This window comes from Pseudomonas sp. P4_B4 (assembly GCF_056402255.1).
The window spans coordinates 1-57,551 of record NZ_JBFUHS010000018.1 but is presented as its reverse complement, the minus strand read 5'-3'; the positions used below and the strand labels follow the sequence as shown (position 1 = coordinate 57,551).

The 57,551-nt window shown below is 59.6% G+C and carries 48 protein-coding genes and 4 pseudogenes; 31 read left to right on the top strand and 21 right to left on the bottom strand.

Annotated features, from left to right (window positions below; genetic code table 11):
- Positions 1–60: 60 nt before the first annotated feature.
- From AC1DVE_RS19370 to AC1DVE_RS19345, 6 genes and pseudogenes are all read left to right on the top strand, one after another.
- Positions 61–1,457, top strand: a pseudogene (locus tag AC1DVE_RS19370) (coniferyl aldehyde dehydrogenase).
- A gap of 55 nt (positions 1,458–1,512) precedes the next feature.
- Positions 1,513–2,103 (top strand): Tar ligand binding domain-containing protein, encoded by a 591-nt coding sequence (locus AC1DVE_RS19365; RefSeq protein WP_223455730.1) that lies wholly within the window; start codon positions 1,513–1,515, stop codon positions 2,101–2,103.
- An 80-nt stretch (positions 2,104–2,183) separates the two neighbouring features.
- Positions 2,184–2,321 (top strand): annotated as a pseudogene (locus AC1DVE_RS19360) (SDR family oxidoreductase); the annotation flags it as partial.
- A 470-nt stretch (positions 2,322–2,791) separates the two neighbouring features.
- Positions 2,792–5,353 (top strand): nitrite reductase large subunit NirB, encoded by a 2,562-nt coding sequence (gene nirB / locus AC1DVE_RS19355; protein ID WP_223455731.1) that lies wholly within the window; start codon positions 2,792–2,794, stop codon positions 5,351–5,353.
- Positions 5,353–5,739 carry a nitrite reductase small subunit NirD gene (gene nirD, locus AC1DVE_RS19350; RefSeq protein ID WP_223448538.1) on the top strand — a complete coding sequence of 129 codons (387 nt, stop codon included), beginning with the start codon at positions 5,353–5,355 and terminating at the stop codon, positions 5,737–5,739. Before nirB ends, nirD begins: the two co-directional genes overlap by 1 nt.
- A gap of 101 nt (positions 5,740–5,840) precedes the next feature.
- On the top strand, positions 5,841–6,281 hold the full coding sequence (locus AC1DVE_RS19345) for a CBS domain-containing protein (protein ID WP_150727255.1): 441 nt from the start codon (positions 5,841–5,843) through the stop codon (positions 6,279–6,281).
- Between the two features lie 179 nt (positions 6,282–6,460).
- Here AC1DVE_RS19345 and treR read toward each other — a convergent pair whose 3' ends face one another.
- Positions 6,461–7,165, bottom strand: coding sequence for a trehalose operon repressor (gene treR / locus AC1DVE_RS19340; protein WP_223455732.1), 705 nt, complete (start codon positions 7,163–7,165; stop codon positions 6,461–6,463).
- Between the two features lie 227 nt (positions 7,166–7,392).
- Between treR and treP the strand changes: the two genes are divergently transcribed.
- From treP to AC1DVE_RS19315, 5 genes are all read left to right on the top strand, one after another.
- On the top strand, positions 7,393–8,835 hold the full coding sequence (gene treP / locus AC1DVE_RS19335) for a PTS system trehalose-specific EIIBC component (protein WP_223455733.1): 1,443 nt from the start codon (positions 7,393–7,395) through the stop codon (positions 8,833–8,835).
- Between the two features lie 129 nt (positions 8,836–8,964).
- The gene (treC, locus tag AC1DVE_RS19330) at positions 8,965–10,614 is read left to right on the top strand and encodes an alpha,alpha-phosphotrehalase (protein ID WP_223455734.1); all 1,650 of its coding nucleotides are present in this window, start codon (positions 8,965–8,967) and stop codon (positions 10,612–10,614) included.
- A gap of 95 nt (positions 10,615–10,709) precedes the next feature.
- Positions 10,710–11,933, top strand: a complete 1,224-nt coding sequence (locus AC1DVE_RS19325) for a maltoporin (protein WP_223455735.1) — start codon at positions 10,710–10,712, stop codon at positions 11,931–11,933.
- Positions 11,934–11,994: 61 nt separating this feature from the next.
- Positions 11,995–14,529 (top strand): phosphoenolpyruvate--protein phosphotransferase, encoded by a 2,535-nt coding sequence (gene ptsP, locus AC1DVE_RS19320; protein ID WP_223455736.1) that lies wholly within the window; start codon positions 11,995–11,997, stop codon positions 14,527–14,529.
- A gap of 2 nt (positions 14,530–14,531) precedes the next feature.
- On the top strand, positions 14,532–14,828 hold the full coding sequence (locus AC1DVE_RS19315) for a PTS sugar transporter subunit IIB (RefSeq protein ID WP_223455737.1): 297 nt from the start codon (positions 14,532–14,534) through the stop codon (positions 14,826–14,828).
- 85 nt (positions 14,829–14,913) lie between these two features.
- On the opposite strand, the gene AC1DVE_RS19310 is transcribed toward AC1DVE_RS19315, so the two are convergent.
- Positions 14,914–16,029, bottom strand: coding sequence for a Gfo/Idh/MocA family protein (locus AC1DVE_RS19310; protein ID WP_223533744.1), 1,116 nt, complete (start codon positions 16,027–16,029; stop codon positions 14,914–14,916).
- Positions 16,030–16,188: 159 nt separating this feature from the next.
- On the bottom strand, positions 16,189–17,109 hold the full coding sequence (locus AC1DVE_RS19305) for a MurR/RpiR family transcriptional regulator (protein WP_223448551.1): 921 nt from the start codon (positions 17,107–17,109) through the stop codon (positions 16,189–16,191).
- 311 nt (positions 17,110–17,420) lie between these two features.
- Here AC1DVE_RS19305 and AC1DVE_RS19300 point away from each other — a divergent pair, with 311 nt between their 5' ends.
- From AC1DVE_RS19300 to AC1DVE_RS19245, 12 genes are all read left to right on the top strand, one after another.
- On the top strand, positions 17,421–19,358 hold the full coding sequence (locus tag AC1DVE_RS19300; RefSeq protein WP_477784133.1) for a bifunctional 5-dehydro-2-deoxygluconokinase/5-dehydro-2-deoxyphosphogluconate aldolase: 1,938 nt from the start codon (positions 17,421–17,423) through the stop codon (positions 19,356–19,358).
- Positions 19,359–19,430: 72 nt separating this feature from the next.
- The gene (gene iolE / locus AC1DVE_RS19295) at positions 19,431–20,324 is read left to right on the top strand and encodes a myo-inosose-2 dehydratase (protein WP_223455740.1); all 894 of its coding nucleotides are present in this window, start codon (positions 19,431–19,433) and stop codon (positions 20,322–20,324) included.
- Positions 20,321–21,130, top strand: a complete 810-nt coding sequence (gene iolB, locus AC1DVE_RS19290; RefSeq protein WP_223448554.1) for a 5-deoxy-glucuronate isomerase — start codon at positions 20,321–20,323, stop codon at positions 21,128–21,130. Before iolE ends, iolB begins: the two co-directional genes overlap by 4 nt.
- 44 nt (positions 21,131–21,174) lie before the next feature.
- Positions 21,175–22,677 (top strand): CoA-acylating methylmalonate-semialdehyde dehydrogenase, encoded by a 1,503-nt coding sequence (locus AC1DVE_RS19285; protein WP_223455741.1) that lies wholly within the window; start codon positions 21,175–21,177, stop codon positions 22,675–22,677.
- Positions 22,678–22,702: 25 nt separating this feature from the next.
- Entirely contained in the window at positions 22,703–23,524 is an 822-nt protein-coding gene (locus AC1DVE_RS19280) for a TIM barrel protein (protein WP_223455742.1), read from the top strand.
- A gap of 151 nt (positions 23,525–23,675) precedes the next feature.
- Positions 23,676–25,607, top strand: coding sequence for a 3D-(3,5/4)-trihydroxycyclohexane-1,2-dione acylhydrolase (decyclizing) (iolD, locus tag AC1DVE_RS19275; protein WP_223455743.1), 1,932 nt, complete (start codon positions 23,676–23,678; stop codon positions 25,605–25,607).
- A gap of 42 nt (positions 25,608–25,649) precedes the next feature.
- Positions 25,650–26,675, top strand: coding sequence for a bifunctional inositol 2-dehydrogenase/D-chiro-inositol 1-dehydrogenase (gene iolG, locus AC1DVE_RS19270; RefSeq protein ID WP_223455744.1), 1,026 nt, complete (start codon positions 25,650–25,652; stop codon positions 26,673–26,675).
- A gap of 135 nt (positions 26,676–26,810) precedes the next feature.
- A complete protein-coding gene (locus AC1DVE_RS19265) occupies positions 26,811–27,671 on the top strand; it encodes a sugar phosphate isomerase/epimerase family protein (RefSeq protein ID WP_223533742.1) in 861 nt (286 codons plus the stop codon).
- 110 nt (positions 27,672–27,781) lie between these two features.
- Positions 27,782–28,834: a Gfo/Idh/MocA family protein gene (locus AC1DVE_RS19260; RefSeq protein WP_223533711.1), complete on the top strand. Its 1,053-nt coding sequence runs from the start codon at positions 27,782–27,784 to the stop codon at positions 28,832–28,834.
- 156 nt (positions 28,835–28,990) lie between these two features.
- A complete protein-coding gene (locus AC1DVE_RS19255) occupies positions 28,991–29,917 on the top strand; it encodes a sugar ABC transporter substrate-binding protein (protein ID WP_007994285.1) in 927 nt (308 codons plus the stop codon).
- Between the two features lie 70 nt (positions 29,918–29,987).
- Entirely contained in the window at positions 29,988–31,553 is a 1,566-nt protein-coding gene (locus AC1DVE_RS19250) for a sugar ABC transporter ATP-binding protein (RefSeq protein WP_223459458.1), read from the top strand.
- A 56-nt stretch (positions 31,554–31,609) separates the two neighbouring features.
- On the top strand, positions 31,610–32,632 hold the full coding sequence (locus AC1DVE_RS19245) for an ABC transporter permease (protein ID WP_007986627.1): 1,023 nt from the start codon (positions 31,610–31,612) through the stop codon (positions 32,630–32,632).
- Between the two features lie 105 nt (positions 32,633–32,737).
- On the opposite strand, the gene AC1DVE_RS19240 is transcribed toward AC1DVE_RS19245, so the two are convergent.
- The 3 genes from AC1DVE_RS19240 to AC1DVE_RS19230 are packed head-to-tail and all read right to left on the bottom strand — an operon-like array spanning position 32,738 to position 34,722.
- Entirely contained in the window at positions 32,738–33,223 is a 486-nt protein-coding gene (locus AC1DVE_RS19240; protein WP_223459456.1) for a MaoC family dehydratase, read from the bottom strand.
- 13 nt (positions 33,224–33,236) lie between these two features.
- On the bottom strand, positions 33,237–34,079 hold the full coding sequence (panB, locus tag AC1DVE_RS19235; protein ID WP_223459454.1) for a 3-methyl-2-oxobutanoate hydroxymethyltransferase: 843 nt from the start codon (positions 34,077–34,079) through the stop codon (positions 33,237–33,239).
- Between the two features lie 25 nt (positions 34,080–34,104).
- Positions 34,105–34,722 carry a LysE family translocator gene (locus AC1DVE_RS19230; protein ID WP_223533712.1) on the bottom strand — a complete coding sequence of 206 codons (618 nt, stop codon included), beginning with the start codon at positions 34,720–34,722 and terminating at the stop codon, positions 34,105–34,107.
- Between the two features lie 185 nt (positions 34,723–34,907).
- Here AC1DVE_RS19230 and AC1DVE_RS19225 point away from each other — a divergent pair, with 185 nt between their 5' ends.
- A complete protein-coding gene (locus AC1DVE_RS19225) occupies positions 34,908–35,360 on the top strand; it encodes an Lrp/AsnC family transcriptional regulator (protein ID WP_223459450.1) in 453 nt (150 codons plus the stop codon).
- A gap of 114 nt (positions 35,361–35,474) precedes the next feature.
- On the opposite strand, the gene AC1DVE_RS19220 is transcribed toward AC1DVE_RS19225, so the two are convergent.
- The 3 genes from AC1DVE_RS19220 to AC1DVE_RS19210 form a co-directional block, all read right to left on the bottom strand.
- The gene (locus AC1DVE_RS19220) at positions 35,475–36,401 is read right to left on the bottom strand and encodes a sugar ABC transporter substrate-binding protein (RefSeq protein WP_223459448.1); all 927 of its coding nucleotides are present in this window, start codon (positions 36,399–36,401) and stop codon (positions 35,475–35,477) included.
- A gap of 100 nt (positions 36,402–36,501) precedes the next feature.
- Positions 36,502–37,290 (bottom strand): TIM barrel protein, encoded by a 789-nt coding sequence (locus AC1DVE_RS19215; protein WP_477784132.1) that lies wholly within the window; start codon positions 37,288–37,290, stop codon positions 36,502–36,504.
- Positions 37,287–38,309: a Gfo/Idh/MocA family oxidoreductase gene (locus AC1DVE_RS19210; protein WP_223459443.1), complete on the bottom strand. Its 1,023-nt coding sequence runs from the start codon at positions 38,307–38,309 to the stop codon at positions 37,287–37,289. Before AC1DVE_RS19210 ends, AC1DVE_RS19215 begins: the two co-directional genes overlap by 4 nt.
- 211 nt (positions 38,310–38,520) lie before the next feature.
- Here AC1DVE_RS19210 and AC1DVE_RS19205 point away from each other — a divergent pair, with 211 nt between their 5' ends.
- The gene (locus AC1DVE_RS19205; RefSeq protein ID WP_223533720.1) at positions 38,521–40,524 is read left to right on the top strand and encodes a sigma-54 interaction domain-containing protein; all 2,004 of its coding nucleotides are present in this window, start codon (positions 38,521–38,523) and stop codon (positions 40,522–40,524) included.
- Positions 40,525–40,555: 31 nt separating this feature from the next.
- Here AC1DVE_RS19205 and AC1DVE_RS19200 read toward each other — a convergent pair whose 3' ends face one another.
- Entirely contained in the window at positions 40,556–41,605 is a 1,050-nt protein-coding gene (locus AC1DVE_RS19200) for a substrate-binding domain-containing protein (RefSeq protein WP_477784131.1), read from the bottom strand.
- Positions 41,606–41,786: 181 nt separating this feature from the next.
- Between AC1DVE_RS19200 and AC1DVE_RS19195 the strand changes: the two genes are divergently transcribed.
- The 4 genes from AC1DVE_RS19195 to AC1DVE_RS19180 are packed head-to-tail and all read left to right on the top strand — an operon-like array spanning position 41,787 to position 45,357.
- Positions 41,787–42,899 carry a fatty acid desaturase family protein gene (locus AC1DVE_RS19195; protein WP_223459440.1) on the top strand — a complete coding sequence of 371 codons (1,113 nt, stop codon included), beginning with the start codon at positions 41,787–41,789 and terminating at the stop codon, positions 42,897–42,899.
- 36 nt (positions 42,900–42,935) lie between these two features.
- Positions 42,936–43,256: a MocE family 2Fe-2S type ferredoxin gene (locus AC1DVE_RS19190; RefSeq protein WP_007991153.1), complete on the top strand. Its 321-nt coding sequence runs from the start codon at positions 42,936–42,938 to the stop codon at positions 43,254–43,256.
- 18 nt (positions 43,257–43,274) lie between these two features.
- Positions 43,275–44,516: an NAD(P)/FAD-dependent oxidoreductase gene (locus AC1DVE_RS19185; RefSeq protein ID WP_223533716.1), complete on the top strand. Its 1,242-nt coding sequence runs from the start codon at positions 43,275–43,277 to the stop codon at positions 44,514–44,516.
- 1 nt (position 44,517) lies between these two features.
- Complete coding sequence (locus AC1DVE_RS19180) at positions 44,518–45,357, top strand: sugar phosphate isomerase/epimerase (RefSeq protein ID WP_223459437.1); 840 nt, start codon at positions 44,518–44,520, stop codon at positions 45,355–45,357.
- Here the strand turns inward: AC1DVE_RS19180 and AC1DVE_RS19175 are convergent.
- From AC1DVE_RS19175 to AC1DVE_RS19165, 3 genes and pseudogenes are all read right to left on the bottom strand, one after another.
- Positions 45,354–46,515 (bottom strand): annotated as a pseudogene (locus AC1DVE_RS19175) (alginate O-acetyltransferase AlgX-related protein). The gene AC1DVE_RS19180 and the pseudogene AC1DVE_RS19175 sit on opposite strands and share 4 nt — an antisense overlap.
- Positions 46,515–47,923, bottom strand: a pseudogene (locus tag AC1DVE_RS19170) (MBOAT family O-acyltransferase). Before AC1DVE_RS19170 ends, AC1DVE_RS19175 begins: the two co-directional pseudogenes overlap by 1 nt.
- A gap of 18 nt (positions 47,924–47,941) precedes the next feature.
- A complete protein-coding gene (locus AC1DVE_RS19165) occupies positions 47,942–48,616 on the bottom strand; it encodes an alginate O-acetyltransferase AlgF (protein ID WP_223533717.1) in 675 nt (224 codons plus the stop codon).
- Between the two features lie 317 nt (positions 48,617–48,933).
- Between AC1DVE_RS19165 and AC1DVE_RS19160 the strand changes: the two genes are divergently transcribed.
- Both AC1DVE_RS19160 and AC1DVE_RS19155 read left to right on the top strand, forming a co-directional pair.
- Positions 48,934–49,179 (top strand): hypothetical protein, encoded by a 246-nt coding sequence (locus AC1DVE_RS19160; protein ID WP_223459432.1) that lies wholly within the window; start codon positions 48,934–48,936, stop codon positions 49,177–49,179.
- A gap of 150 nt (positions 49,180–49,329) precedes the next feature.
- Complete coding sequence (locus AC1DVE_RS19155) at positions 49,330–49,686, top strand: hypothetical protein (protein WP_317850430.1); 357 nt, start codon at positions 49,330–49,332, stop codon at positions 49,684–49,686.
- Here AC1DVE_RS19155 and AC1DVE_RS19150 read toward each other — a convergent pair.
- The 8 genes from AC1DVE_RS19150 to AC1DVE_RS19115 form a co-directional block, all read right to left on the bottom strand.
- Positions 49,653–50,090, bottom strand: a complete 438-nt coding sequence (locus AC1DVE_RS19150; protein ID WP_223459430.1) for a winged helix-turn-helix domain-containing protein — start codon at positions 50,088–50,090, stop codon at positions 49,653–49,655. The genes AC1DVE_RS19155 and AC1DVE_RS19150 overlap by 34 nt on opposite strands.
- A gap of 463 nt (positions 50,091–50,553) precedes the next feature.
- On the bottom strand, positions 50,554–51,678 hold the full coding sequence (locus AC1DVE_RS19145; protein ID WP_223459428.1) for an acyltransferase family protein: 1,125 nt from the start codon (positions 51,676–51,678) through the stop codon (positions 50,554–50,556).
- 319 nt (positions 51,679–51,997) lie between these two features.
- Entirely contained in the window at positions 51,998–52,906 is a 909-nt protein-coding gene (locus AC1DVE_RS19140) for a MurR/RpiR family transcriptional regulator (protein WP_223459427.1), read from the bottom strand.
- A gap of 119 nt (positions 52,907–53,025) precedes the next feature.
- A complete protein-coding gene (locus AC1DVE_RS19135) occupies positions 53,026–53,790 on the bottom strand; it encodes an ABC transporter ATP-binding protein (RefSeq protein WP_223459424.1) in 765 nt (254 codons plus the stop codon).
- Between the two features lie 18 nt (positions 53,791–53,808).
- The gene (locus AC1DVE_RS19130; RefSeq protein ID WP_223459422.1) at positions 53,809–54,921 is read right to left on the bottom strand and encodes a succinylglutamate desuccinylase/aspartoacylase family protein; all 1,113 of its coding nucleotides are present in this window, start codon (positions 54,919–54,921) and stop codon (positions 53,809–53,811) included.
- An 8-nt stretch (positions 54,922–54,929) separates the two neighbouring features.
- Positions 54,930–55,628: an ABC transporter permease gene (locus tag AC1DVE_RS19125; protein WP_223459420.1), complete on the bottom strand. Its 699-nt coding sequence runs from the start codon at positions 55,626–55,628 to the stop codon at positions 54,930–54,932.
- Between the two features lie 14 nt (positions 55,629–55,642).
- Positions 55,643–56,332, bottom strand: coding sequence for an ABC transporter permease (locus AC1DVE_RS19120; protein WP_223533718.1), 690 nt, complete (start codon positions 56,330–56,332; stop codon positions 55,643–55,645).
- A gap of 92 nt (positions 56,333–56,424) precedes the next feature.
- Complete coding sequence (locus AC1DVE_RS19115; protein ID WP_223459416.1) at positions 56,425–57,201, bottom strand: ABC transporter substrate-binding protein; 777 nt, start codon at positions 57,199–57,201, stop codon at positions 56,425–56,427.
- Between the last annotated feature and the right edge of the window lie 350 nt (positions 57,202–57,551).

Sequence of the window (57,551 nt, the reverse complement as noted above, 5' to 3'; positions counted from 1 at the left end):
AGTACCAGTAAGGGGACACGAATGAGTTCGGTCACATCATCCGTCTAAGGGCTTGCCCGCCTGTTATCCCGGCAAAAAAGCGCATTCGCCAGCGCTGGTGCGGTGAGCGCCGACACCCGCCGACGTCGACTCCAGCAAGTCATCGATCTGTTGGTCCGCCACCATGTTGCGTTGACCGAGGCGATTGACCTGGATTTTGGCGGCCGGCCGGCCGGTTTTTCCCTGATGAATGACGTGCTGGGCGCCCTGGCTTCGCTCAAATATGCGCGCGATCATCTGCATGGTTGGATGCAGGATGATCCGCGTGCGCCTTTCGCGCCTTACGATCAGCTCGGCGCCAAGGCGTGGGTGATGCACCAACCCAAGGGCACGGTGGGTATTCTCGGTACCTGGAACGCGCCGTTGTTTACCCTGTTCAGCCCCTTGGCCTCAGTGCTGGCGGCGGGCAACCGGGCCATCCTCAAGCCGTCGGACGTGGTGCCTCGGACGGCCGAGTTGCTGGCGCAGCTGTGCGCTGAACACCTCGACCCGCTGGAGATTGCCGTCGTCACCGGCGAAGTGGAACTGGCCGAAGCCTTCAGCGCTCAGCCGTTTGACCACTTGGTGTACACCGGCAGTACCGCGACGGGGCGGTTGGTCATGCGCAACGCCGCACAGAACCTGGTGCCGGTGACGCTGGAACTGGGGGGTAAGTCGCCGGTCATCGTCACCGGCAGCGCCGACCTGAACAAAACCGCTTTCAGTATCGCCGTGGGGAAGGCCTGCAATGGCGGGCAGATCTGCATCAATCCGGATCTGGTGTATGTGCCCAAGGCGCTGCTCGAACCCTTCCTTGAAGCACTGCGCGTGTCCTACAGCGAACTCAACCCATCGGTGGCCGGCAACCCGGATGTGGTGGCGGTGGTCAATCAGCGGCACCTGGACCGCGTCGAAGGTTACATACTGGATGCCCAGGCCCGCGGCGCACGTATCGAGTGCTTGCCCGAACCGCTGTCGTGAACGCCCAGGATCGGCGCCGGCCCCTGCGCGTGGTGGTCGACCCGGCGCCGGACAGTGTGATCATGCGGGAAGAAATCTTCGGCCCCGCGATGGTCGTGCTCACCTACGAAGACCTCGACCACGTCATTGACGACATTAATGCGCGGCCACGCCCACTGGCCCTGTATTACTTCGGCGAAGACCAGCAAGAGCAGCGATACGTCCTGGAGCGCACGTTGTCTGGCGGGGTGACTGTCAACGACGTGATGATGCACCCGGCGATGCACGATGCGCCGTTCGGCGGCGTCGGCGCCTCCGGCATGGGCCATTACCATGGCCACGAAGGGTTTCTCGAGTTCAGCCACCAGCGCACGGTGTTCAAGGCACCGGAGCATGACCCGCGCCGCGAATGGGGGCTCCTGCCGCCATATGGCGAGCACTTCCTGGCGGCCATGCTGGCCAGCGTAACTGCTGACTGACCGAGAGCGGGGCGCATCCTGTGCCCCGCCCGCAGCACGAGATAAGCCATTGTTTATGTTCAAGACAATCACTATCGCTCAGCGCCTGTGGCTATGGGCGCTGCTGGTCACGTTGCTGTTTGTACTGGCGGTCGGTTTTGGCGGGTATGGCTTGCAGCAGGCGCGCGATAGCCTTCGGGCCATAAACGAGGACAATCTGGCGACGCTGCTGATGTTTGGCGAGGTCCAGCACCGTCTTGATGAAAGTCGGCGCCAGGTTTTGCTCGCCATCCAGCAGGACCCTGAAGGTCCGTTGGTGGCGGCGTTCGACCGCCCCGTCGAAGCAACCCTGAGCGCTATGGTCGACGGCATGGGGCGGGTGGTCAGCCGCGTACGCGACGGCGTCAGCCTGGCGCATGAGGCCGGTGACTCGGTGGCGCAGATTCGCAGTGGCACCGATGACGTGATCCGTAGCGTGGATACCATTGCCACGGTGATCACCGAGCAGGAGCGGGTGACACGAGAAATGGTCGCGCGGGTCGAGAGTGTCTCCGCGGGCACCGGCGCGCTGTCGGCCAACGCCGGTCGCAGTGCCGTCGTTGCGTCTGATCTGGAGCAACTGGCGCGGGCGCTGGATCAGTTGTCGGCCCGCTTCAATGTGGTTTGAATGCCCGGCCGTTCTGGATCAATTCCCAGGCTTTTTTTTGGATGGCAAGTATTACCTTGGCCCGGAGTTGCTCACCGCCGGCCGCCGCGTTTGGTAACGGTAGAATCGACATCTGGATCAACAACGCGGGCGTCGGTGCCGTGGGCAGCATTGAGCAGACTCCGCTTGACGCTCATGCGCAGGTGTTGCAAACGGATCTGCTGGGCTATTTGCGCGGGCCCGTCTTAACGAAGTCTGGGTCGTTGCAATATGGATTGCCAGAAACAGGCTTGAGTTCTAACGAGCTGTGGAATCGAACTGTACATGCACTTTTATAAAGCGCCATGCATAACAACGTGCACCAGTCGGAAGCGCCGCAAAGCGCTTTCGCCTGCGGTAGCTCCAGCGTTGTGACAATCCCCCCTGGCTCAAGAGTCAGTGTTTCCAGATAGTTGAAGTCTCTCTGTGGCTGACTGGCACAAAGGCTGCAAGGCTGACATCAGGTCCACCTGGAGAGCATTCGTGTGGACAGCCCCCTCGGTCAACGACGATCGATTGGCCGAACAGGTCGTGGGCAGCATCGGTGGATCAGGCATAGACGTCTGGTTTCAACACCGCAAAAGAACAGGCAAAGACGCCTGGAACCGCAAGGTTTCAGGCGTTTTTTTTTGCTTTTAAAACCGTGATTGGCTCGGGCTGGGTGCTTTCTATGAATTCCAATGTTGCCACGTTGAACAAGATGCAAACGCTGATCGTGATCGGTAATGGCATGGTCGGACATCATTGTGTCGAACAGCTGATCGAGCGGGGAGCGCTTGACCATTACCGGCTGCACGTCTTCAGTGAGGAGCCGATGCGCGCCTATGACCGTGTGCATCTTTCCGAGTACTTCTCCGGTCGTGATGCCGAGTCGCTGGCGCTGTCCGATGCGTCGCTTTACCAGACGCCCGGCGTTACGCTGCATCTGGGTGTGCCGGTATTGGAAATCGACCGTGTCCGTCGCCAGGTGGTCACCTCGCAAGGTTGCGTCACGTATGACAAATTGGTTCTGGCCACCGGTTCATATCCGTTTGTTCCGCCAATCGAAGGCGCCGAAGGTGAGTCGCGCCTGGTTTATCGCACCCTGGAAGACCTCGATGCCATTCGGGCGGCGGCGGCCAATGCCCGGCGCGGCGTGGTGGTCGGCGGTGGCTTGCTGGGCCTGGAAGCTGCGAACGCATTGAAGAGCCTGGGCCTTGAAGCCCACGTGGTGGAGTTCGCGCCGCGCTTGATGCCGGTACAACTGGATGACCACGGTGGCCAGGCGCTCAAGGCGCAGATCGAACGATTGGGCGTCGGTGTACACCTGTCCCGCGCCACTCAATCGATCAGTGCGGGCGAGCAGTACCGCTATCGCATGAATTTCGCCAATGACGAATACCTCGAAACCGACCTGATCGTGTTTTCCGCCGGTATCCGCGCACAAGACTCGCTGGCTCGTCAATGCGCGCTGGAGATCGGTCCGCGCGGTGGCGTGGTGATCGACGACACGTGCCGAAGTTGCGACCCGAACATCTACGCCATCGGTGAATGCGCTTCATGGAACGGCAGCCTGTTCGGCCTGGTCGCGCCGGGCTACCAGATGGCGCGCAGCGTCGCGGCCCGTCTGTGTAACGAAGTCGCCGAGCCGTTCACCGGTGCCGACATGTCGACCAAGCTCAAGCTGCTGGGGGTGGATGTCGGCTCCATCGGCGACGCCCACGGCAACACCCCGGGCGCGCGCAGCTATCAATTCATCGACGAAACCAGCGCCAGCTATCGCCGCCTGGTGGTGGATGCAAGTGGCAAGCACGTCCTCGGTGCAGTGCTGGTCGGTGACAACAGTTATTACGACACCTTGCTGCAATACATGCAGAACGGCATTGTCTTGCCGTCGGAACCGGCCAGCCTGATTCTGCCGTCCTCCGAAGGCGCGCCGACCCTGGGCCCGGGTGCGCTGCCCGAGTCGGCGACGGTGTGCTCATGTCATAACGTCACCAAGGGCTCCATTTGTTCGGCCATCGATGGCGGCTGTACCGACCTGGGCCAGCTCAAGTCGCAGACCAAGGCTTGCACCGGCTGCGGCGGTTGCGCCGGCCTGCTCAAGCAAGTCTTCGAGCATGAGTTGATTGCCCGTGGCGTCAGTGTCGACAAGAGCCTGTGCGAACACTTCGCCTATACCCGTCAGGAGCTTTATGCGCTGGCGCGGGTAGAAGGGGTGATCACCTTCGAAGAACTGTTGGCCAAGCACGGCCGTGGTCATACCGGTTGCGACGTTTGCAAACCGGCGGTGGGCTCGATTCTCGCCTCGTGCTGGAACCAGCCGATCATGGACACGTCGCTGGTGCCGTTGCAGGACACCAACGACACCTTCATGGCCAACATGCAGAAAAACGGCACCTATTCGGTGGTGCCGCGCATCGCCGGGGGCGAAATCACAGCCGACAAGCTGATCGCGATTGGCGTGGTGGCGAAGAAGTACGACCTCTACACAAAAATCACCGGCGGGCAGCGCATTGACCTGTTCGGCGCACAATTGCATCAGTTGCCGGACATCTGGTCCGAGTTGATCGAGGCCGGTTTCGAAACCGGGCACGCCTATGGCAAATCGACCCGCACGGTGAAGTCCTGCGTCGGCAGCACCTGGTGCCGTTATGGCGTGCAGGACAGCGTGAAAATGGCCCTGACCCTCGAGGATCGCTACAAGGGGCTGCGTTCGCCACACAAGCTCAAGTTCGCGGTCTCTGGCTGCACCCGTGAATGTGCCGAGGCGCAGAGCAAGGACGTGGGCGTGATCGCCACCGAGAATGGCTGGAACCTCTACGTGGCCGGTAACGGCGGCATGCGCCCGCGCCACGCCGAGTTGTTCGCCACCGACCTCGATGACGCCACCCTGATTCGTTACATCGACCGGTTCCTGATGTTCTACATCCGCACCGCTGACAAATTGCAGCGCACCTCGGTCTGGCGCGAGAGCCTGGAGGGCGGCCTGGATTACCTCAAGGACGTGATCATCAACGACAGCCTGGGGCTTGGCCTTGAGCTCGAATCGCAGATGCAACTGGTGGTCAACCGCTACGAATGCGAATGGGCCAACGCCCTTAAAGACCCGGAAAAACTCAAGCGCTTCCGCACCTTCGTCAACGATCAACGCCCGGACCCGGACATCCATTTTGTCCAGGAACGCGGTCAGCGCCGGCCGATCATGGCCGCTGAACTCCACCTTATCCCTGTCATCGAGGAGATTGCCTGATGAGCCAGTCCGATACCCAGCGCGCCTATTCCAGTTCCTCCCTGGTCAATCCCGATGCCTGGCAAGCGGTGTGCAGCCAGGAGGATCTGGTGAGTAACTCCGGCGTCGTCGTCTGGCTCGACGGTGCACAAGTGGCGCTGTTCTACCTGCCGGCTGCCGAAGGCAAGACCCTCTATGCCATCGATAATCATGACCCGCAATCCGGGGCGAATGTCATCGGTCGCGGGCTGATCGGCAGCATCAAGGGCGATCTGGTGATTGCCTCGCCACTCTACAAACAGCACTTCCGCCTTGAGGACGGCAGTTGTCTGGAGTATCCGCAGCAGCGTCTGCGGGTCTGGCCGGTGCGCCTGAACGAAGGCCAGGTGGAGGTCGCGGTGGCCTGACCACGTGGATTTCGCCGGGGTCTGAGCGCTCATTCAATCAATGATGTATACCCGGCTCCGGCGGAGTCGATGATCAATGACAAACAGTATCGGAGGTTCGTATGAAAACAGCCGCACAACTGCTGAAGCTCAAGGCCGTGCAGAACCGGCGGGTGCATAGCATCGCGCCAGACCAGATGGTGCTTGAAGCGTTGAAGATGATGGCGGAAAAAAATGTCGGTGCTCTACCCGTCATAGAGGAGGGGCAGGTGGTTGGCGTTATCAGCGAACGCGACTATGCGCGCAAGGTCGTTCTACAGGGGCGCTCTTCGGTCGGTACGCCGGTCCGGGCCATCATGAGCGCGCCCGTCGTGACAGCAGACAGTCAGCAGAGCATTGAGCGTTGCATGGCGGTCATGACCGACAGTCATCTGCGCCATCTACCGGTAGTGGAGGGCGACCAACTGATTGGCCTGTTGTCGATTGGTGATCTGGTCAAAGAAGCCATCGTCGAGCAGGCCGAGCTGATCCGGCAACTGGAACACTACATTCGCGGGCATTAAAACGACCGGGGGCAGGGTGGATCGAAGGGTTATGAGTACAGGCCCAGGTAAATAACCCGTTATAAACATCCCTTTCGTAACCGCATGGCTTACTGAAGTTTCCTTCATCAACTTTTATGTCATAACCCACATCAAGGTAAGACTTGACCTTGTTCTGCAGCAGGCATGTTGATACCCCTTCATCGCCTAGCCACATCCGAAAAGTAAAACTTGTCCAGGGTATGCCGCGATTCGGTGTACTCGAACTGCCGGCCGTCCTGCAAAAAGGTCTGGTTGCTGACCACAATCACATGGCTCTGCCCCTCAAGATCAAGGTGCTGCTGGTCGTCCTTGCCTCGCGGTACGGCTTCGATGGTGCGCTGGGCATAGCTGATTTGCAGTTGCAGCGTCTGTTCGATGAAGGCATAGATCGAATGCTCGGCAATCTCGCAATTCAGCCCCGGAATAAGATCGGCGACGAAGTGGTTGATGTCGAGGATGACCCGTTTGCCATCGATTCGACGCACGCGTTTGATCCGCGTGATCAGGCTACCTTCTTCGGCTTTCAGGTGTTCACGCAAGGCACCTTGCAGGGGGAACTGCTCGAACGCTACCACCTCGGTGCTGACGTCATTGCCCAGCCTTGGGTGGGTTTCCTGGAAACTGACGATACCGCCGAGCTGGAATTCGATCGGATTGGGCGACAGCACGAAGGTGCCTTTACCGTGAACTTTTTGCGCGAAGCCGCGTTCCTGAAGCAGTTCTATGGCTTTGCGCACAGTACCGCGACTGGCCTGGTAGCTGTCCATCAATTCGGTTTCGGAAGGCAGTCGGGCGCCGCGTTCCAGTCGTTCGGTGGTGATGCTGGTAAGCAGATCGCTGTAGATCTGGTTGTATTTGCTCATGGGAATGGCTGCGTTGTGCTCAAGGCAGGAACCTTAGGGAACGCGTGAGGGTTTGTCTATTGCACAAATGGCGGGGCGGTCGTGGCTGTCGGAAATATCGCCGCTGGGCGGGTCATCGATAAATAAATTCCAACTCGTCTGTACGAGTTGTTGCTTTAACTCGTACAGACGAGTATTTTTCGCTTCGGTGTGCTGCCAAACAACAAAAAACACAGTGGATGAAAAGCATGAGCCATGACTACGCGACTATCGCCAGCGAGCTGCTTCATAGCCTCGGTGGTGCTGACAACCTTGAACAGGCCGCACATTGCGTCACGCGTCTGCGCCTGGCCCTCAAAGACCCACAGCGGGTCGACAGTACGACGCTGAATCAGATCGACCTGGTCAAAGGCTCGTTCTTCACCGGCGGCCTGTTTCAGATCGTCATCGGTCCCGGCGAAGTCGAGAAGGTTTACGCCGCGCTGCGCGAGCAGACAGGGCTTGCTGCGTCGACCATCGCCGACGTGAAACAAAAGGGTGTCGATAAAACCAATGCCATGCAGCGCCTGGTGCGGGTGTTCTCCGATGTGTTCATGCCGATTCTGCCGGCGCTGATCATTGCCGGCCTGCTGATGGGGGTGAACAACCTGATCGGCGCCAAGGGCATGTTCATTGCCGGCAAGACCCTGCTTGAGGCCTACCCGACGCTGGACGGTGTCTGGAGCTTGATCAATCTGATGGCCAACACCTCGTTCGTGTTCCTCCCGGCGCTGGTCGGCTGGTCGGCAGCCAAGCGTTTTGGCGGCAGTGAAATCCTTGGCATCGTGCTGGGTCTGATGCTGGTTCACCCGGACTTGCTCAACGCCTGGAACTACGGCAAGGCGGTGGCCGGGCTGGACGGCCAGAGCCTGCCGTACTTCGATATTTTTGGCTGGTTCAAGATCGAGAAGGTCGGCTACCAAGGTCAGATTCTGCCGATCCTGCTGGCCGCCTACGTCATGAGCGTCATTGAAAAATGGCTGCGGGCGCGGGTACCCAATGCCATTCAACTGCTGGTGGTGCCAATTACCACGATCGTCGTGACCGGGGTGTTGGCGCTGGCCGTGATCGGTCCGGTGACCCGTCACCTGGGGATTCTGATCACCCAAGGCGTGGTGACCTTGTTTGACCTCGCGCCGATGGTCGGCGGGGCGATTTTCGGTCTGCTGTATGCGCCGCTGGTGATTACCGGCATGCACCACATGTTTCTTGCGGTCGATTTGCAGCTTATTTCCACCCAGGGCGGCACCTTCATCTGGCCGATGATCGTCATGTCCAACCTCGCACAAGGCAGCGCGGCACTCGGGGTGTTCTACATGACCCGCAGTGCGCGGGATAAAAGCATGGCCTCGACCTCAGCCATTTCCGCCTATTTCGGCATCACCGAACCGGCCATGTTCGGCGTCAACCTGCGTTACAAGTTTCCGTTCTACGCGGCGTTGATCGGCTCGGCGCTGGGCTGCATGTTCCTGTCGCTGAACAAGGTTCAGGCCTCGGCGATCGGTGTCGGTGGCTTGCCCGGTTTCATCTCGATCATCCCGCAGTTCATCCCGATGTTCGTGGTCGGGATGGTCATCGCCATGGTCGTGCCGTTCGTTTTGACCTGTGGCTTGAGCATGAAGATTGTCCGGCCTGGATATCGAGTCGCCTGATAGATCCATTCGCGGGCAAGCCCGCTCCCACATTGGAATGCGATCAACTGTGGGAGCGAGCTTGCTCCGGGCGGCGATCCGACGATGAGGCCCTCAGGGCCAGTACAAAACCAATTGAAGGAATACGCCATGCAAGACTGGCAGCGTTCGGTGATCTACCAGATCTACCCGAAAAGCTTTCACAGCCACGCCGGCAACCCCACGGGCGATCTGCTCGGGGTGGTGGCCAAGCTCGATTACCTGCAATGGCTGGGTGTCGATTGTCTGTGGATCACCCCGTTCCTGCGTTCGCCCCAGCGCGACAATGGCTACGATATCAGCGACTACTACGCCATCGACCCGAGCTACGGGACCATGGCTGACTGTGAGCTGCTGATCGCCGAGGCTGGCAAACGCGGTATCAAGTTGATGCTCGATATCGTGGTCAATCACACCTCCATCGAACACCAGTGGTTCCAGCAGGCCCGCAGCAGTCTCGATAACCCGTACCGCGACTTCTATATCTGGCGCGATCAGCCGAACAACTGGGAATCCAAGTTCGGTGGTTCGGCCTGGGAGTTCGAGGCGCAAACCGGTCAGTACTACCTGCACCTGTTCGACCACACTCAGGCCGACCTGAACTGGGATAATCCGCAGGTGCGCGCTGAAGTCTTCAAGATGATGCGCTTCTGGCGTGACAAGGGCGTCGGCGGTTTCCGTCTGGACGTGATCAACCTGATCTCGAAACCGGCGGACTTTCCCGAGGACAACAGCGACGGTCGGCGTTTCTACACCGACGGCCCGAACGTGCACGACTACTTGCAGGAAATGCACCGTGAAGTCTTCGAAGGCCATGACCTGATCAACGTCGGCGAGATGTCTTCCACCAGCCTGGAACATTGCATTCGTTACTCGCGAGCGGACTCGAAAGAGCTGTCGATGACCTTCAACTTTCATCACCTGAAGGTTGATTACCCGAACTTGCAGAAGTGGGTTCGCGCTGACTTCGACTTCCTCGAACTCAAGCGCATCCTTTCCGACTGGCAGACCGGCATGCAGGCCGGTGGCGGCTGGAATGCACTGTTCTGGTGTAACCACGATCAGCCGCGAGTGGTTTCGCGGTTTGGTGATGACGGCGAACACCGCGTGGTGTCGGCGAAGATGCTCGGCACCGCGCTGCATTTTCTTCAGGGCACGCCGTTCATCTATCAGGGTGAAGAGTTGGGCATGACCAACCCGGGCTTTGAGAGCATCGAGCAGTACCGCGATGTCGAGACGCTGAACATCTTCCGGCTCAAGCGTGATGCCGGGGAGTCCGAGGCGTCGAGCATGAGCGCGATCATGCAGAAATCCCGCGACAACAGTCGCACCCCGATGCACTGGAACACGCAACCCAATGCCGGTTTCAGCAGTGCCGAACCATGGATCGGCGTGCCGGCCAACGCCACGCAGATCAACGTCGAAAACCAACTCGACGACACGACTTCGGTGTTGCACCACTATCGCCAGTTGATTGCCCTGCGCCACAGCGAACCGCTGATTCAGGATGGCGTGTATCGCCAGCTCTTGCCCACGCACCCGCAGGTCTGGGTGTACCTGCGTGAAGGCGAAGGCGAGCGTCTGCTGGTGGTGAATAACTTCTATGGCACGGCGTGTGAAGTCGAGTTGCCAGAGCAGGTAATCACCGACTGCATGTTGCAACGCCTGGTGATCAGCAACTTCCCGGATTGTGAGACACGTAGTCGACAGCTGTTCCTGCGGCCATACGAGTCGTTCGTCTTGCACCTGACCGACCACTAAAAAACACGCTCTTCAAACAACGCGCAGAGCACTGCGTGGGGTTTCTTGCGCGCAGATTTTACCGAATGAGCACAATAAAAATAATGAGGCGGCTCTTGAAGACCACAATTAATCGCAAACTTGCAGCATCGTGCGCATGCCTGATGTTGCCGTTCTCGGCCCAGGCTTTGGAGTTCGCCGGTTACTTGCGTAGCGGCGTCGGGACTTCGGTCAACAGCGGTCCTCAGCAGTGTTTTCAACTGCAGGGTGCCCAGTCGAAATACCGCTTGGGCAACGAGTGCGAGCAGTACGCCGAGCTGGAGTTGCGTCAGGACGTGTACACCCTGGACGACGGCTCGGTGCTGAGCGTCGACGGCATGGCTTCGTTGTACAACCAGTACGACAAAGACCTGACGTTCAACGGTGATAACGGCTCGGTGCGCATGCCGCAGATGTATGCACAATGGTCGAACTTGCCGAGTCTCAATGGTGGCTCGTTGTGGGCCGGTCGGCGTTACTACAAACGAAACGACATCCATATTTCCGACTTCTACTACTGGAACCAGAGCGCCACCGGTGGTGGTATCGAGGATGTGAAGATCGGTGACCTGAAATACAGCTACGCCTTTTCGCGCAAGGACAACCTGTACCAGAAGGATTATGTCACCCGGCAGGATTTCAACGTCGCAGGTTTTCAGACCAACCCTGGCGGTGAGCTGGAGTTTGGCCTCAGTTACATCGAAAAACCTGACCGCAGCGATGCACACGCAGGTTGGGCCATCACCGCCCAGCATGTGCAGAAAAACTTCCTCGGCGGTAAGAACAAACTGGCGCTGCAATACGGCGAAGGGCCTGGCACCGGGTTGGGTTACACCGGCGATGTGGGCCTGGACGACAGCAACAAGAGCTACCGGCTGGTGGAGTTCTTCGACTGGCAAGTGACACCGCGTTTTGGTGGTCAGGTCGAAGCGGTCTATCAGAAGGATATCCGCCCGGACGGTAACGGCCAGAACTGGATTTCCCTGGGCGTTCGCCCGGCTTACGCGATCACCGATCAATTCAAGTTGGTGACTGAACTGGGACACGATCAGGTCGAGGCCCCAGGAGGTACGCGCAAGTTGAGTAAATTCTCTTTTGTCCCGACCTGGTCGCCAAAAGGCCCGGGGTTCTGGGAACGTCCCGAGGTGCGTTTGTACTACACCTATGCCAGCTGGAACGAAGCGGCCAAACGTGCGGCCAATGAACTGGCACAAGGTTCAGCGTTGTCCGATACCGGCGCGTTCGGCACGGCGCTGCATGGTGCGAACGTCGGATTGCAAGTCGAGTACTGGTGGAAATAAGCGATGCTGTCGGAGCTCGCGCTCCATCGGCACTTCCAAGAACAAAACCGCAGGTGAAGTCATGACCATAACCCAACCATTGCAATTGCTGGCGCCGCTGTCCGGGGTGCTGGTGCCACTTGATCACGTGCCGGATCCGGTGTTCGCCAGCCGGGTGATCGGCGACGGCCTGTGCATCGATCCGACCTCGCAGACCCTTTGCGCGCCGTTGGCCGGCGTGGTCAGCAACCTTCAACACAGTGGCCATGCGATCAGCATCACCGATGACAGCGGCGTACAGGTGTTGCTGCACATTGGTCTGGACACCGTGAACCTGGCGGGTAAGGGGTTTCGCGCCTTGGTCGAGCAGGGCCAGCGTGTCGAGGCCGGACAGCCATTGATCGAGTTCGATGCCGACTATGTAGCCCTGCATGCCCGCAGCCTGTTGACCTTGATGCTGTTGGTCAGTGGCGAGCCCTTCAGCCTGCTGACACCCGACAATGGCCTGGTGGCGTGTGCCCAGCCCGTGTTGCGCCTGAGCCTCGGCGATCCGCGTTCCAGCGTTGCGCAGGAGGAGGGCGAAGCGCTGTTCTCCAAACCGGTCCACCTGCCCAACGCCAATGGCCTGCACGCGCGGCCGGCGGCGATCTTTGCGCAGGCGGCGAAAGGTTTTGCGGCAAGCATTTGCCTGCACAAGCAGCAGGACAGCGCCAACGCCAAGTCCCTGGTAGCGATCATGGCGTTGCAGACGGTTCGCGGCGATGCGCTGCAGGTCAGTGCGGTGGGCGAAGATGCCGAATTGGCAATCAGCACGTTGGCCAAACTACTAGCGGATGGCTGCGGTGAGGCCGTGACTGCGGTGGCGGTCGTAGCGCCGGTGGCTCAGGCGCAGGAGGTGTCGACGAAGCTGTTGCGCGGAGTCTGTGCTTCGGCGGGTTCGGCCTTTGGGCGGGTGGTGCAGGTGGCTGAGCGAACCCTGGAGGTGCCTGAGTTTGCCGCGGATCAACGCGTGGAGCGCGAGTCGCTGGAGCGTGCGCTGACCCGCTCGACGCAGGCACTGCAACACTTGCGCGACAACGCGAAAGGCAAGGCGCAGGAAGATATCTTCAAGGCACATCAGGAGTTACTGGAAGACCCGAGTCTGCTGGAGCAAGCCCAGGCCCTGATTGCCGAGGGCAAGAGCGCGGCGTTTGCCTGGAACAGTGCTACCGAAGCCACCGCTGCGCTGTTCAAGTCGCTGGGCAACACCTTGTTGGCCGAGCGGGCGTTGGACCTGATGGATGTCGGCCAGCGTGTGCTCAAACTGATTCTCGGGGTGCCGGACGGTATCTGGGAGTTGCCGGATCAGGCGATTTTGATTGCCGAGCAACTGACACCGTCGCAGACCGCTGCCCTGGATACCGACAAGGTGTTGGGTTTCGCCACTGTGGGCGGTGGTGCCACCAGCCATGTGGCGATACTCGCCCAGGCCTTGGGTTTGCCGGCGGTGTGTGGTTTACCGGTGCAGGTGCTGTCGCTGGCCAGCGGAACCCGAGTGCTGCTTGATGCGGATAAGGGTGAGTTGCACCTGGACCCTGCTCTGTCGGCTATCGAACAGCTGCACGGCAAACGTCAGCAGCAACGGCAACGGCATCAGCGCGAACTTGAGCAGGCTTCGCTGGCGGCCTGTACCCGTGACGGCCATCACTTCGAGGTGACGGCCAACGTTGCCTCGCTGCTTGAGGTCGAGCAGGCGATGGCGCTAGGCGGCGAGGGTGTCGGTCTGCTGCGTTCGGAGTTTCTTTATCTGGAGCGCAACAGCGCGCCCAGCCATGACGAGCAAGCGGTCACCTACAGCGCCATCGCCCGGGCCCTTGGGCCAGAGCGCAATCTGGTGGTGCGCACACTGGATGTGGGCGGCGACAAACCGCTGGCCTACGTGCCAATGGACAGCGAGGCCAATCCGTTTCTGGGCATGCGCGGAATTCGCTTGTGCCTGGAGCGTCCGCAGCTGTTGCGCGAGCAGTTCCGGGCAATTCTGAGCAGCGCCGGTCTGGCCCGTCTGCACATCATGCTGCCGATGGTCAGCCAGTTGTCGGAGCTGCGCCTGGCGCGCCAGATGCTGGAAGAAGAGGCGCTGGCGCTCGGGCTCAAGGCGCTGCCGAAACTGGGCATCATGATCGAAGTCCCGTCCGCGGCATTGATGGCGGACCTGTTTGCCCCCGAGGTGGATTTCTTCTCCATCGGCACCAACGACCTGACCCAATACACCCTGGCCATGGACCGCGATCACCCACGTCTGGCCAGCCAGGCCGACAGTTTTCACCCCTCGGTACTGCGTCTGATCGCCAGCACCGTGAAGGCCGCCCATGCCCATGGCAAGTGGGTCGGGGTGTGTGGCGCGCTGGCTTCGGAGACTCTGGCGGTACCGCTGTTGCTGGGGCTTGGGGTGGATGAACTGTCGGTCAGCGTGCCGCTGATTCCGGCGATCAAGGCCGCGATTCGCGAGGTCGACCTCAGCGACTGTCAGGCTGTCGCGCATCAGATACTCGGGCTGGAGAGCGCTGAGCAGGTCCGCGAGGCCTTGTCTTCGCAGCAGCAGGCGATGGTCGAAACTTCACAGGTGTTGGAGAACTGAACATGTTCGAGAAAATGCAACGGGCGTTCTGGAGGGCATTGACCCCGGATCTGCTGGTGGAAGAGCCGAAGGTGGCGGCCCTGCTTTCTACGGACCTGCCGTCGAGCGTGGTCGCCGCGCTGGGTGGGCTGGATAACCTGGCATCGCGACAGCGCATTGCGATAACGCGAGTGCGGGTCCAGCTGCGTGATGTAACCCGACTGGACGAACAGGCCTTGCGTGCGGCGGGTGTGCCGGGGGTGATGGTGCTGGCGGATGGCGTGGTGCATGTATTAACCCGGTGCCCAAGGCGGGACTGACGGCCTGCGCTACTCCCTGGGGATTTCCTGGCTGGCGCTGGGCGTCCGTCCTGCTACCGCCTATTGGCGGTAGCCTTATCGGCGATCAGATCTCGCTGATATTGACCCAGCGTTGTTCCCGTGCCGCCAATCTAATCGCCGTCGCCAGTCGCTCCACTTCCAGTGCTTGCTCGAAATCGGTGCCGGCTTGTCCGTGCCCGGCCAAGGCCATGATCAGCTCATGCACTTCCAGCGTCTTCAACTCGTTGTAGCCCAGCTGATGCCCCGGTGCTGGACTGAACGCTGCATATCCGGGCAGGTTCGGCCCGGCCAGTAAACGCTGGAAGCCGTCCTGGCCGACACGGCACAGGCGTAACTCATTCAAACGCTCCTGATCGAATGACAGGGTCCCTTGGGTGCCACTGATCTCGAAACTCAGGTGATTCTTGTAGCCGTGCTTGAGCCAACTGCTGCTGAAGGTGCCACGCGCGCCGCTGGCAAAGCGCAGTAACGCATGGGCCTGATCGTCGACGGCAATTGTGCGTTGTTCCTGGCTACCGGCTGTGGCCGGGCGCTGGCGGTGCACGGTCTGGGAATCGGCGCATACCGCTTCGACATTGCCGATCAGATAGCGCGCCATGCCCAGCAAGTGGCTGCCCAGGTCCGCCAGCGCGCCACCGGCATGTTCGGCCTCACAGCGCCACGACCAGGGGGACGCTGGATCGGCCATGAAGTCTTCGCTGAATTCGCCTTGAAAGCTGATGATCTCACCGAGTTTGCCGCTCTGAATCAACTCCCGCGCCAAGCCGATGATCGGGTTGTGCTGGTAGTTGTAGCCGACACGGGTGACCACGCCCGCATCCTTGGCCGCCAGGTGCATGGCGTTGGCCTGTTCAAGGTTCACCGCCAGCGGTTTTTCGCAGTACACCGGTTTGCCAGCGGCAAGCGCGGCCATGGCCATCGGGTAGTGCAGGTGGTTGGGTGTGGTGATGGCGATCAGGTGGACCTTGGGGTCGTCGATCAATTGCTGCCAGTCGCCATAGGCCTGCTCAAAGCCCCAGGCAGTGGCGCATGCCTGGGCACGAACGGGATCGGCGTCGGCCAGGGCGGCGAGGCGAAGCGTGAAGGGCAGTTCGAATGCTGCGCTGACGTTGCGAAAGGCCAGGGCATGGGCACGACCCATGAAACCCGTGCCGATAAGTCCGATTCCGAGTTCGCGCATGACAGGATCCTTTGGTTTTTGTTTTCAGGAAGCCCGTTTATAGAATAAAAATTCCTTTTCATCAATTATGGAATAAATATTTACATGCGGCCGCTGAGCGCTCGCGTGCAAACGTGGGAGTTCTTCGCTGCGCGCGGCGCCGTAACGCCAGTGTCTCGGTCAGTCTTCGAACCCGACCTGCTCGTGAATCTCATCGACTTTCAGTTCCAGTCGATAAGCCACGGCGATAAACAGCGCCTGACACAGGCACAAGGTCGCACTCAACGAGCGGAAGGCAAACGAGCTGCCTTCGTTGACCAGCAGCACGGTGTTGGCGCGCTTGGCCAAAGGCGAAAGGTTACTGTCGGTGATGATCAGGGTTTTCGCCTGATGATGCTGGGCGATGCGCAGGCAGTGCTGGGTTTCCTTGCCGTACGGCGTGAAGCTGATGGCGATCACCAGGTCATTGGCGCGCACGCTGCGCATCTGCTCGCGGTAACTGCCGCCGAGACCCGATACCAGGTGGATGCGCTTGTTGGTGTGTTGCAGGTTGTAGACCAGGTAATCGGCCACCGCGAACGAGCGGCGTACGCCGACCACGTAGATGTTGTCAGCGTTGACCACCAGATCCACGGCCTTGTCGAAGGCCTGATCATCGAGTTCCAGCCCCAGCCGTTCGATACCCGACAGGGTGGCGTTGATGCATTCGCGCGCCAGATCGCCGCCGCTGGCCTTCTGTGACTTGTTGGCAATCATGCTGCGAATGCGCTGCTGGTAGTTCTGCACCGGCGTGGTCTTGTGGGTATACGCCTCGCGAAACAGCGCTTGCATTTCGCTGAAGCCGCTGAAGCCGAAACGCTGGGAAAACCGCACGATGGCCGACGGGTGCACTTCGCACTCGCGAGCGATGTCGCTGATGCGGTCGACCATGATCCGGTCGCTCTGCTGGCTCATGTAGCTGGCGATGCGTTTGAGCTGGCGCGGCAGGCTTTCGTATTCATCGGTGATCAGCTGCAGCAGACGCTCGGCATTGATCGGGGGGCTGGTGAGATCGCTGTCGGGCGTGCTCTCGGTCGTAGCCGGCTGATCGGTGCGGGACATTAGGAAATCCTTCTGGCTTGTTCTTATAGGGACGATCTTTCACCTCGTCCCCTGACAATAGGTTGGCTGTGCGCAGTCTACAGGGTAGGCCCGAATAAAATCTTGAGCTTGCAGCAGTGTGAAGCTTGCTGAAACGATGCACTGCTTCTGGAACGCTTGTGCCAAAGCTTATTGGAAAAAATATTCCATGTAAAAAATATTTGGAATAATTATTGATTGTTCGGTCCCGGTCGTTTTAGTCTGCATCCACCAAGAGTGTTCGGTACGGCCATCGCCCCGAACGCAGGCTGATAAAAATAACAGGAGCCAGCATGGGCCAGACTCGTTTTGCCAGTGGGCGTCAATTGGATCTGATTTGCCTGGGGCGCCTAGGCGTCGACCTCTATGCGCAGCAAGTCGGGGCGCGGCTGGAGGATGTAAGCAGCTTTGCCAAGTACCTCGGCGGCTCGTCCGCCAACATCGCCTTCGGCACCGCGCGGTTGGGGCTCAAGTCGGCGATGCTGAGCCGGGTAGGGGACGACCATATGGGGCGCTTCCTCGTTGAGTCCCTGACCCGTGAAGGCTGCGATGTCAGTGGCATCAAGGTCGATCCGGAGCGCTTGACCGCCATGGTCCTGCTGGGTCTCAAGGACCGCGAAACCTTTCCTTTGGTTTTCTACCGCGAAAACTGCGCCGACATGGCACTGCGGGCCGAAGACATCAGCGAAGCCTTTATCGCCTCCAGCAAAGCCTTGCTGATCACCGRCACACATTTCTCCACCGACGGTGTGTACAAGTCGAGCATCCAGGCCTTGGACTATGCACAGAAGCACAACGTCAAACGGGTGCTGGACATCGACTACCGCCCGGTGCTCTGGGGTTTGGCCGGCAAGGCGGACGGTGAGACCCGTTTCGTCGCCGACCAGAACGTCAGCCAGCATGTGCAGAAAATCCTTCCGCGTTTCGACCTGATCGTCGGCACTGAAGAAGAGTTCCTGATGGCCGGTGGTGCCGAGGATTTGCTCACTGCGCTGCGCAATGTCCGACGCCTGAGCGCGGCGACCCTGGTGGTCAAGCTCGGCCCGCAAGGCTGCACGGTGATTCATGGAGAGATCCCGACCCGTCTCGAAGACGGTGCGATTTATCCCGGCGTGCGTGTGGAAGTGCTTAACGTGCTGGGGGCCGGCGATGCCTTCATGTCGGGCTTCCTCAGTGGTTGGCTGGAGGACGCCAGCGATGAGCGCTGCTGCCAGTTGGCCAACGCCTGTGGCGGCCTGGTGGTGTCGCGCCATGCCTGCGCCCCGGCGATGCCGACCCGCGCCGAACTGGATTACCTGTTCAACAGCCCGGTGCCGATTACCCGTCCGGACCAGGACGCGGTGTTGCAGCGCCTGCATCAGGTCAGCGTGCCGCGCAAACAGTGGAAGCAACTGTTCATCTTTGCCTTCGACCATCGTTGGCAACTGGTGGAACTGGCGCAAAAGGGCGGCCGCAACCTCAACGCCATCTGCGAACTCAAGCAACTTTTTATCCAGGCCGTGGAGCGGGTCGAAGCCGATTTGCGCGAGCAAGGCATCGACGCCGATGTCGGGCTGCTGGCCGATCAACGTTTCGGCCAGGATCCACTGAACGCCGCCACCGGTCGCGGCTGGTGGGTGGCGCGGCCGGTGGAAGTCCAGGGTTCGCGGCCATTGGCCTTCGAACACGGTCGCTCTATCGGCAGCAACCTGATTGCCTGGCCACAGGAACAGATCATCAAGTGCCTGGTGCAATTTCATCCCGACGACGAGCCTCTGCTGCGTCTGGAACAGGAAGCGCAGATCAAGGGTTTGTATCAGGCGTCCCAGGTCAGCGGTCATGAACTGCTGCTGGAAATCATCCCGCCCAAGGATCACCCCTCGGCCCACCCGGACGTGCTGTATCGCGCCCTCAAGCGCCTCTACAACCTGGGCATCTACCCGGCGTGGTGGAAGATCGAAGCGCAAAGCGCCGAGGAGTGGCAGCAACTCGACGAACTGATCCAGGAGCGCGATCCGTACTGCCGAGGGGTGGTGCTGCTGGGCTTGAATGCTCCGGCATCAGCATTGGCCGAAGGCTTTCAACAGGCCAGCCAGAGCCGGAGCTGCCGCGGGTTCGCCGTGGGCCGGACGATTTTCCAGGAGCCGAGCCGTGCTTGGTTGGCCGGGGAAATCGACGATGAGGCGCTGATTCGCCAGGTGCAAGGCACCTTTGTCGAATTGATCGATGCCTGGCGTGCGGCGCGCGCCTGACGAAACACCGCCGCTCCCACAGGGTTCCGTGTCGTTCTTACTGATGTGTGTAAAACAATAAAAGGTGCAGCCATGCCCGCTATCCGAATTGGCATCAACCCGATCTCCTGGAGCAACGACGACCTGCCGTCCCTCGGTGGCGAGACGCCATTGAGCACCGCCCTCGGCGAAGGCAAGGAAATCGGTTACGAAGGTTTTGAACTCAACGGTAAATTTCCCAAGGATGCCAAAGGCGTCGGCGACGTGCTGCGGCCCTATGACCTGGCGTTGGTGTCCGGCTGGTATTCCAGCCGTCTGGCACGGCGTTCCGTGGCCGAGGAAATCGACGCCATCGGCAGCCATGTCGAGTTGCTGGCGAAGAACGGCGCCAAGGTGCTGGTCTATGGCGAGGTCGCGGACTCCATCCAGGGCCAGCGCATTCCTCTGGTCGAACGCCCGCGCTTGCACACCGAACAGGCTTGGCAGGAGTACGCCGACAAGCTCACCGAACTGGCGCGTTTCACCCTGTCTCAGGGCGTGCGCCTGGCCTATCACCACCACATGGGCGCCTACGTCGAATCCCCGGCGGACATCGACAAGTTGATGGCGTTGACCGGCAGCGAAGTCGGCCTGCTGTTCGATTCGGGCCATTGCTACATGGGCGGCGGCGAACCCTTGCAGGTGCTGCGCAAACACATCGACCGCATCTGCCACGTGCATTTCAAGGACGTGCGCAAACCGGTGGTGCAGCTGGCGCGCAACAACCTGTGGAGCTTCCCGGACTGCATCATCAACGGCACCTTCACCGTGCCCGGCGATGGTGATATCGACTTCGGCTCATTGCTCGATGTGCTGCTGGCCGCCGATTACCACGGCTGGCTGGTGGTCGAAGCCGAGCAGGACCCGGCGGTGGCGCCGAGTTACGTCTACGCGAAAAAAGGCTACGACACCTTGCGTGCGTTGCTCGACGAGAGGATCGCGTCATGAGCCTGCTGGTCAAAAGCAACGCCCGCGGCCGCACCATGGTCGAGTTGGGCAACGGTGAGCTGGAATACGTCGGCTTCGCCGCCTACCGCTTGAGCCTGGGCGAAACACTGCCGGTCTCGGCGGGTGATAAAGAACTGTGCCTGGTGCTGCTCAGCGGCCGGGTCAGCATCAAGGGCGAAGCGCCGGGGCAGGGCGCGTTCGACTGGGACAACATTGGCGATCGGCAGTCGGTGTTCGAAGACAAGTCTCCGTTCGCCGCGTACTTGCCGCCCGGCAGTCAAGCCCAGGTGGTCGCCCTGAGTGATGTGCAAATCGCCGTGTGCGCTGCGCCTGGTTCGACCAGCGAAACCCTCGGCCCACGCCTGATCAAACCCGACACGATGAAGCGCAGCGTGCGCGGCAAGGGCGCCAACACCCGTTACGTCTGCGACATCCTGCCGGACACCGAGCCCGCCCATTCACTGCTGGTGGTCGAAGTGCGCACGCCGTCCGGACACTCCTCGAGCTATCCACCGCACAAGCACGACACCGACGACCTGCCGCACCAGAGCTTTCTCGAAGAAACCTATTACCACCAGATCAACCCGCCCCAGGGCTTCGTGTTCCAGCGGGTGTACACCGACGATCGCAGCATCGATCAGGCCATGGCCGTGGAAAACAGCGACCTGGTGGTCGTGCCCAAGGGTTATCACCCGGTCAGTGTGCCGTACGGCTACGAGTCGTATTACCTGAACGTGATGGCCGGCCCGAAACGCGTCTGGCAGTTCCATAACGATCCGCAGCACAGCTGGCTGCTGGATCTCTGAATTCCAACGTCTGAATTCCACTATCTGCACGGAGAACAATAACGATGAACGACGCCCCGGTAATTGGCCATTACATAGACGGTCAGGTGCAAGACACCGGCAGTGAGCGGTTCAGCAATGTCTTCAACCCGGCCACCGGCAGCGTGCAGGCACGGGTCGGGCTGGCCAGCGAGAACACCGTGGACGAGGCAGTCGCATCGGCCCTCAGGGCCTTTCCAGCCTGGTCCGAGCAATCGTCCCTGCGCCGTTCGCGGGTGATGTTCAAGTTCAAGGAATTGCTCGACCGCCATCACGATGAACTGGCAGAAATCATCAGCCGCGAACACGGCAAGGTTTTCTCGGACGCCAAGGGCGAAGTCACCCGTGGCATCGAAATCGTCGAATACGCCTGCGGTGCGCCGAACCTGTTGAAAACCGAGTTCAGCGACAACATCGGCGGCGGCATCGACAACTGGAACCTGCGCCAGCCTCTGGGTGTTTGTGCCGGAGTTACGCCGTTCAACTTCCCGGTGATGGTGCCGCTGTGGATGATCCCGCTGGCGCTGGTTACCGGTAACTGCTTCATCCTCAAGCCGTCCGAACGCGATCCGTCCGCCAGTTTGCTGATGGCCCGTTTGCTCACCGAAGCCGGGTTGCCGGATGGTGTGTTCAACGTGGTCCAGGGCGACAAGGCTGCGGTCGATGCGCTGCTGCAACACCCGGACATCGAAGCGATTTCTTTTGTCGGTTCGACGCCGATTGCCGAGTACATCCATCAGCAAGCCACCTCCCGGGGCAAGCGCGTGCAGGCCCTGGGCGGGGCGAAGAACCACATGATCGTCATGCCCGATGCGGATCTGGATCAAGCGGCGGATGCCTTGATCGGCGCGGCGTACGGCTCGGCCGGTGAGCGCTGCATGGCGATCTCGATTGCCGTGGCAGTCGGTGATGTCGGTGACCAGCTGATTGCCAAACTGCTGCCGCGCATCGATCAACTGAAGGTCGGCAACGGCATGCAGAGCGACAGCGACATGGGGCCGTTGGTGACGGCCGAGCACAAGGCCAAGGTCGAAGGCTTCATTGACCAGGGTGTGGCTCAAGGTGCGCAGCTGATTGTCGATGGTCGTAATTTCAAGGTGCCTGGCGCCGAGAACGGCTTCTTCGTTGGCGCGACGCTGTTCGACAAGGTCACGACCGAGATGAGCATTTACCAACAGGAAATCTTCGGTCCGGTGCTGGGCATCGTGCGTGTGCCGGACTTCGCCAGCGCGGTGGAGCTGATCAACGCCCACGAATTCGGCAACGGTGTGTCCTGCTTCACCAGCGACGGCGGCATTGCCCGAGCCTTCGCCCGCACCATCAAGGTCGGCATGGTCGGCATCAATGTGCCGATTCCGGTGCCAATGGCCTGGCACTCGTTCGGTGGCTGGAAACGCTCGCTGTTCGGCGACCACCATGCCTACGGTGAAGAAGGTATCCGCTTCTACAGTCGCTACAAAAGCGTGATGCAACGCTGGCCCGACAGCATCGCCAAGGGCCCTGAATTCAGCATGCCGACAGCCAAATAATTCACTTGTGCGGAGAACAACAATAATGAGCAAACCCCTGCGTTTCGCCCTGAACCGTATGGTCGCCCCACGTTTGTCTCTGCCTGCGTTCATCGAGTTGGCGGTGACCCTCAAGGCCGACGCCATCGAGATCCGCAACGACCTTAAAGGCGTCGAGATCGAAGATGGCACCGCACCCGAGCGTGTGCGTGAGTTGTGCGCGGCCAAAGGCATCACCGTGCTGTCGATCAACGCGCTGTATCCGTTTGATGTGTGGAACGACGAGCGCCGGGAGCAGGCCTCGAAACTCGCTGCCTATGCCCGGGACTGCGGCGCCCAAGGGCTGGTCATGTGCCCGTTGAACGATCGTGCCGACCCGCGTACCGAAGCCGAGCGCGCTTCAGGCCTGCGCACGGCGTTGAGTCAGCTGGCGCCGATCCTGCGCGATCACGGGATTCTCGGGTTCATCGAGCCGCTGGGTTTCGAAGAGTGCTCGCTGCGCCTTAAACGCACAGCGGTGGAGGCGGTCAAGGCCATCGGCGGGCTAGATGTGTTCCGGCTGGTGCATGACACCTTCCATCATCATCTGGCCAGCGAACATGAGTTTTTCCCAGAGCTGACCGGGCTGGTACACATCTCCGGGGTCGAGGATGCCGAAGCCCCGCTGGCGACCATTCGCGATGGTCACCGGGTGCTGGTGGGCGAAGGCGACATCCTCGGCAATGCGGCGCAGATCGACACCTTGCTCGCTACCGGCTACAGCGGCTACCTGTCGTTCGAACCGTTCGCTGACAGCGTGCATGGACTGGCGGATATCGAACAGGCGATCGGCGCGAGCATGGATCACTTGCAGAAATCCCTGGCCTGAGGCCGACGCGGATCAAATGTGGGAGCGAGCCTGCTCCGGGCGGCGTTCCGACGAAAGCGCTGTGTCAGGCGACATCAATATTGACTGTGCCGCCGCCTTCGTGAGCAGGCTCGCTCCCACAGGGTTTTCTTCGTGTATTGAAGGATCAGATATGACCACAACAAGACTGACCATGGCCCAGGCCCTGGTGAAATTCCTCGATAACCAGTACATCGAGGTCGATGGGGTCCAGAGTAAATTCGTCGCCGGGATCTTTACCATCTTCGGCCACGGCAACGTTCTGGGCCTGGGCCAGGCTCTGGAGCAGGACAGCGGCGACCTGGTCGTTCATCAGGGCCGCAATGAGCAAGGCATGGCCCATGCCGCCATCGGGTTCGCCAAGCAGCACCTGCGGCGCAAGATCTATGCCTGCACTTCGTCGGTGGGGCCTGGTGCGGCGAACATGCTGACCGCTGCCGCCACGGCGACGGCCAACCGTATTCCCTTGCTGCTGTTGCCCGGCGATGTCTATGCCTGCCGCCAGCCCGACCCGGTGTTGCAACAGATCGAGCAGTTCCACGACCTGAGCATCAGCACCAACGATGCGTTCAAGGCCGTGAGCAAATACTGGGACCGCATCAACCGTCCCGAGCAACTGATGACGGCAGCGATCCACGCGATGCGGGTGCTCACCGACCCTGCGGAAACCGGTGCCGTGACCCTGGCCTTGCCGCAAGACGTGCAGGCCGAGGCCTACGACTATCCCGATTATTTCCTGCAAAAACGCGTGCACCGCATCGAGCGTCGTCCAGCCACCGAAGCCATGCTCGGCGATGCACTGGCGTTATTCAAAGGCAAGCGCAAACCGCTGATCATTTGCGGCGGCGGGGTTCGTTATTCCGGTGCCAACGCCGCATTGCAGGCGTTTGCCGAGCGCTTCGACATTCCCTTCGCCGAAACCCAGGCCGGCAAGAGCGCGGTGGTGTCCAGCCATCCGCTGAACGTCGGTGGCATCGGTGAAACCGGTTGCCTCGCGGCGAACCTGCTGGCGAGGGACGCCGATCTGATCATTGGCATCGGCACCCGTTACAGCGACTTCACCACCGCGTCGAAGTCCTTGTTTCAGCATCCGCAGGTGCAATTTCTCAACCTCAATATCAGCCCCTGCGACGCCCTGAAACTCGACGGTGTGCAATTGCTGGCGGACGCCAGAACCGGTTTGTCGGCGCTGGCCGAAGTGCTGGGTGATTATCGCTCGAGCTGGGGCGATCAACCCCGTCAGGCCAAGGCGCAACTGGATGAGGAAGTCGATCGCATCTATCAGGTGGAATACCAGGCCAAGGATTTCGTCCCGGAAATCAACGACCACATGGACCCGGCGGTGCTGCGCGAATTCATCGAGCTGACCGGCTCCTGCCTGACCCAGAGCCGTGTGCTCGGGGTGCTCAATGAAACCCTCGCGGACGACGCAGTGATCGTCGCCGCCGCCGGCAGCCTGCCTGGCGACTTGCAGCGCAGCTGGCGCAGCAAGGGYGTGAACACCTACCACGTCGAGTACGGCTATTCCTGCATGGGTTACGAGGTCAATGCTGCGTTGGGCGTGAAACTCGCCGAGCCGGATCGTGAGGTCTATGCGCTGGTGGGCGACGGCTCCTACATGATGCTGCACTCGGAGCTGGCGACCTCGATTCAGGAGCGGCGCAAGATCAACGTGGTGCTCCTGGACAACATGACTTTTGGCTGCATCAACAACCTGCAGATGGAACACGGCATGGACAGCTTCGGCACCGAGTTCCGCTTCCGCAACCCACAAACCGGCAAGCTCGATGGCGGCTTTGTGCCGGTGGATTTCGCCATGAGCGCGGCGGCCTATGGCTGCAAGACTTACAAAGTGACCACCGTTGAAGAGCTGAAGGCTGCCCTGGCGGATGCGCGCTTGCAGCCGGTTTCGACGCTGATCGATATCAAGGTTTTGCCCAAGACCATGATTCACAAATACCTGTCGTGGTGGCGGGTCGGTGTGGCGCAGGTTTCCACCAGTGCCCGTACCGATGCGGTGGCCAAGACCCTGAACGAACGACTGGCCAAGGCCCGTCAATACTGATTGCCCCTGAAACCAACAACAAATTTTCACAGGAGAATCTTCATGTCATTGCTCTCTAATTCACTGCGCATTGGCGTCATCGGCACCGGGGCCATCGGCCAGGACCACATCCGTCGTTGCAGCCAGACCTTGCTCAACAGCCAGGTCGTGGCGGTCACCGACATCAATTTGCAGCAAGCGGCCAAGGTCGTTTCCGATCTCAAGCTGACCGCCGAGGTTTATCCCGACGGTCACGCCCTGATCAAGGCGCCGGAAGTCGAGGCGATCCTCGTTACCTCCTGGGGGCCGAGCCACGAAGAGTTCGTGCTGGCAGCGATTGCCGCCGGTAAGCCGGTGTTCTGCGAGAAACCGCTGGCCGTCACTGCCGAAGGCTGCCGCAAGATCGTCGAGGCCGAAGTGGCTCACGGCAAGCGGCTGGTACAGGTCGGTTTCATGCGTCCGTACGACGAGGGGTATCGGGCGCTGAAATCAGTGATCGACAGCGGCCAGATCGGCGAGCCGTTGATGCTGCATTGCGCCCACCGCAACCCGACCGTGGGCGAGAACTACAAGACCGACATGGCGATCACCGACACCCTGATCCATGAACTGGATGTGCTGCGCTGGTTGCTCGATGACGACTACGTGTCGGTGCAGGTGGTGTTCCCGCGCAAGACCAGCAAGGCCCACGCCCATTTGAAAGACCCGCAGATCGTGCTGCTGGAAACCGCCAAGGGCACGCGCATCGATGTGGAAGTGTTCGTCAACTGCCAGTACGGCTACGACATCCAGTGCGAAGTGGTGGGGGAGACCGGCATCGCCAAACTGCCGGAACCGTCGCAGGTGCAGTTGCGCAGTGGCGCGAAGCTGTCCAATGCGATTCTGATGGACTGGAAGGACCGTTTCATCGCCGCGTATGACGTCGAGTTGCAGGCGTTCATCGATGGCGTGCGCGCCGGGCAGGTCGGCGGGCCTTCGGCGTGGGATGGCTTCGCAGCGGCGGTGGCGGCGGATGCGTGCATCGAGGCGCAGAACAGCGGGGCGATTGTCAAAGTCGGCCTGCCAGAGCGCCCACACTTCTACGGCTAACCATGATCCCTGTAGGAGCGAGGCTTGCCCGCGAAGACGGATGTGCAGCCGACATCAATGTTGAATGCGCTGACGCCTTCGCGGGCAAGCCTCGCTCCTACAGGTGTCGATCTCTGGTTAAGGAGAACAAAAAACATGCGCATCGCACTAGATCCCTACATGTACCGCAACCTGCCCCTGGGCAAGATGGTCGACAAGGTCGCCGAACTCGGTTACGAACACATCGAGCTGTCGCCCCGGGAAGATTTCCTGCCGTTCTACAAAGCCCCACGGGTCGACAAGGCGCGGATCAAGGAATTTCGCAAAGCCCTGAGCGACACCGGGGTCAAACTCTCTTCTCTATTACCGATGTACCACTGGGCCGCTGCCGACGAAGGTTTGCGCGTGGCCGCGGTGCGCAACTGGAAGCGCGCGATCCAGATTGCCATTGAGATGGACTGCGAACTGGTCAACACCGAGTTCACCGGCCAGTCGGACAACCCGCTGGTGTGCGAGAACCAGTTCATGCGCTCCATGGATGAGCTGATCCCGGAGTTCGAACGCGAAGGCATCAAGCTCGATATCCAGGCGCACCCGTATGATTTCTGCGAGCGCAATAACGAGTCGGTGGACATCATTCGTGGTCTGGACCGTGACTGGATCAACTACCTCTACGCTGCCCCGCACACGTTTTTCTATGACGATGGCGTCGGTGATATCGCCTCGATGCTCAAGTACGCCGGCTCCAGGCTGAGCCACCTGATCATCGCCGACACCTACAACCACAAGGCGTCTTCGGGCTTGCGCTACATCGTCAACCCGCCGGGTGTCACCGCCACCGTGCACCAGCATCTGGACATCGGCCAGGGCGAGGTCAATTGGGACGCGTTCTTCGGCACCTTGCGCGAGATCAAGTTCGATGGCATTGCCACCGTCTCGGTGTTCGCCTGGGAGGACCGGCCGGACGAGTCCAACCGGATGATGCTCGAACGCGTGACCCGCGAACTCTGCCAATAACCCCACCCCCCGTAGGAGCGAGGCTTGCCCGCGAAGCTTTTAGCAATCTTGAGGGCCTCTTCGCGGGCAAGCCTCGCTCCTACGGGGTCGTGTGAATACAGGAATTAATCATGCGCATCGGACTTGTCGGATACGGCCATGGCGGCCGGTTTTTCCATGCTCCACTGATCAGCAGTTTGCCGGGGGCAACCTTCGTCGGTGTGGTTACCCGTTCAACGGAGCGGCGCCAGTTGCTGGCGGCAGAACACCCCGGGGTGCCGGCCTTCGACAGCATCGGCCAACTGGTCGAAATCGGGGTCGATGTGCTGGTGGTGTCCACACCGCTCAAAGGTCGCCCGGCGCTGGTGCTCGACGCCATCGAACACAATGTGGCGGTGGTCAGCGACAAGCCGTTCGCCGCCGACGCGCAACAGGCGCAAACCCTGATCACCATGGCCCAGCGCCAGGGCGTGCAACTGAGCGTCTACCAGAACCGGCGCTGGGACTCGGACTTTCTCACCGTGCGCAAACTCATCGAGTCCGGTGCGCTGGGCCAGGTCACCCGTTTCGAATCGCGGATCGAACGCTATTCGCCACAGTCGGTGAACAACGGCAGTGGCGGTGGTTTCTTGCGGGATCTGGGCAGCCATCTGGTGGATCAGGCGTTGTTGCTGTTCGGTCCGGTGACACGGGTCTACGCCGAGCTGGATTATCTGGAGAAAGACCAGACGTTCGATAACGGCTTCTTTATGTCCCTGACCCATGCCAACGGCGTGATCTCGCATTTGGGCGGCAGTTGTCTGCAAAACACCCCCGGCCCGCGCTTTCGCGTGACCGGAACTCAGGGTTGCTACAGCGTCGATGGTCTCGACGGGCAGGAGGCGTCGGCGCTCGCCGGGCTGACACCGAAATCCGAAGGTGAACGCTGGGGAGTGGAAGAGCATCGCCGCTGGGGCTGGTTCGAACAGGGCGAAGTGCGCGAAAGAGTTCCCTCCGAGCGTGGTTGCTGGAATCAGTTCTATTTACAGCTGCAAGGCGCATTGCAGAGCGGTGGCCCACTGCCTGTGGAGGCCCGTGATGCACTGGCGACCACCCGCGTGCTAGACGCTGCGCGGCTGAGTTTCGAGCGCCATCAGGTGGTGCAATTGAGCGCCTTCGAAAGTCATGGAACAAAATCAGAATAAAATTCTAAAATGAGTTGATATGGAAAATATTTTCCAATAAAGTCATTTCCAGCGAGCTGCCTCGCACCCGGTTCCAACTCTTTTCCCGCTTGTCCGCTTACTGAAATCGTCACGCCTTATCCATAAAACCAACAAGAATGTGGAGAAAGACTTTTCATGAAGACCAAGATCCGTTTCGCCTCACTCGCCTTGTCCCTGATGTTCGCCAGCGGCGCTGCACTCGCTGACATGAAGATCGGCGTCAGCATGTCGCAGTTCGATGACACCTGGCTGACCTACCTGCGCGAATCCATGGACACAAAAGCCAAATCCTATCCCGATGGCGTCAAGCTGCAGTTCGAAGACGCGCGCAGCGACGTGGTCCGGCAGTTGAGCCAGGTAGAAAGCTTCATCAGTCAGAAGGTCGACGCCATTGTGGTTAACCCGGTGGATACCGCCGCGACCAAAAAAATCACCGAATCGGCGGTCAAGGCCGGCATTCCGCTGGTGTACGTCAACCGCCGTCCCGATGACCTGAACCTGCCCAAAGGCGTGGTCACTGTCGCCTCCAACGATCTGGAGGCCGGTCAGATGCAGATGCAATACCTGGCCGACAAAATGGGCGGCAAGGGCGACATCGTGATTCTGCTGGGCGACCTGGCGAACAACTCCACCACCAACCGTACCAAGGGCGTCAAAGAGGTGCTGGCCAAGTACCCGAACATCAAGATCGAGCAAGAGCAAACCGGCATCTGGTTGAGGGACAAGGGCATGACCCTGGTCAACGACTGGCTGACCCAGGGCCGCAAGTTCGACGCGGTCGTCTCCAACAACGACGAGATGGCCATTGGCGCCGCGATGGCCCTGCAACAGGCCGGAGTGGAAAAGGGCAGCATCCTGATCGCCGGTGTCGACGGTACGCCTGACGGTTTGAACGCGGTGAAGAAGGGCTCTCTGGTCGTCTCGGTGTTCCAGGACGCCAAGGGTCAGGCCGACGGTTCGATCGAGACGGCAGTGAAAATGGCCAAAAACGAGCCGGTCGAGCCGGCCGTGTGGGTGCCGTATCGCTTGATCACGCTACAAAACGTTGACCAGTTCAAATAGTCCGTCCGTTCAATAACAACAATAAACACGCAAGGTGGCAACCGCGACCTTGCTGATGGAGTACCTGATCATGTTCGCTTCAGCGACTGCTTCGAGCACCCCATTGATGGGTGTCCAGCCAACTGTAACGCCTGTCGATGAGCCGTACCTGTTGGAGATCGTCAACGTCAGCAAGGGTTTCCCCGGGGTGGTGGCCTTGTCCGACGTGCAGCTGCGGGTACGCCCCGGTTCCGTGCTGGCCCTGATGGGCGAAAACGGCGCGGGCAAATCCACCTTGATGAAAATCATCGCCGGCATCTACCAGCCGGACGCCGGCGAACTGCGCCTGCGGGGCAAGCCGGTGGTCTTCGAAACGCCCCTGGCGGCGCTGCAGGCCGGGATCGCGATGATCCATCAGGAACTCAACCTGATGCCGCACATGAGCATCGCCGAGAACATCTGGATCGGCCGTGAGCAGCTCAACGGTTTCCACATGATCGACCACCGCGAAATGCACCGCTGCACGGCGAAGCTGCTGGAACGCCTGCGCATCAACCTCGACCCCGAAGAGCATGTAGGCAACCTGAGCATCGCCGAACGGCAGATGGTCGAGATCGCCAAGGCGGTGTCTTACGATTCCGACATCCTGATCATGGACGAACCGACATCGGCCATCACCGAGAAGGAAGTCGCCCACCTGTTTTCGATCATTGCCGACCTGAAAAACCAGGGCAAAGGCATCATCTACATCACCCACAAAATGAACGAAGTGTTCGCTATCGCCGATGAAGTGGCGGTGTTCCGCGATGGCGCTTACATAGGCCTGCAGCGGGCCGACAGCATGGACGGCGACAGCCTGATTTCAATGATGGTCGGGCGTGAACTGAGCCAGTTGTTCCCGGTACGCGAGACGCCGATCGGCGATCTGCTGCTGTCGGTGCGCGACCTCAAGCTCGATGGCATTTTCAAGGACGTGTCCTTCGATCTGCATGCCGGCGAGATCCTCGGCATTGCCGGGTTGATGGGCTCGGGGCGGACCAACGTCGCCGAGGCGATCTTTGGCATCACCCCGAGCGACGGTGGCGAGATTCGCCTCGACGGTGAAGTGGTGCGCATTACCGATCCGCACATGGCCATCGAGAAGGGCTTCGCCCTGTTGACCGAGGATCGCAAGCTCAGCGGCCTGTTCCCGTGCCTGTCGGTGCTGGAGAACATGGAAATGGCGGTGCTGCCGCACTACGCCGGCCACGGTTTCATCCAGCAAAAAGCCCTGCGCGCCCTGTGCGAAGACATGTGCAAGAAGTTGCGGGTGAAAACCCCGTCGCTCGAGCAGTGCATCGACACGCTGTCCGGCGGTAATCAGCAGAAGGCCTTGCTGGCGCGCTGGCTGATGACCAACCCACGAATCCTGATTCTCGACGAGCCGACCCGCGGCATCGATGTCGGCGCCAAGGCCGAGATCTACCGGCTTATCTCCTACCTCGCCAGCGAAGGCATGGCGGTGATCATGATTTCCTCGGAGCTGCCGGAAGTGCTCGGCATGAGCGACCGGGTCATGGTCATGCACGAGGGCGACCTGATGGGCACCCTCGATCGCAGCGAAGCGACTCAGGAACGAGTGATGCAACTGGCCTCGGGCATGTCCGTGGTTCACTAATGGATGCCGGCGCTGGCTCGGCCAGCGTCGACGACGCGATAGAAGGGTGAGTGGTTATGAATGCGATACTGGAAAACAAGCCAGCAACGGCACCGGTCAAGAGTCGCCGGCGCTTTCCGACTGAACTGAGCATCTTCCTCGTGCTGATCGGCATCGGCCTGGTGTTCGAGGTGTTCGGCTGGATCGTGCGCGACCAGAGCTTCCTGATGAACTCCCAGCGGCTGGTATTGATGATCCTGCAAGTGTCGATCATCGGCCTGCTGGCGATTGGCGTGACCCAGGTGATCATCACCACTGGTATTGACCTGTCCTCAGGCTCGGTGCTGGCGTTGTCGGCGATGATTGCCGCCAGCCTGGCGCAGACCTCGGATTTCGCACGGGCGGTATTCCCGTCGCTGACTGACTTGCCGGTGTGGATTCCAGTGATTGTCGGGCTCGGCGTCGGGCTGCTGGCGGGGGCAATCAACGGCAGCATCATTGCAATTACCGGGATTCCACCGTTCATTGCCACCTTGGGCATGATGGTCTCGGCCCGTGGCCTGGCGCGTTACTACACCGAAGGCCAGCCGGTGAGCATGCTATCGGACTCCTACACGGCCATCGGTCACGGCGCGATGCCGGTGATCATTTTTCTGGTGGTGGCGGTGATCTTCCATATCGCGCTGCGCTACACCAAGTACGGTAAATACACCTACGCCATCGGCGGCAACATGCAGGCGGCGCGTACGTCCGGTATCAACGTCAAACGCCATCTGGTCATCGTCTACAGCATCGCCGGGTTGCTGGCGGGGCTGGCGGGCGTGGTAGCTTCGGCCCGTGCCGCCACCGGCCAGGCCGGGATGGGCATGTCCTATGAACTGGATGCGATTGCCGCAGCGGTCATCGGTGGTACCAGTTTGGCGGGCGGAGTAGGGCGCATCACCGGCACGGTCATCGGTGCACTGATCCTTGGGGTGATGGCCAGCGGATTCACTTTCGTCGGGGTCGATGCCTACATCCAGGACATCATCAAAGGCTTGATTATCGTGGTCGCGGTGGTCATCGACCAGTACCGCAACAAGCGCAAACTCAAGCGCTGAATTTGACTGCAAAAACAGCGAGGGCCATTTCTGGCTCTCGCTTCGCAATACCCCCATCACGCATTCAAATAAACCCATAAACCGCTTGCCATCGATTCCAGGCTATCAACTGGCGGATCCGGCAGCACCGTTGGTGGGATCTCCGTCAGCAATCATCTGTTTGAGGCATTCACGTTCTTCCGCTCCGGGTAGCACTCCAGTCGTAGTCGCCTCCAGCACTGTGATTCCCTCTGCGTTGAGTATTCTGATTTCGGCTTTCGCGTGACCGCGTTCATCGATGTCAGCGATGAGCCAGTGGCAGGTGATCTGTTCTCCCGCATAAACCGGTCGTTTGAACGCGAAACTCATCCCCGTTGCCAGCCAACCGATTTGCCCGCCAATTTCGGTGACGAGGCTGGCTGTCAGAAGGCCGTGGGCGATGGGCTCCTTGAACCTGCGTATCACGGCGTAGCGCGCATCGCAGTGAACCGGATTGTAGTCTCGGGAAATCTGCGCGAATTGACGAATATCGTCATCTGAAAAGCAGCGGACTATCGTGAACCGGTCTCCGACCTGGAGCCCTTCGGCAGCACGTTCTCTTGGGCTCTTCATAACGACTCCCTGGTTAAAAAGTATGTTCGGGGCCAGGAAATGTTCCTGCTTCCACTTCAAGTGCAAAGTCCCTTGCCGCGGTGTGAAGTACCGAGCGAAGGTCGGCGTACTGTTTGACGAATCGCGGCATGCGGCCGGTGCGTAGTCCGGCCATGTCCTGCCAGACCAGAACCTGAGCGTCGCACTGGTTACCCGCGCCAATCCCGACGGTCGGAATTGAAATCGCTTCGGTGATCGCTCGACCTGCATCACCCGGCACCATCTCGATCAAGATAGCGAATGCGCCCGCTGCTTCTAACTCTTTGGCACTGTCTATCAGGCGCTGCGCATCCTCGCCACGGCCCTGGACGCGATAGCCACCCAGTTGATGTTCCATCTGTGGTGTGAAGCCTATGTGCGCCATGACGGGTATGCCTGCGCTGACGAGCTTCTTTATCTGAGGCAGCACCTCGATCCCGCCCTCCAGTTTGACCGCATGCGCACCGGCTTCTTTCATGAAACGAACGGATGTGTGAAAGCATTGTTCCACCGAAGCCTGGTAAGAGCCGAAAGGAAGATCCGCAATCACCAGTGCTCGCCGTGTCGAACGGCTGACCGCGCGAACCAGAGGGATAAGTTCGTCAACGGTGACTGAAAGCGTGGACTCATTGCCGTAGACATTGTTCGAGGCGGAATCGCCCACCAGCAGGACAGGGATTCCGGCTTCTTCGAAAATGGCTGCGCTGTACATGTCGTACGCTGTGAGCATCGCCCATTTTTGACCCTGCACTTTCATCTGTTTCAGATGCGGGATTCGCACGCGTGTCGCCGGTTGGGCGGGAGGGGCGCTGCCATAGGGTGGAGGTTGGTCACTCATTGTGGTTGTCTCGCTGAAAAATGGATTAACCCGACATCTGCGCGGTGAGCAGAACGACCGCGATGATGATCATGGCCGCTCCGGAGAAACGACTGACCCACTGAGCGGCGGCGGGGCGTGCCTGGAGAACGGCCTGTGAGCCAAATCCCACCAGCAGGTAGATAACGCCACAACTGACGGTGTGGACGAGCCCCAGCGCAATCATCTGCATTGGGACGGACCAGGTAGCGGTTACGTCGGTGAATTGTGGCAATAGCGCCAGGAACAGCAGAAACACTTTCGGGTTCAGCCCGCTGACGCAAAGCCCCTTGAGCGCCCAGCGCTTCCAGGAGCCCGACACCTGGATGTCGTCAGCATGGGGTGTAGAGGGACGGACAAGCATGTTGATACCTAACCAGAACAGATAAGCCGCCCCGGCAACCGTAAGCACCGTCAAGACAATGGGGTGATTGGCGACCAGCGCGCCAACACCGGCGGCAACAATTACGGTTGCAATCAAATGGCCGGACAAAAGCCCGCCCACAGCGGGCAGGACGACCTGGCCCTTCAAACCCGCCGAAATCGCGTACGCCCAATCTGCACCGGGCGTGATGATGAACAGAATCGACACCGCCCAGAAAGCAACAAAAATACTGAAGGTCATGGCGCCAGGCACTCCCGTTGATGACACACCGCTCTCTGCATCGTCCCGCTCCGCGAATCACAGGCCGCCTCATCTTTGGTCAAGGGAGTGCGGCGTTAATGGTGAGAGGAAGAATAATGAAATGTTGTTAGAATTAAATTTCAAAAGTAATCGTTCATGTGCGCTGTAAGGGGAGATTTTTCTATATGGACAGGATTGATCGAAAGATTCTTGCTGAGCTTCAAAAAGATGGTCGCCTTTCGGTCACTGAACTCGCTGAGCGAGTGGGGCTGAGCCTTTCCCCTTGTCATCGGCGAGTACGGGCACTGGAAGAGTCAGGTGTGTTGCTTGGCTACAGGGCACAGCTGGACCCAGGCGCACTCGGCCTGAATTTTTCAGCGATGGTGTTTGCCACGCTTCGTGAGGGAGACAGGCAAGCTGTCGAGGCTTTCGAGACGGCGCTCATCGAGATCCCGCAAGTGGTCGATGCCCAGAGGTTATTCGGGGAGCCGGACTACCTGCTGCACGTCATCACTCAGGATTTGCCAGCCTTCCAGCAGCTATACGATGAGAGCCTTTCGACCTTGCCCAACGTACAACGGTTGACCTCGACCCTCGTTATGAAACGGGTCGTTCAGGATAGGCCGCTTCCTTTGTGAAGGCGTGGCAAGCCCTGCGGTTTGGTCTTTCGATTTCGCACAACGCTGTTCACCCAACGAAAAACGCCGCTGATTCCCGACCGGGACAGCGGCGTCAACGGTTAGCGCCGGGCGCTATTTGTAATGTTTCTCATAGACGGCAACCTGCTCCGGCGTGATCAGTTGGAAAGGCACCCAGACATCCGTCTCGACCGGCTCACCCTTGATCATTTTGATGGCCGCTTGCAGCGCAGTGGCCGCCTGGGCCTTGGGGTCTTGAAAGACCGAGGCCACCAGCATCCCGCGCTTGATCGCCGCCAGGCCGTCGGGCAGGCCGTCGATGCCGACAATCGCAATCTCGCCCTTGGTTTTGCCGGCCTGCTGCAGTGCCATGGCGGCGCCGATGGCCATCTCGTCATTGTTGGCGACGATGGCATCAAAACTCGTGCCGGCCAGCAGCCAGTTGCTGGTCAGGTCCATGCCTTTGTTGCGCTGCCATTCGGCGCTTTGCTGTTCGACAATCTTGATCCCGGGATAGTCCTTGAGCACTTGTTTGACGCCTTCGGTGCGGTCGTGCGTGGAGTTTTGCGCGAGGTCGCCCATGATGATCGCGAGGGTGCCTTTACCTCCCAGTTTTTCAGCCAGGTAGCGCATTTGCAGTTGCCCGGCCTCAATGTCGTTCGACGCCACGGTGACCACGCCTTTGGGCAAGACGCGTTCGTCCGGGTGGCGGTTGACGTAGACCAGTGGCGTCTGCGCTTCGACGGCGGCGCGGGTCATGTTGGCGGTGGCGGCGGTGTCTACGGGCAAGACGATGACCGCATCGACTTTCTGGTTGAGAAAGCCCTGGACCTGATTGAGCTGGCGAACCACATCGCCTTGGGCGTCCTCGAACTGGATCTGGACGTTGTCCTTTTTGGCAGCTTCCTCCAGACCGCTGCGCACATAGGTCATGAAGTTGTCGTCGACCCTGGCAATGCTGACACCGATGCGATAGCTGGCGGCGGCCCATTGGCTGAAGACGAGTAGAAGCGTGGCAAAAAGTAGTGTGCAGCGACGCATGATGGTTTTCCTTTTGTTGTTATAAGTCGACATTCATCAAGATCAGGGGAGAGGGTTGCTGGCGCGCGTAGAGTCAACGTCCAGGCGCGCCGCAGGCTCCTCAACCCAGCGTGAACGCTTGCCGGAAACGTTCCAGTGCCGCTTCGCTGTCGCCGCTGGCCCAGCCCTCAAGCCCGACGACACCGGTGTATCCCATACCGAACAAGGCTTTGGCAATGGCCGGGTAATGGATTTCGCCGGTGCCCGGTTCCATGCGCCCAGGGACGTCAGCGACCTGGATTTCACCGATGGCGCTGCCGGCGCGCTGGATCAGTTCGATCAGGTTTCCTTCGCCAATCTGCGCATGGTAAAGGTCCAGGTTCATCTTCAGATGAGGGCTGCCCACGGCCTCGATCAGCGCCAGGGTATCGTCGGCGCGAGCGAACGGCGTGCCGGGGTGATCCACCTCGGTATTGAGGTTTTCCAGCAGGAACACCCGGCCGGCGTCTTCGCCCAGGCGAGCGATTTTCTCCAGGGTCTTGCAGGCGCTCAACCACATGCGTCCGGTGGTGTGAGCCACGGGTTTGACTGGCAAGCCTTTATCGCCCAGACCCGTGCCATGCAGGTTAAGGCTCGGGCAGTTCAATTGGGCGGCAACGGCCAGCGATTCCCGTGCGCTGTCGAGCAGGTGCCGGATGTCCTCGGGGTCGGTCAAATTGCCCGAGATGTAGCCGGTCATGGAGGTGAAGTCAGCGCCGGTGGCGACCAGCGCCGGAATGTCTTTGGTCGTCCAGCTCCAGATTTCGGCGCTGAAGCCCAGTGCGTGAATGCGTTTGACCCGTTCGGTGAACGGCAGGTCGAGGAACACCATTTCGGCGCTGATCGCCAGTTTGAACGGAGTGAAACTCATGGACGGCCTCCTTGCACACGCACCGCTTTGCCCTGCTGGAAGGACTCGATACAGGCGCGGGCAATGGCCAGTGCGGCTTTCGCATCTTCGCCGCTCGCCAGTGGTTTTTCGCCGCTGCGCAGGCAGTCGACAAAGTGATTGAGCTCGGCCACGTAGGCATCACGCAACAGGTCGGTGTCCAAACGCTGGGTGTCTGCCTGGATGCCAGTGGCCAGGTAGCGAACCAGGTCAGAGTCATTGACGCTGCCCATGCTCAGCATGCCGGCGCTGCCGAACACTTCGCCCCGAACGTCGTAGCCATACACCGCCTGGAAGTTCGCCTCGGCGGTGGCGATGGCGCCGTTGTCGAAACGGATCGTGACCACAGCTGTGTCGAGCAAACCCTTGTCCTTGAAGTCCGGAGCGATCAGGGCATCGGCCATGACAAACACCTCAACCGCTTCGGCGCCGGGATTGAGGTAGCGCAGGGTATCGAAGTCATGGATCAGGGTTTCGAGGAAAATCACCCACTGCGGCGAGGCGGCGGGATTGTTCAGGGCTGGATCGCGTGTCAGCGAGCGCAGCAGTTGCGGCGTACCGATACGTCCGGCGACCACGTCCAGGTGAGCCGCCCGGAAGCTTTTGGCAAAGCGGCGGTTGAAGCCGACCTGCAGCGTCACTCGCGCATCGGCAGCCGCAGCGATGGCGCGGTCGGCTTCGTCCAGGGTAATGGCCATGGGTTTTTCACAGAACACCCCTTTGCCGGCCCGTGCTGCACTAATCACCAATTCGGCATGGCTGCGGGCCGGGGCGGCGATCAACACGCCGTCGATTTCCGGGTCATCGAGCAATTGCTGTGGATCGGTGTAGACCCGCTGTACACCCAACTCTGCGGCGAGGCGCGCGGCCTGGCCGGGTGTCGGGTCGGCGATGGCGGTCAGGCAGGCACCGGGAATGTTCCGGGCCGCGGTCTGACCGTGGAAGCTGCCCATGCGGCCGGCGCCGATGAGACCCAGGCGGATGACTTTGGATGCACTCATGAAATGACTCCCTTTTATTGTTGTTCAACGACTCGACAGCAGGAATGTCCTCGCTGGTACAAAGCAGGGAGCAAGCGCCATGCCAATTTTTAAGTGATTGATATTTAATGGTTTAATAATAGTTGTTTGAATTAAGTGTTCATTCAGATGACATGTCTATACTGACATGTCGAAAATATGAACATAGGGACGCAGAGTGAATCCACAGCCGATGGCCTTCAGCGCGCAAGACCTCGATTACATCGCCGCAATCGGACCGGCGTCGTTGAACGAAGGACCGATCGCAGAGCTGGAACAGGCCTGGCTGGCGTGTCTGAGAGGGTGTATCGATCGACCTGCCGGGGTCAGGCAGGTGATTTGGGACTCCTGGTTGCGCAGCGTCAGTGCAGGCCTCAACCCTGAGGATGGTGCGTACCGGTTTGTCGCCCCCACCGATCTGGCCGCGACGCTGGCAGCCAATCGCGCGTTGATCGCAGCGGCAGCGGAGGTCATGCGCGGATTGCTGGCCTACAATCCCAGAGGTCATATCAATCTGACCGATGCCCAAGGAACGATGCTGTATTCCTGCGGCCTCGATCTCACACCGGTGGGCAGCCAACTGCTGGAGTCGGTGCAGGGCACCAACTGCACGGGGCTGGCGCTTGCCGAAGACCGATTGGTGTATGTGCTGGCCGAGGAAAACTTCGGGGTCGATCTGCGTCGGCGGCGCATGCATTGTGCCGCCGCGCCGATCCGGGATGCCCAGGGCCGGACACTGGCCATGCTGACCCTGACCGCAGAGCCCGGCTGGTTTCATTTCCATACTCTGGGCACCGTCCAGGCCGCAGCCGAAGCGGTTTCGCGGCAGATGGCGCTGCAGGCCTTGCTGGAAGAACAACAAACCGTGCTTGAAGTGCTGAACGAGGGACTGGTGGTGCTGGATGAGCGCGGCTGCATCAAGGCGCTCAACCGCTATGCCCGGCAATTGTTTCGCGTGGGCCTGGATTTGCTGGGCAGTCCGTTCCAGCGTCTGGGCCGGAGCGAACTGACCAATGAGGTTCTGCTGCGCGGCGGGGAAGGGCAGCAGTCTGAAGGGATAAGAGATCTGGATTGCACCTTTGAATTGCATGATCGCAGCCAGCTGGCGTGCCTGGTGTCCGTGTGCTCACTGGAACAAGGCGGGCGCATCGTTTCGCTGCGGGAGAACCGACGCATCCGGGAAATTACCCGGCGGATCATCGGCACTCAGGCCAGCTACACCTTCGAAACCATTCAGGGCACTTCGCGAGCCATTCAGGACGCGTTGCACTTGGGACGGATTGCCAGTCGCAGTGACTCGACCACACTGATCCTGGGCGAAAGCGGCACCGGCAAGGAGTTGTTCGCCCAGGCGATTCATAACGGCAGTGACCGCTGCAGTGGTCCGTTTGTGGCGGTCAATTGCGGGGCCATTCCGCGAGATTTGGTGCAGAGCGAACTGTTCGGGCATGTCGAGGGCGCCTTCACCGGATCGGCCCGTGGCGGTTCGGCTGGCAAGTTCGAATTGGCCGATGGCGGGACGATCTTCCTCGACGAAATCGGTGACATGTCTTTTGATGCCCAGGTCAGCCTGCTGCGCGTCTTGCAAGAAGGCGAGGTGACGCGGGTGGGCGCAAAGAAATCCCGGCAGGTGAATGTCCGCATCATCGCCGCCACCCACCGCAACTTGAGTCAGGCGGTGGCCGATGGTGCGTTCCGTGAGGATCTTTACTACCGGCTCAACGTACTGAATCTGACGGTTCCACCCCTGAGGATGCGCCGCGAGGATGTGCCCTTGCTGGCGCAACATTTTCTTGGTCGTTGCGCACGCTCGCTGCGCAAATCGGTGCAGGGCATCTCGCCGCAGGCGCTGGATATTCTTTGCGCCTACCACTGGCCAGGCAATGTTCGCGAGCTGGAAAACACCATTGAACGGGCGACCAATCTGGCAGTGACCGAACTGATTCAACCCGAAGACCTACCGCTCGAAATCAAGCAAAGACTGCGGCCTTCGGCGCCGGGAAACGTGCCTGAGCCTCGGGCGGCCATGGACCTCGGCACCCATGAAATGAACGCGATCATCACGGCCCTCAAGGATACCCGCGGCAACATCCGCCTGGCCGCCAAACAGCTGAACGTTTCCCGCGGCGGGCTGTACAACAAGATGAACCGGTTTGGGTTGAGTGCCGATGCGTTCCGCTCGGGACCCGAGCGCTGAGGGGTTAACCAAAAACGCCCTCGCCACAGGTTCAGCCTCGAGCGTTCTCGCAAGTCATGATCTGCAGTGGAATATGGATTCGATGCCGGACAGGATCGAAGTCCGGTGTGGTTTGCAGTTCGATCAGCAAGTCGACCAGCGCAGCCGCCAGCAATCGCGGCTGGGAGTCGATGACCAGGCTGATCAATCCCTGGGCCAGGGCTTGGCGCGACAGCTCGGTCGATTCCTGAAGAATGCTGCACAGCGACGGCTGCTTTGGTAGCTGCGACAGGGCACTGATGATGCCGTCGCCGCCACCGCCGACCACGCACAAACCCCGCAAGTCGTCATGTCGCGTCAGCAGTTCCAGAGTGGCCTCTTCGGTGACGTCACAGTTATCCAGGTTGATCACCGCTTCGAGTAGCTGCAACCCCGGTGCGTGCTCCGTCAGATAACTGCGCAGCCCCTCCACCCGCGCCTGGTGGCCGAGAAAACGGTGGCCGCCCAGCAGTACCCCGACGCTGCCTTTGTGGGCACCGCAGGTATGAGCCAGCAGCCAGCCCATGGTGCGTCCGACTACATGATTATCCTGACCGACATAAGGCTCATTTGCCGCCTCGTGGATGTCGGACAGCAGTGCGATCACTGGCACGCCCGCGGCCCTGATCTGAGCGATGGCGGCGTTGATCAGTGGGTGAGCGAAGCTGACCACCGCCAGGCCATCGCACTGCACTGCCAGTTGTTCGATCTGGGCAATGATGGCGCTGGGTGAGCGATCGAAGACGTACTCGAACTGGCAGATGAGGTTGGCGCCGGCCTGACGCTGTGCCGCCTCGGTGATGGCGGCGGCAACGTTGGCGTAGAACGCCTGGGCGGTGCCGAGCAACAGGATGCCGAAACGATAACTGGGGCGCCGTTCGCGGATCCGCTGGCCGATCAGCCTGGCCGCGAAATAACCAACCGCCTCGGCGGCCTGGAACACCTGCTCGGCGGTAGCCGGGTTCACCGGAGCCCTGGCATTGAGCACCCGGTCCACGGTGGCGACACTCAAACCGGCATGCTCGGCGACAGTGGCGATGGTTGGGCGTTTAGTGTTGTTCATGGCGAGCCCCCAGGCGCTTTGATAGAAAACTATCAAGCTGCAATGGGCCTGGATGATAGCTTGATAGGGAATGTATTCAAGGGCTTGAGGGTAATCTTTGTGCTCTCTATCTTTTCTCAAGCGATGTGATCCCGCATCGAAGCAAGTGCCTTAAACCATCAAGCTTGCGGAGAACAATAAAATGCCTGAACAACACGCAGCATCTGAAAACTCCGGTAAACCCGTGCCTCGGGATTATCGGTTGACGGGGCCCGAAGCCGCTAAAGCAGCGCAAAAAGGCCTGGTTTCGGCTAACTGGTATCAATCTCCCATTCCCCGTAAACGCATGAAGGAACTGATGCAGCGCCGCGATGGCCCGGCCTTGCGCGACACCGCGATCTGGCTGCTGGCGATGGTCGTCACCGGGTTCGGTGGTTACTGGTTCTGGGGCTCCTGGGCGTGCATTCCGTTCTTCTTCGCCTATGGGCTGCTCTACGGCACGGCGTCCAATGCCCGTTGGCACGAAACCGGTCACGGAACGGCATTCAAAACCCGCTGGATGAATGATGCGGTCTACCAGTTGTCGAGCTTCATGTTCATGTTCGAGCCCCATGTCTGGCGCTGGAGCCACGCCCGGCACCACACCGACACCATCATCGTCGGGCGCGACCCGGAGATCGTCGAGCCGCGCCCGCCGAGCCTGATCATGATGGTGCTGAGCCTGTTCAGGATGCCTTATGCAATCAAGACGATGTGGTCGGTCTGCCGGCATGCGTCCGGGCGAATGGCTGAAGAGGAGCAGACCTTCATCCCCGAGTCCGAGTGGCCCAAGGTCTTTACGGCGGCGCGCATCTGGCTGGTGATTTATGGGCTGACTCTGGCGGCGGCAGTGTATCTGCAGAGCTGGTTGCCGCTGATGTTTATCGGTTTGCCGACCCTGTACGGCGGCTGGCTGTCCTACCTGTTCGGCCTGACGCAGCATGTCGGCCTGGCCGAGGATGTGCTCGATCATCGCAGCAACTGCCGGACCATTTACATGAACCCGCTGCTGCGCTTTCTGTACCTCGACATGAATTATCATCTCGAGCATCACATGTACCCGATGGTGCCGTTTCATGCGCTGGCGCAGCTTCACGAAGAAATTCGTCACGACTGCCCGCCGCCGTACGCCAGCCTGTTCGAGGCCTTCAAAGAAATCCTTCCGACCATCTGGAAGCAGCGCAAAGACCCGACCCATTATGTCCGTCGCCCTTTGCCACAACGCGCAGCGCCGGCCGCCACCGCTCAGGTAGAGCCTGAAGCAACGCCGGCCTGACACCTTCCTGGCTGTACCACTACAAGAGAAAACGCCATGACCGATCAATGGATCGATGTCTGTGCCGTGGGCGAAATAAATGAAGAAGATGTCATTCGTTTCGACCATGGTCCGCACACCTATGCCGTCTACCGCTCGGCAGACGACGAGTTCTTCGCCACCGCAGGCCTGTGCACCCACGAGTCCATCCACCTCGCGGACGGCCTGGTGATGGAACATGTCATCGAGTGCCCCAAGCACAACGGACGTTTCGACTACCGCTCCGGCAAAGCCCTGGGTGCGCCGGTGTGCGTCAACCTCAAGACCTATCCGGTCCGGGTCGAGGCGGGGCGTGTCTTGCTCGCTATTTCGGTTTAACTGCTCGGAGTCTGTGCCATGAATCCTGCCAATGCTCCACTGGTCATCGTTGGCGCCGGGCATGCCGGTGGCCGCGCGGCCCTGACCCTGCGGTCCGAAGGTTATCGCGGTCGCCTGATCCTTATCGGCGACGAACTCCACCCGCCCTACGAACGTCCGCCGCTGTCCAAAGGGCTGTTACAGGGCACGGTTGAACTGGCGGGTTGCAGTTTGTGCGATAGCGCTCAACTTGCTGCACTGGACATCGAACACCTGGCCGCTAACCCGGTGAAAAACCTCGATCCGCAGCAGCATCGATTGCAGTTGGCCGACGGCAGTTGGTTGCATTACGCCCGTCTGTTGCTCGCGACCGGGGGCAGGGTGCGGCTGTTGCCCTCGGTGCCCGGGCATCTGCCCAACGTACTTTATCTGCGAACCCATGACGAGGCGGTCGCACTGCGCGATTCGCTGCGGCCAGGCGCCCGATTGGTGATCATCGGCGGTGGCTTTATCGGCCTCGAAGTCGCCGCCACCGCCCGTGCCCTGGGTTGCACGGTGACCTTGCTCGAAGCCGGGCCGCGCCTGGCGGGCCGCGTCCTGCCGGAGCGATTGTCCAGTGTCCTGTTGGAATTGCATCGCCGCCAGGGCGTGGATGTCCGGCTGAACGTGGCGATTGAAACGGTGCAGGGCTCCACCCGCGCTGAAGCGGTGCAATTGGTCGACGGCCAGTTGTTGCCCTGCGACCTGGTCGTGGTGGGCATCGGCATGCAACCCAACACCGAGTTGGCCATGGCCGCCGGGTTGGAGGTTGGTCAGGGCATTCGCGTCGATGCGCAGCTGCGCACCAGTGCGCCGGATATCTTTGCGGCAGGCGACGTCTGTGAATTTCGTCTGCACCCGCAAGGGGTTTTCCAGCGTCAGGAAACCTGGCGCAACGCCGAAACCCAGGGCCGTCACGCCGCTCTGAACCTGCTGGGGGGCGAGCAGCCCTTCGACGTCATTCCCGGTTTTTGGTCCGATCAGTACGACTGGGGGCTGCAAACCGTGGGCGTCATCGCCAACACTGAACCGACGGCGAGCCGGACAACCCCGGGGGGTGGTTTCCTGTTGTTCTACCTCGATGCCGAACAACGTCTGCTGGGGGCTTGCGGCTGGGGCCAGGGCAATAGCGTCGCCAAGGACATCAAGTTATGCGAACGGCTGATCGCCAACCATAACCCCCTCTCGGTGGTCGCTTTAGCCGATGCCGATGTATCGCTCAAACAATTGTCGAGGAACTGACATGCGCGAATTCCTGGTGTTTCAGTCCTTGTGGGCCATGCAAGATCACCGTGGCCAATGCGACCTTTCCATTGAAGCGCTACTGGAGAAAATCGCCGCCGCCGGTTTCGACGGCATCACCGACCATTTCTGGAAGGCGCCACAGGCTGCACGCCTGAGCGCCGCCGCCAAGGCGCAAGGCCTGCAAATCGAAGGTCAACTGTTCCCCCGGACCGTGGATGATCTGGCGGCCGCGCTCGATGTCGTTTCCCGCTACGGCTGCCACCACCTCACGTTGCAGGCCGACGTCCGGCCGCGCACGCTGGCGCAAGCCATCGAACTGATCGAAGGCTGGCAGCGTCTGGCCGAGCAGGTGGACTTTCCGATCCTGCTGGAAACCCACCGTTATCGCCTCACCAGCGACCTGTTGTTCACCCTCGACATTCTCGCGCAAATGCCTGACCTCAAACTGTTGGCCGACTTGTCCCACTACGTTGTGGGCCGGGAATTACCTGAGTCGGCCACGGCTGAAGACGACGAACAGATCCTCACCATCCTGCGCCACAGTTGGGGCTTTCACGGTCGGGTTGCCAACGGCGAACAGGTCCAGGTGGCCTTGAGCTTCGCCCAACATCGGCCCTGGCTGGACCGATTCCTGGGCTGGTGGCGCTACGGGATCGAGGATTGGCTGGCCCGCCCGAACACACCCGCCAGCCTGTCCTTCACCTGCGAACTCGGCCCGCCACCCTATGCGATCACGGGGGCTGATGGGCGTGACATCACGGATCGCTGGGAGGAGGCGTTGATCTTGAAGGCGCTGATCCGTGGGGTTTGGAGCGACTGCCGGATGCGATTGCCTTAGCGCAATGAGCGATAGGCAATGGGGTCGATGTAAGCCGACTGCAGGTCCCGCTCCGGGATCTCCCAGATGATTTGCCTTGGCGGCGTTTCTTTGAAGGCCGGGTTGTTGAGGTAGCTGTTTGCAGCGCCAGAGAACGCTCCGCCGTCTTTGGCGAAGTTACCTACGGGGGCGCCCAGTGCCTGCTGCAGAAACCCTGCGAAGTTGGCGTTGCGTGAGAATGAAGTGCACGATGAGTGCGGTGTCGGGGAGGTCGGCATTGCCAAAGAGGTCTGCCTCGGTGTCAGGGCTGGCGGCTGACGCAACGGGAAGTTCGTCGGTGCTGGTCTGGGCGACCATTTCGGCTGCGGGTTGCCATTTGAGCGGCAGCCAGTCGATGCCCGCCAGATGGACCAGATCGCCAGGTCGCACCGCGAGCGGGGCATGACTTTCGTTGAACGACCTGCGTGGCGTTGCACTGATGCCCAGGCTCTTCAGTCGCTGCGCGATAGCCTCGGCCGCGGCCTTCGCGCCGGATTCGCTCCAGTGCGTATCGGTGCGCAACCAGGCACTGGCCCCCAGTGGCGTGAGCGCACCGGTGAGGTCCAGATTCGACACGCCACCCGCATCCAGCTTCGAGGTCCAGGCCTGGATGCGCCCTTCGTGAGCGGCTGGGCGGTACAGTGCGCAAAGCTGCCCGGAAGCGATGCGGCTCTTGTCGGGAACGATGACCACCAGCAGGCTAATGTCTCGCTGGGAGAGTTGCTGCTTTAGATCAATCACTGCCTGGACCTTGGCATTGGCATCGGCATTGCGCTGCGCTTGGTGATTGATCTTGAGTTCATCGGCCAAAAACAGCCAGTCAGGACAACCCGAGCGAACCCTTGGCCCCGTGTCGCTAAGGAGCAGCCAACTGGCACCGCGCTCCAGCTCGGTGAGCGTGGTGGGAAAGTGAGCGTTCGACAGTTCCTTGGCGATCCGATGGGTGATATCGCCGTCAAGAATCTGCGTGGTCAGCACTTTATCGGGTAGCAGCGAGATCTGCCCTGAAACGAGCAGACGGCCAGTGGACAGCAGCCCGACGACCAGGAATATCAGCAGCGCTACGCCTGCCAACCGACTGCTGCGTGTCGTCGGATCATCTGGCTGAGTGGGGGGCGGGGTGTGCTTTGGGATCGTCATCAGAATTGGAAATACAGGAAGGGGACGGTTTCGCGACTGGCGATCAGTGCGAACGACAGCATGAAACCGGCGATGGGCCAAAGGGCGGCGGCGTAGAGCAAAAGGCCGCCCAGTCGTTTCTCACAGTAAGTGCGCAGCAGCGGTGCGACGACACCGAACACACCCAGCAAACCCGCAATGCCGTGTACCGGGCGCAGGGTCGTGGACAGTTCGTCACCGAGGGCGATGCCCTGCAGGCCGAACTGTCCGGCATACAGGCTCAGCGCGCTATGTAAGTCGGGGGCGCGGAACAGTGTCCAGGCCAGGCACACAAACAGCAGAGTCAGGCCATGGGACAGCACCGGCGGTACAGCGGGCAGGGTGGAGCGGTTCCAGGCACGATCAACGCATAACGCGAGGCCATGGGCGCAGCCCCACAGCAGATAGTCCAGCTATCGCCACCGTGCCAGAGGCCGGCAATGGCCATGGTCAGGAACAGGTTGCGGTAGGTTTTCCAGGTGCCGTTGCGATTGCCGCCCAGCGAAATATACAGATAGACGCGTAACCAGCTGGACAGCGACAGATGCCAGCGGCGCCAGAAGTCCTGGATGCTGTTGGCAAGATAAGGACGGTCGAAGTTCTCGGGAAAGTGGAAGCCCAGCATCAGGCCCAGACCAATGGCCATGGCGCTGTAGCCGGCGAAGTCGAAGAACAGTTGCAAGGAATAGGCAAGGCAGCCGACCCAGGCGTCAGAGAAGCTGGGGTTCTGTACATTGAACGCAACGTCGACCACCGGCGACAGGGTGTCGGCCACCAGGACCTTCATGCACATCCCGACCATGAAGCGGCGTGCGCCCAGCGAGAAATTCTGCCGGTTGAAGTAACGCTGATTCAGCTCGCGCCGAACCCAGTCATAGCGAATGATGGGGCCGGCGACCGAATGGCCGAACATCGAAATATAGGTGGCGTAGTTAATGAAGCTGCGTTCAACCGGCACGGTACGGCGATGTACATCCACCAGATAGGAAATCGCCTGCAAGACGATAAACGACAGCCCGGCGGGCATGACGACCCGCTGCCAGTCCAGGGGCATGGCGCCGTACCCGGTGACGGCATCGATTAAGGTGCCGGCAACGATGTTGGCGTACTTGTACCAGCACAGCACCGAGGTGTTGAGCACGATCAGCGTCGCGAGTAGCCGCACGCGGCCCTTGCCTTCTTCCCGCAGGGCGTCAATCAGCAAGCCGCCGACCCACGCCGTGATCGTCAGCACCACATGCACCGCGAGGAACCGTGGGCTCAGCCAGCCATAGAACAGCCAGCTGCCGATCAGTAGCGTGACGTTGCGCCAGGCCGCCGGGCACAGTGCATAGGCACACAGGAACAGCGGCAGGAACAACGTCAGAAACTCGAGAGAGGCAAAAGCCATGGTGGTGGCGCGATCCGATCAGTGAGCCAGGACGTCAGTCGCGAGCAGCAGGTATGGGCCGTTTGCGCCAGGTAGCAGCACAACGCTGTAGCGTTCGCCGGCCTTGAGCCGGCCCAGGTCAAGCGGCGCACCGACGTTGGTTTGGGCGCAGACCAATTGCACCGACAGGCTGACCGGGTTGATCGCTCGGCGTTGTACGCTGCCGTCGGCCACCTCCTTGAACAGGTCGGCGTTCTTCCACGCAGCGCGCAAACCGGCCTGGGTGCACGCTGGATCGGCGCTGATAAACGCCAGCGAGGCACTCAGGCTATTGAAGTCGTCGGGTTGCTCACGGATGACGACCTGGCGGATACCTTGAGCGCTGTCTGGCAAAGCGATCACGCTGGCGAATTCGCCGGCTGCCACCTGGATGTCCAGCGGCTGGCTTTTGCCGTTGAGTTCCAGGGTGCCCTTGATCGGCTGGTTGGCGGGCACGGGCAGGTAGTCGGACACGGCATTCGGTCCTTCCAGTTTGAGGCTTGTCCGAGAGCCTTCGGCCAGCAGCTGCAAGGGTCGGTCGGCAGCGTTGATAACACGCAGGAAGGCCGAGTCCTGATCCGGGCCCGTCGGGTACAGGGCAATGTCGGCGGCTTGGGCGTGCAGGCTCAGCATCAAGGGCGCGAACAGCGCCCAGCCACATGCGGATCGGGTCATTTGCCGGCTCCTGTACTGCTGACGGTGTCGGCGGGTTCCATTTGAAAATCGGGCATAGCGACTCCTCCCCCGTCGTTCACCTGCAGGCTCAATATTAATTTTGTTCGGGGTCGTGTTCGGGACACATGGCGCTGCGCTGGGTAAAGTCATGACCGCTTGCCTGGCCAGGTGTGTTTCACCTGGGCATCCACCCAAAGCGATGCCCTGACGCCTCCATTGCATGCGCCGCCCTCCGTGACTGGATGCGACAGGCGGAGGCTCCAGGTTTTGGTGTTCAGCTATGCTTTCAGCACTTTGTTCAAGAAATGGATTTCACCATGAGCAGCGTAAGAAAGCCGACACAGCGAGAAATCTCCGATGCCTTGGAACTTAGCGAAAGCGAGGTCGCGCTGTACGTTGCAGACGTAGAGGAAAAGGCCGATGGGTCGGGGCACTGGATTTTTTTCAGTTTGTTAACGCCTAACGACGTACTGTTCTGGCTCAGGGTCGGTAACAACCTGAGACTTGAAACAGATGCCATAAACCTCCTCTGGACAAAACAATCACCGAGTATCGCTCGGTAGGTCTCCGGGATCGCGCTTTAACTCCGCCAGGCTCTTGTCCTTAAATGCTCGCGACAACTTTTTGCTTGTCTCATAAGGTGTCGTGACATTCCCTTGCATCCATGCCGCTGTATCGTAGTCTGAATTGATCAGGTTGATCAGCAGCCGTTGGTGAATGTCCTGCTGGTTGTTGATGCCATGTTCTTTCATCACCCGCTGAGGTCCGGTTTGAACATGCTGGCAACTTCAAGCGTGAATTTTTCGATGCCCGGCGCGGCGTTTTTTGGCTGCTTCCTTCTATCGCTTCCTGCGCTATCAGATGGCTTGCTCCGTCAGCTCCTGCTGTTTTGCAGCCCAAGCGGAGTAACTTGCGATGGACTGGCGCGGGCCCAAGGAATTGGCGCTATCACCGGCGGCGATCAAGGACTGATCGCCTTGATCGCGAGCCATTGCTTCGTGAAAGAGGTCTCAGCCATGAATCAGAGACTTAAAGCTCATTCAGAGTTTATTATTTGGATAAGGCAGTAACCACGACTTCTTACTGAACGGAGGAGGTTGTCGCCTTTAGTGATCTTCTTGAATTTCGCTTGCAGTCTACTGAGGCACATGGGCAATCCTTTGTAATTATAAGGGTCTTTATTTAACTTCATAAGGATTTCCTCGTTGCTGATAACGCGCTCCTCGCTGCTTGTTAATAAGTCAAGCACTGCGCATTCCATGCGAGTTAAATTGATAATCGTTAGATTGTTAGAAAGCAGGCGTTGGGGTTTGTTGAACACCCAGGTTTGTAACTTTGGCATATTGATGCGATCAGATACACGCGTAGAACCGCGCTGGTCGATCCAGGCAGCAACCTCATCGATAGTATGTTCGAGGGCAATAAAGTCTTCGTCGGAAGGATTGAGCGGGGCGGGGGTAAGATCGTTTGGCATCGCGCTTTCTCCATGCACAAGAAAAGCGTAGCACCAAGAAGTGCGCCCACTGTAAGTAGTGCGCGAAAAAAAACCGCAAGGGCGGACTTAAAGGGGTCGAGGACCACTGAAGGATGCCAGTGATTGCCGAGCAAGGTCTTCAGCATTCGGTGAGTCACTGCTGCCGCCAACTCTGCCGACTGGCGTACAAACAAGTGGCTGACCGTCACCAGTTCAGGCCGTAGCACTGCCACGTCGCCGCTTTCCTGCTTGGAAAAGTCCAGAGTGAAACTCTCGAAACTCTCGAAGCTTTCAAGAAGTATGAAAAAGAAGATGGGGAGCCAGGGGGGGGCACTCCGCCCCGACCCCTTTTTATTTTGAGTGTTCGGCTGGCATCCTTGGCAGTCAGCGACTCGAGATCTTTGAAAAAATACCGCGTCGCGTTGAATCAGTCTCGCTGATCAGGACGGCTACTCCAGTAGCATTAGTTGGCCAACATCACCCGCTTGAATTTTGCTTTCGAAAGCTGCGACCCGTAATTTCTAAGTGGAGTTTCCACAAATTGGTAGGAAAACTCTGCAGTCACTCCAGTTAGTGCTAGCGCTATGAGGACGGCAAATATTTTATCGGTTTCAAGTGTGAGATCCGTATACCCTGACTGAAGGCATATTTCTCTTACAATTGCAAATATGGGGTTGTGAACAAGATAAATGGAGTAAGAGCGCGATCCGATGTAAATGGCGATCTTTCGGAGGCGGCCATGTGAGCCCGTAAGGTTTAGATTTCCCGAACACAGAAGCACAACCAGGCTTGAAGTGATCGCGACAAGTCCCATGTAGTAGGGGGTCCAGCCGATTTTTGCTGTGATGATGGGTAGGGGGATGCAGATCAATAATGCAAGTTGTAATGTTTTTTTCTTGTTGGCAGAGAAAATACTTGATATCCGCTGTGGGTAGTAATGCCAGGCCAACGCGATTAGGGTGCCGTAAAGCAATGCGTCACTTCGAATAAACCAAAGCAATGTACCCCACGGACGTATCTGCGTGGAATGGTAAATTGCCACTGCAAGAAAAGGGATGATCAATAATTTGCGATTAGGGACGAAGAACAGAATGATGGGGAGAATTACATAGAACTGTTCTTCTAGCGACAAGCTCCAGTAGTGCCATAGTGGAGTTACGCTGTTTGAGTTTTTAGTGTACCAGATGTATATATTTTGGATATTCAACATGCCGAATGTCCAGGAATTTACCATGTTCTCTTGTGAGCCAAATGTCCTGGAGACGTCAAAGGTAAATGAAATTGCCAGCGTTATGGTCGACCAGAAGATCGCTGCGGGCCACAATCGAAACAACCGCCTTGTCCAAAAAGATCCGGCAAAACGCAGGAACTGATCTTGCTGGTTCAATGCTTTTATCAATGATGTCGTTATAAGGAATCCGGAAATGCAGAAGAATAAATCTACCCCTCCACCCAGCCAGAAATAGGTAGTCCATTTAAACCAATCCGGATTTAAAAGACCGAGATGGGCAACGAAAGTAATAGCGATGGCATAGGCTCGCAACACCTCGATGTCCAGATTCTTTGTTTCGCTAACGGAGGGTGTCATGCGCTACCTGCGAATCAAGAAGGTTTTATTTTTTTCGGCGCGCGATTCTATAAGCTAAGCCATGCGCTGTCGATAAGTCGGTGGCCAGTCGTTTTTCTTCAGGACGATCCACATTCGAAGCGATGCGGACTTGAGCATCACACCGCAGTAATTGCTGCAAATCTTCCCCCGTGGCCGGCGACTGATTCGGCTTTTTACGCCCGCTCTAAACCCGCCTGTTCCCGATTTCAGCATGGTGTCGCCAGGCGCGTAGTCGTGCGTGCACCATGACATCAAGGATGTACGCAGTGTTACGGGGGGCGACTCCCCCCAAGAAATATTACTTTTTCGTCGATTTACTGCTGGAAGGAATATGCAGGTAAGACATCACACTCTCGGTCAGCTCTGTCGCCAGCTTGACGGCTTCTTTATTGCGAGCCATCACACCCGCCACCAATCCTTCGATCAATGCGAGCACGGCGATGTTGGAGCTGGTCAATACTGGATGGTCGGCGGGGGCAAATAGCACGTGTTCGGCAATGCTGGTGAGAGGCGATGCGGGTGAGTCGGTGATTGCCAGCACCGAGGCGCCGCGCTCATTGGCAAAACGTGCGAGTTGCAGGGTGTCGAGGGAATAGCGCGGCAGGGAGATCGCCAGCAATACATCCTGATCGGTGATTGCGGCCAGACGGTAAGCGGCGTTTTCGTTGCCGCCTTCCATGCTGATGGCGGTGGCGTCCGCACAGAAGGGCATCAGGGTCGAGGCGGCCAGACCGGCGAAGTAGACGCTGTTGCCAAAGCCGAGGATGTAGATTTTACGCGCTTCGGTCAGGCGGGTGACGAACGCTTCAAAGGCATCTTCATGGTTGTTGGTCGCCGCCGTGGCGAGGTTGCTGCTGGCGCTCTGGATTTGCTCATGCAGGCCAAACGCGCCGCCCGGGCGATGGGCAAGTTCGTTGCGCAGCTTGTCGACCGGCGACACCATTTGCTGCAACGTTGCGACCAGCTCGGCCTTCATGCCGCTGTAACCACCGAGGTTCAGCGCTTTGGCCAGGCGGTTGACGGCGGCGGGTGAGGTCAATGTTTCGTGAGCCATCTCCTCGATGGTCAGCGTCGCGGCTTTGAGCGGGTGACGCAGGATAAAGTCCGCCACCTTGCGCAGTGACGGCGGTAGTTCGGAAACGATTTCCGTCAGTTTGCGCATGACCGGCGCGGCATAGACAGTGGTGTCTTTCGATGGGGTTGGCATATCCGGCTCAACATTTCCTGAAGGTGAGAGAAGGGCTGTGCCTGATGCCCTGACAAGGTTGGCTGGAGTGTATCCGAAGCCAACCTTGTCAGGGCAGCGCCGAGCAGTGGGCGGCGCTCTTACTTCAAACTCCCGGCCAGAAACTGCTGGAGGCGTTCGGACCGCGGGTTGACCAGCACTTCACGCGGATTGCCGCGCTCTTCGACCAGCCCCTTGTGCAGAAACACCAGTTGATTGGAAACCTCGCGGGCAAAGCCCATTTCGTGGGTCACGACCACCATGGTGCGACCTTCGAGTGCGAGATCCTGCATGACTTTAAGTACTTCGCCGACCAGTTCGGGGTCGAGTGCCGAAGTCGGTTCATCGAACAGCATCACTTCAGGTTCCATGGCCAGTGCACGGGCAATCGCCACGCGCTGCTGCTCACCACCGGACATATGCGCCGGCCAGGCGTCCATGCGGTGCGCCACGCCGACTTTGTTCAGGTAGTGCTCGGCTTTTTCCCGGGCTTCTTTCTTGTTAATGCCCAGCACATGCACCGGAGCTTCCATGACGTTTTCAAGGGCGCTCATGTGCGACCAGAGGTTGAAGTGCTGAAACACCATCGATAGCCGCGAACGCATGCGCTGCAGCTGCCTGGGTTCGGCAGCCTTGAGCCCGCCGAGTTTATTGGTCACCAGTTTGAGCTGTTCGCCATTGAGTACGATGTTGCCAGCGTTGGGCTGCTCCAGCAGGTTGATGCAACGCAGGAAGGTGCTTTTGCCAGAACCACTGGAGCCGATAATACTGATGACGTCACCGGCTTTCGCTTCCAGGGACACGCCCTTGAGCACTTCGTGGGCGCCGTAGCTTTTGTGAAGATCCTGAATTTCAAGTTTGTACATGGTTTCAACTCTCTGGAGTCAGTCGCTGAGCAAGCGGCCTTGGCGAATGGCGGTACTGCCGGCCACTTTGGCGAGCCACAAACCGGGCTGGGCAAAGCGCAGACGTTCACGGGCATAAAGGATGCCGTCAGTGCTGGCGTGCACCACGCTGTGCTGATCGGTCAGCGGATCAATCACTTCGAAGAGTGGATCGCCGACCTTGACGTGGGCACCCAACGGTTGCAGATAACTGACCACCCCCGGGTGCGGCGCATAGGCATACTGCGCGCCGGCGAACGGTGTCGCTTCACAACGGCTCGGTGGCGCGGCAGGCCAGTCTCCGTTGATCAGGCCTTGCTCGGCGAGATAGCCGAGAATGGCTTGTGCACTGTCGACGCATTGCTCGCGCTCGGTGTCGGCCATGCCGCGCAATTCAATCGTGGTGGCCACGCACGCCAGCGGAATACTGGCTTGCGCAAAGCGCTCGGCCAGGTGCAGCCAGGGGATTGCGCAGGCTTCATCGAAGGCGTTGCCTCCCGCGGCCTCGGCCAGCAGGGCCACGCCGGCGCCGAGGCGGGCGGCCAATGAGCGCAAGCGTGGCCAGTTTTGCGGCATGGCATACAGCAGCATGATCGACTCGAAGTCGCAGTGCAGGTCCAGTACTACATCGGCATCACAGGCATGCTGCATCAACAGACGCCGCAAGCCATCGAGTTCCGATGTCGGTGTCGGCATGTTTGTGAGGGCATCGATCATGGCGCGGCGGATCAGTGCGATGTTGGCGTTGGCATCGTCGCCCAGTTGACCTTCCAGTTGCTGCGCCACGACCTCGGCGAGCTCCGGGAAGTCGCGATTGAAGTTCTTCCCGCTGGAGAATTCAAAGCGCCCCTGATGGGTGGCCTGGAACATCTGGGCGATACCAATCGGATTGGCCATCGGCACCAGCTCGATCACTCCGCTCAGGCGACCTTGCTCTTCCAGTTCTTGCAGACGGCGCTTGAGTTCGACAGCGACGCGCATCCCCGGCAGCTCATCGGCATGCAGGGATGCCTGGATGTAGGCCTTGCGCGTCCCGCTACCAAAACGAAACAGCGACAACTTTCGTTCTGTGCCCGATGCACTCCACGGCAAAAGGTATTGAATGTGCTTCATAAAGCTCCTTAGTGCTTGCGCGGTGCCAGATAGGCCAGCCAGCGGCGCTCGGCCAGCTTGAACAGACGAACCAGGATGAAGGTCAGGGCCAGGTAGATGAGGCCGGCAGTGATGAACGCCTCGAACGGCAGATAGAAACGCGAACTGACGGTTCGCGCGGCTCCGGTGATATCCACCAGCGTGACGATGGACGCCAGGCTGGTGGTCTGCAGCATCATCAGCACTTCGTTGCTGTACTGCGGCAGCGCCCGGCGCAAGGCCGACGGCAGGAGGATGCGGCGGTACAAGGTCAGGCGCGACATGCCCATGGCTTTGGCGGCTTCGATCTCGCCGTGGGCCGTGGCCTTCAAACTGCCGGCCAGGAGTTCCGCACTATAGGCGCTGGTATTGATTGCGAAAGCCAGGCAGGCACAAAAGGTGGCGCTGGACAGATATGGCCAGAACGCGCTTTGGCGTACCGCTTCGAACTGCGCCAACCCGTAGTAGATCAGGAACAATTGCACCAGCATCGGGGTGCCGCGAATCACGTAGGTGTAGAGCCAGGCCGGGAAGTTGATCAGCGGTGATCGGGATACGCGCATCAGCGCTATGGGAACCGCGAGCACCAGGCCGGCGGCCAAGGAAATCAGCAGCACCTTCAGGGTCACCCATGCGCCGTTGAAATACAGCGGCAGGTTTTCCCAGATCAGGTTGTAGTCGAGAATCATGGGTGTGCTCCTTGTCACAGTTCGGCGGCTTTGATGCCGACCGAGTAGTGTTTTTCCAGATAGCGCAGCACCAGCAATGACACGCTGGTCAGCATCAAGTAGAGCGCGGCAACCGCGAGGAAAAACGTGAACGGCTCATGGGTGGCGTCCGCTGCGTTTTTGGCTTTGAACATCATGTCCTGCAAACCGATCACCGAGATCAGCGCGGTGGATTTGGTCAGCACCAACCAGTTGTTGGTGAACCCGGGAATGGCGAAACGAATCATCTGCGGCACCAGAATTCGCCAGAACACCTGGGCGCCATTCATGCCATAGGCCGCGCCAGCCTCGCCCTGACCTTTAGGGATCGCCATGAAGGCGCCACGAAAGGTCTCCGAGAGATAGGCACCGAAAATGAAACCCATGGTGCAGACGCCTGCGATGAAGGGATTGATGTCGATGTACTGGGTGTAACCGAGTGCGAGGGCAATGCGGTTCATCAGATCCTGGCCGCCGTAGAAGATCAGCAGGATCAACACCAGGTCAGGAATACCGCGAATCAGGGTTGTATAACCTTCGCCCAGGACCGCCAGCCATTTAAACGGCGACAAACGAAAGGCCGCGCCGATCAGTCCCAGGGAAATGGCCATGGTCATGGAGGTCAGGGCCAGATTAATGGTCAGCCAGGCGCCATCGAGAATGCTCGATCCGTAGCCGTGGAGCATGATGAAATTCCTCAAGCGAGCGCCGGGAGGCGCGCGAGACAAGCCAAAAGCGGCGCCCGCAAGGGGCCGGCGCCAGGGTTTCGGAGTAAGGCTTATTCGCCGTAGATATCGAAGGCGAAGTACTTGCCCATCACTTGCTGGTACTTGCCATTGGCGCGGATCGCGTCAATCGCTGCACTCAGGCGTGCAGCGTTCGCACTGTCGCCTTTTCGCACCGCGATCCCGGCGCCTCTGCCGAAGTATTTCGGATCGTTGATGTCTGGTCCTGCCAGCACGAAACCTTTACCTAATGGTGTTTTGATAAAGCTCTCATCGGTGTTGACGATGTCTGCAAGCGTGGCGTCCAGACGACCCGACGCCAGATCGAGGAAGGCTTCATTTTGCGAGGAGTAGCGCACGACCTCGACACCGGCTTTCTCAAGCTGCTCGGTGGCGAAACGGTCATAGGTCGAGGAGCGTTGCACGCCGAGTTTCTTGCCTTTGAGATCGACCAGCGGGTCGTTGATCACGTTGCCGGACTTCATCGCGAACTTGCCCGGCGTGTGGTAGTACTTTTTGCTGAAATCGACCGACTTCATACGGTCTTCAGTGATCGACATCGACGACAGAACAGCATCGATCTTGCGCACTTTCAACGACGGGATCATGCCGTCGAATTCCTGGATGACCCACTCGCATTTGACCTTCATCTCTTCGCACAGAGCGTTGCCAATGTCGTAATCGAAGCCACTGACGTTGCCCTCTGGCGTCTTGAAGGAGAAGGGTGGGTAGGCGGCTTCGATACCGATACGCAGGCTGTCGTCGTCGGCGTGTGCCAGCAAGCTTGCGACGCACAGTGCCAGAGCACCTAGAAGTTCTGTCTTGTACATATTGTTGACTCCTTGGATGGGACGTTTGGGTGGTAGGGAGGGCTGCCGTCCGGTCTGGCAATGTGGACTGTCCCGATGATTCACGAGGGTATAAATGACATAATAAAAATCATAAATCAATCATAGTGAAAAAAAACATATCAAAACGAGGCGGCATGCAGGGTACTGGTGGACAGTAACCCCACCTATGCCACCGAACCTTTGAACAAAAAACGGGCGCCGATAAGGCGCCCGTTTTTTCATTCCGGTATCAAGGTTTTTGCGCTGTCGGGATAAGCTCACACTGGATTCTGGTCCAGCCCGGCATACCTGTCGTTCAGTGCAACTATAAGAAAATGCCAGCCAGGCTG

Bases quoted from the DNA above. Each gene is read 5' to 3' on its own strand.
- AC1DVE_RS19365 (WP_223455730.1), top strand. From the start codon at position 1,513: ATGTTCAAGACAATCACTATCGCTCAGCGCCTGTGGCTATGGGCGCTG.
- nirB (WP_223455731.1), top strand. From the start codon at position 2,792: ATGAATTCCAATGTTGCCACGTTGAACAAGATGCAAACGCTGATCGTG.
- nirD (WP_223448538.1), top strand. From the start codon at position 5,353: ATGAGCCAGTCCGATACCCAGCGCGCCTATTCCAGTTCCTCCCTGGTC.
- AC1DVE_RS19345 (WP_150727255.1), top strand. From the start codon at position 5,841: ATGAAAACAGCCGCACAACTGCTGAAGCTCAAGGCCGTGCAGAACCGG.
- treR (WP_223455732.1), bottom strand. From the start codon at position 7,165: ATGAGCAAATACAACCAGATCTACAGCGATCTGCTTACCAGCATCACC.
- treP (WP_223455733.1), top strand. From the start codon at position 7,393: ATGAGCCATGACTACGCGACTATCGCCAGCGAGCTGCTTCATAGCCTC.
- treC (WP_223455734.1), top strand. From the start codon at position 8,965: ATGCAAGACTGGCAGCGTTCGGTGATCTACCAGATCTACCCGAAAAGC.
- ptsP (WP_223455736.1), top strand. From the start codon at position 11,995: ATGACCATAACCCAACCATTGCAATTGCTGGCGCCGCTGTCCGGGGTG.
- AC1DVE_RS19315 (WP_223455737.1), top strand. From the start codon at position 14,532: ATGTTCGAGAAAATGCAACGGGCGTTCTGGAGGGCATTGACCCCGGAT.
- AC1DVE_RS19310 (WP_223533744.1), bottom strand. From the start codon at position 16,029: ATGCGCGAACTCGGAATCGGACTTATCGGCACGGGTTTCATGGGTCGT.
- AC1DVE_RS19305 (WP_223448551.1), bottom strand. From the start codon at position 17,109: ATGTCCCGCACCGATCAGCCGGCTACGACCGAGAGCACGCCCGACAGC.
- iolE (WP_223455740.1), top strand. From the start codon at position 19,431: ATGCCCGCTATCCGAATTGGCATCAACCCGATCTCCTGGAGCAACGAC.
- iolB (WP_223448554.1), top strand. From the start codon at position 20,321: ATGAGCCTGCTGGTCAAAAGCAACGCCCGCGGCCGCACCATGGTCGAG.
- AC1DVE_RS19285 (WP_223455741.1), top strand. From the start codon at position 21,175: ATGAACGACGCCCCGGTAATTGGCCATTACATAGACGGTCAGGTGCAA.
- AC1DVE_RS19280 (WP_223455742.1), top strand. From the start codon at position 22,703: ATGAGCAAACCCCTGCGTTTCGCCCTGAACCGTATGGTCGCCCCACGT.
- iolG (WP_223455744.1), top strand. From the start codon at position 25,650: ATGTCATTGCTCTCTAATTCACTGCGCATTGGCGTCATCGGCACCGGG.
- AC1DVE_RS19265 (WP_223533742.1), top strand. From the start codon at position 26,811: ATGCGCATCGCACTAGATCCCTACATGTACCGCAACCTGCCCCTGGGC.
- AC1DVE_RS19260 (WP_223533711.1), top strand. From the start codon at position 27,782: ATGCGCATCGGACTTGTCGGATACGGCCATGGCGGCCGGTTTTTCCAT.
- AC1DVE_RS19255 (WP_007994285.1), top strand. From the start codon at position 28,991: ATGAAGACCAAGATCCGTTTCGCCTCACTCGCCTTGTCCCTGATGTTC.
- AC1DVE_RS19250 (WP_223459458.1), top strand. From the start codon at position 29,988: ATGTTCGCTTCAGCGACTGCTTCGAGCACCCCATTGATGGGTGTCCAG.
- AC1DVE_RS19245 (WP_007986627.1), top strand. From the start codon at position 31,610: ATGAATGCGATACTGGAAAACAAGCCAGCAACGGCACCGGTCAAGAGT.
- AC1DVE_RS19240 (WP_223459456.1), bottom strand. From the start codon at position 33,223: ATGAAGAGCCCAAGAGAACGTGCTGCCGAAGGGCTCCAGGTCGGAGAC.
- panB (WP_223459454.1), bottom strand. From the start codon at position 34,079: ATGAGTGACCAACCTCCACCCTATGGCAGCGCCCCTCCCGCCCAACCG.
- AC1DVE_RS19230 (WP_223533712.1), bottom strand. From the start codon at position 34,722: ATGACCTTCAGTATTTTTGTTGCTTTCTGGGCGGTGTCGATTCTGTTC.
- AC1DVE_RS19225 (WP_223459450.1), top strand. From the start codon at position 34,908: ATGGACAGGATTGATCGAAAGATTCTTGCTGAGCTTCAAAAAGATGGT.
- AC1DVE_RS19220 (WP_223459448.1), bottom strand. From the start codon at position 36,401: ATGCGTCGCTGCACACTACTTTTTGCCACGCTTCTACTCGTCTTCAGC.
- AC1DVE_RS19215 (WP_477784132.1), bottom strand. From the start codon at position 37,290: ATGAGTTTCACTCCGTTCAAACTGGCGATCAGCGCCGAAATGGTGTTC.
- AC1DVE_RS19210 (WP_223459443.1), bottom strand. From the start codon at position 38,309: ATGAGTGCATCCAAAGTCATCCGCCTGGGTCTCATCGGCGCCGGCCGC.
- AC1DVE_RS19205 (WP_223533720.1), top strand. From the start codon at position 38,521: ATGGCCTTCAGCGCGCAAGACCTCGATTACATCGCCGCAATCGGACCG.
- AC1DVE_RS19200 (WP_477784131.1), bottom strand. From the start codon at position 41,605: ATGAACAACACTAAACGCCCAACCATCGCCACTGTCGCCGAGCATGCC.
- AC1DVE_RS19195 (WP_223459440.1), top strand. From the start codon at position 41,787: ATGCCTGAACAACACGCAGCATCTGAAAACTCCGGTAAACCCGTGCCT.
- AC1DVE_RS19190 (WP_007991153.1), top strand. From the start codon at position 42,936: ATGACCGATCAATGGATCGATGTCTGTGCCGTGGGCGAAATAAATGAA.
- AC1DVE_RS19185 (WP_223533716.1), top strand. From the start codon at position 43,275: ATGAATCCTGCCAATGCTCCACTGGTCATCGTTGGCGCCGGGCATGCC.
- AC1DVE_RS19180 (WP_223459437.1), top strand. From the start codon at position 44,518: ATGCGCGAATTCCTGGTGTTTCAGTCCTTGTGGGCCATGCAAGATCAC.
- AC1DVE_RS19165 (WP_223533717.1), bottom strand. From the start codon at position 48,616: ATGACCCGATCCGCATGTGGCTGGGCGCTGTTCGCGCCCTTGATGCTG.
- AC1DVE_RS19160 (WP_223459432.1), top strand. From the start codon at position 48,934: ATGAGCAGCGTAAGAAAGCCGACACAGCGAGAAATCTCCGATGCCTTG.
- AC1DVE_RS19150 (WP_223459430.1), bottom strand. From the start codon at position 50,090: ATGCCAAACGATCTTACCCCCGCCCCGCTCAATCCTTCCGACGAAGAC.
- AC1DVE_RS19145 (WP_223459428.1), bottom strand. From the start codon at position 51,678: ATGACACCCTCCGTTAGCGAAACAAAGAATCTGGACATCGAGGTGTTG.
- AC1DVE_RS19140 (WP_223459427.1), bottom strand. From the start codon at position 52,906: ATGCCAACCCCATCGAAAGACACCACTGTCTATGCCGCGCCGGTCATG.
- AC1DVE_RS19135 (WP_223459424.1), bottom strand. From the start codon at position 53,790: ATGTACAAACTTGAAATTCAGGATCTTCACAAAAGCTACGGCGCCCAC.
- AC1DVE_RS19130 (WP_223459422.1), bottom strand. From the start codon at position 54,921: ATGAAGCACATTCAATACCTTTTGCCGTGGAGTGCATCGGGCACAGAA.
- AC1DVE_RS19125 (WP_223459420.1), bottom strand. From the start codon at position 55,628: ATGATTCTCGACTACAACCTGATCTGGGAAAACCTGCCGCTGTATTTC.
- AC1DVE_RS19120 (WP_223533718.1), bottom strand. From the start codon at position 56,332: ATGCTCCACGGCTACGGATCGAGCATTCTCGATGGCGCCTGGCTGACC.
- AC1DVE_RS19115 (WP_223459416.1), bottom strand. From the start codon at position 57,201: ATGTACAAGACAGAACTTCTAGGTGCTCTGGCACTGTGCGTCGCAAGC.